General features: G+C 66.2%; 54 protein-coding genes, 3 tRNA genes and 1 pseudogene (1 of these 58 only partly in view). 31 read left to right on the top strand and 27 right to left on the bottom strand.

Features of this window, described 5'->3' with window-relative positions; all coding sequences use genetic code 11:
- Nucleotides 1–21: 21 nt before the first annotated feature.
- Nucleotides 22–1203: a transporter substrate-binding domain-containing protein gene (locus IC40_RS0101555; RefSeq protein WP_234411504.1), complete on the bottom strand. Its 1182-nt coding sequence runs from the start codon at nucleotides 1201–1203 to the stop codon at nucleotides 22–24.
- A 159-nt stretch (nucleotides 1204–1362) separates the two neighbouring features.
- Between IC40_RS0101555 and IC40_RS0101550 the strand changes: the two genes are divergently transcribed.
- On the top strand, nucleotides 1363–2547 hold the full coding sequence (locus IC40_RS0101550) for an alpha/beta hydrolase family protein (RefSeq protein ID WP_030133015.1): 1185 nt from the start codon (nucleotides 1363–1365) through the stop codon (nucleotides 2545–2547).
- A gap of 6 nt (nucleotides 2548–2553) precedes the next feature.
- Here IC40_RS0101550 and IC40_RS0101545 read toward each other — a convergent pair whose 3' ends face one another.
- Complete coding sequence (locus IC40_RS0101545; RefSeq protein WP_030133014.1) at nucleotides 2554–3339, bottom strand: TetR/AcrR family transcriptional regulator; 786 nt, start codon at nucleotides 3337–3339, stop codon at nucleotides 2554–2556.
- A gap of 93 nt (nucleotides 3340–3432) precedes the next feature.
- Between IC40_RS0101545 and IC40_RS0101540 the strand changes: the two genes are divergently transcribed.
- The 4 genes from IC40_RS0101540 (at nucleotide 3433) to IC40_RS27735 (ending at nucleotide 5838) form a co-directional block, all read left to right on the top strand.
- Nucleotides 3433–3855: a hypothetical protein gene (locus IC40_RS0101540; RefSeq protein ID WP_030133013.1), complete on the top strand. Its 423-nt coding sequence runs from the start codon at nucleotides 3433–3435 to the stop codon at nucleotides 3853–3855.
- 141 nt (nucleotides 3856–3996) lie between these two features.
- The gene (locus IC40_RS0101530; RefSeq protein WP_234411505.1) at nucleotides 3997–4950 is read left to right on the top strand and encodes a GGDEF domain-containing protein; all 954 of its coding nucleotides are present in this window, start codon (nucleotides 3997–3999) and stop codon (nucleotides 4948–4950) included.
- Nucleotides 4950–5597, top strand: a complete 648-nt coding sequence (locus IC40_RS26740; RefSeq protein ID WP_051644248.1) for a GNAT family N-acetyltransferase — start codon at nucleotides 4950–4952, stop codon at nucleotides 5595–5597. Before IC40_RS0101530 ends, IC40_RS26740 begins: the two co-directional genes overlap by 1 nt.
- 85 nt (nucleotides 5598–5682) lie before the next feature.
- A complete protein-coding gene (locus IC40_RS27735) occupies nucleotides 5683–5838 on the top strand; it encodes a hypothetical protein (protein WP_157837295.1) in 156 nt (51 codons plus the stop codon).
- Between the two features lie 5 nt (nucleotides 5839–5843).
- Here IC40_RS27735 and IC40_RS0101520 read toward each other — a convergent pair whose 3' ends face one another.
- The 3 genes from IC40_RS0101520 to IC40_RS0101510 form a co-directional block, all read right to left on the bottom strand.
- The gene (locus IC40_RS0101520; RefSeq protein WP_030133010.1) at nucleotides 5844–6527 is read right to left on the bottom strand and encodes a GAP family protein; all 684 of its coding nucleotides are present in this window, start codon (nucleotides 6525–6527) and stop codon (nucleotides 5844–5846) included.
- A gap of 50 nt (nucleotides 6528–6577) precedes the next feature.
- Nucleotides 6578–6868 (bottom strand): type VII secretion target, encoded by a 291-nt coding sequence (locus IC40_RS0101515; protein ID WP_030133009.1) that lies wholly within the window; start codon nucleotides 6866–6868, stop codon nucleotides 6578–6580.
- Between the two features lie 82 nt (nucleotides 6869–6950).
- On the bottom strand, nucleotides 6951–7493 hold the full coding sequence (locus tag IC40_RS0101510; RefSeq protein WP_030133008.1) for a GNAT family N-acetyltransferase: 543 nt from the start codon (nucleotides 7491–7493) through the stop codon (nucleotides 6951–6953).
- A 42-nt stretch (nucleotides 7494–7535) separates the two neighbouring features.
- Here IC40_RS0101510 and IC40_RS0101505 point away from each other — a divergent pair, with 42 nt between their 5' ends.
- On the top strand, nucleotides 7536–8399 hold the full coding sequence (locus IC40_RS0101505; protein ID WP_051644247.1) for a CPBP family intramembrane glutamic endopeptidase: 864 nt from the start codon (nucleotides 7536–7538) through the stop codon (nucleotides 8397–8399).
- A gap of 50 nt (nucleotides 8400–8449) precedes the next feature.
- Here the strand turns inward: IC40_RS0101505 and IC40_RS27730 are convergent, their stop codons facing one another.
- Nucleotides 8450–8788, bottom strand: a complete 339-nt coding sequence (locus IC40_RS27730) for a hypothetical protein (protein ID WP_157837294.1) — start codon at nucleotides 8786–8788, stop codon at nucleotides 8450–8452.
- A gap of 15 nt (nucleotides 8789–8803) precedes the next feature.
- Between IC40_RS27730 and IC40_RS27725 the strand changes: the two genes are divergently transcribed.
- A complete protein-coding gene (locus IC40_RS27725) occupies nucleotides 8804–8971 on the top strand; it encodes a hypothetical protein (protein ID WP_157837293.1) in 168 nt (55 codons plus the stop codon).
- Nucleotides 8972–9049: 78 nt separating this feature from the next.
- Complete coding sequence (locus IC40_RS28420) at nucleotides 9050–10219, top strand: hypothetical protein (RefSeq protein ID WP_051644245.1); 1170 nt, start codon at nucleotides 9050–9052, stop codon at nucleotides 10217–10219.
- A gap of 317 nt (nucleotides 10220–10536) precedes the next feature.
- Here IC40_RS28420 and IC40_RS0101490 read toward each other — a convergent pair.
- A tRNA-Leu gene (locus tag IC40_RS0101490) sits at nucleotides 10537–10619 on the bottom strand.
- 272 nt (nucleotides 10620–10891) lie between these two features.
- Here IC40_RS0101490 and IC40_RS0101485 point away from each other — a divergent pair.
- The 8 genes from IC40_RS0101485 (at nucleotide 10892) to IC40_RS0101450 (ending at nucleotide 21850) form a co-directional block, all read left to right on the top strand.
- Nucleotides 10892–12328, top strand: a complete 1437-nt coding sequence (locus tag IC40_RS0101485; protein WP_030133004.1) for an FhaA domain-containing protein — start codon at nucleotides 10892–10894, stop codon at nucleotides 12326–12328.
- Nucleotides 12329–12470: 142 nt separating this feature from the next.
- On the top strand, nucleotides 12471–12938 hold the full coding sequence (locus IC40_RS0101480; protein ID WP_019512310.1) for an FHA domain-containing protein FhaB/FipA: 468 nt from the start codon (nucleotides 12471–12473) through the stop codon (nucleotides 12936–12938).
- Nucleotides 12935–14548 (top strand): PP2C family protein-serine/threonine phosphatase, encoded by a 1614-nt coding sequence (locus IC40_RS0101475; RefSeq protein WP_030133003.1) that lies wholly within the window; start codon nucleotides 12935–12937, stop codon nucleotides 14546–14548. The genes IC40_RS0101480 and IC40_RS0101475 overlap by 4 nt, the downstream gene beginning before the upstream one ends.
- Nucleotides 14545–15960 (top strand): peptidoglycan glycosyltransferase RodA, encoded by a 1416-nt coding sequence (locus tag IC40_RS0101470; RefSeq protein ID WP_030133002.1) that lies wholly within the window; start codon nucleotides 14545–14547, stop codon nucleotides 15958–15960. Before IC40_RS0101475 ends, IC40_RS0101470 begins: the two co-directional genes overlap by 4 nt.
- A complete protein-coding gene (pbpA, locus tag IC40_RS0101465) occupies nucleotides 15957–17432 on the top strand; it encodes a D,D-transpeptidase PbpA (RefSeq protein ID WP_030133001.1) in 1476 nt (491 codons plus the stop codon). The genes IC40_RS0101470 and pbpA overlap by 4 nt, the downstream gene beginning before the upstream one ends.
- Nucleotides 17429–18622, top strand: coding sequence for a protein kinase domain-containing protein (locus IC40_RS0101460; protein ID WP_030133000.1), 1194 nt, complete (start codon nucleotides 17429–17431; stop codon nucleotides 18620–18622). The genes pbpA and IC40_RS0101460 overlap by 4 nt, the downstream gene beginning before the upstream one ends.
- Nucleotides 18619–20493 carry a Stk1 family PASTA domain-containing Ser/Thr kinase gene (gene pknB, locus IC40_RS0101455; RefSeq protein WP_030132999.1) on the top strand — a complete coding sequence of 625 codons (1875 nt, stop codon included), beginning with the start codon at nucleotides 18619–18621 and terminating at the stop codon, nucleotides 20491–20493. Before IC40_RS0101460 ends, pknB begins: the two co-directional genes overlap by 4 nt.
- Nucleotides 20494–20518: 25 nt before the next feature.
- A complete protein-coding gene (locus IC40_RS0101450) occupies nucleotides 20519–21850 on the top strand; it encodes a carboxylesterase family protein (protein ID WP_030132998.1) in 1332 nt (443 codons plus the stop codon).
- Nucleotides 21851–21871: 21 nt separating this feature from the next.
- On the opposite strand, the gene IC40_RS0101445 is transcribed toward IC40_RS0101450, so the two are convergent.
- Both IC40_RS0101445 and IC40_RS0101440 read right to left on the bottom strand, forming a co-directional pair.
- Nucleotides 21872–22531 (bottom strand): aminodeoxychorismate/anthranilate synthase component II, encoded by a 660-nt coding sequence (locus IC40_RS0101445; protein ID WP_030132997.1) that lies wholly within the window; start codon nucleotides 22529–22531, stop codon nucleotides 21872–21874.
- Between the two features lie 31 nt (nucleotides 22532–22562).
- Nucleotides 22563–23345 carry a DUF881 domain-containing protein gene (locus IC40_RS0101440; protein WP_042509500.1) on the bottom strand — a complete coding sequence of 261 codons (783 nt, stop codon included), beginning with the start codon at nucleotides 23343–23345 and terminating at the stop codon, nucleotides 22563–22565.
- Nucleotides 23346–23363: 18 nt separating this feature from the next.
- Between IC40_RS0101440 and crgA the strand changes: the two genes are divergently transcribed.
- Nucleotides 23364–23645: a cell division protein CrgA gene (gene crgA / locus IC40_RS0101435; RefSeq protein ID WP_019512796.1), complete on the top strand. Its 282-nt coding sequence runs from the start codon at nucleotides 23364–23366 to the stop codon at nucleotides 23643–23645.
- Nucleotides 23646–23801: 156 nt separating this feature from the next.
- Complete coding sequence (locus tag IC40_RS0101430; RefSeq protein ID WP_030132995.1) at nucleotides 23802–24215, top strand: PH domain-containing protein; 414 nt, start codon at nucleotides 23802–23804, stop codon at nucleotides 24213–24215.
- A 115-nt stretch (nucleotides 24216–24330) separates the two neighbouring features.
- On the opposite strand, the gene IC40_RS0101425 is transcribed toward IC40_RS0101430, so the two are convergent.
- Nucleotides 24331–24867 carry a peptidylprolyl isomerase gene (locus IC40_RS0101425; RefSeq protein ID WP_191293471.1) on the bottom strand — a complete coding sequence of 179 codons (537 nt, stop codon included), beginning with the start codon at nucleotides 24865–24867 and terminating at the stop codon, nucleotides 24331–24333.
- An 88-nt stretch (nucleotides 24868–24955) separates the two neighbouring features.
- On the opposite strand from IC40_RS0101425, the gene cwsA reads away from it, so the two are divergent.
- Both cwsA and IC40_RS0101415 read left to right on the top strand, forming a co-directional pair.
- A complete protein-coding gene (gene cwsA, locus IC40_RS0101420; RefSeq protein WP_030132993.1) occupies nucleotides 24956–25276 on the top strand; it encodes a cell wall synthesis protein CwsA in 321 nt (106 codons plus the stop codon).
- A 60-nt stretch (nucleotides 25277–25336) separates the two neighbouring features.
- Entirely contained in the window at nucleotides 25337–27667 is a 2331-nt protein-coding gene (locus IC40_RS0101415; RefSeq protein ID WP_030132992.1) for an arylsulfatase, read from the top strand.
- On the opposite strand, the gene IC40_RS0101410 is transcribed toward IC40_RS0101415, so the two are convergent.
- Nucleotides 27664–28098, bottom strand: a complete 435-nt coding sequence (locus IC40_RS0101410; protein WP_030132991.1) for a hypothetical protein — start codon at nucleotides 28096–28098, stop codon at nucleotides 27664–27666. The genes IC40_RS0101415 and IC40_RS0101410 overlap by 4 nt on opposite strands.
- A 1412-nt stretch (nucleotides 28099–29510) precedes the next feature.
- Here IC40_RS0101410 and IC40_RS0101405 point away from each other — a divergent pair.
- On the top strand, nucleotides 29511–29705 hold the full coding sequence (locus IC40_RS0101405; protein ID WP_030132990.1) for a hypothetical protein: 195 nt from the start codon (nucleotides 29511–29513) through the stop codon (nucleotides 29703–29705).
- A 189-nt stretch (nucleotides 29706–29894) separates the two neighbouring features.
- On the top strand, nucleotides 29895–30155 hold the full coding sequence (locus tag IC40_RS0101400) for a tyrosine-type recombinase/integrase (RefSeq protein WP_030132989.1): 261 nt from the start codon (nucleotides 29895–29897) through the stop codon (nucleotides 30153–30155).
- Nucleotides 30156–30203: 48 nt separating this feature from the next.
- On the opposite strand, the gene IC40_RS0101395 is transcribed toward IC40_RS0101400, so the two are convergent.
- From IC40_RS0101395 to dnaA, 10 genes are all read right to left on the bottom strand, one after another.
- Nucleotides 30204–30276, bottom strand: a tRNA-Ala gene (locus IC40_RS0101395).
- 129 nt (nucleotides 30277–30405) lie between these two features.
- Nucleotides 30406–30479 (bottom strand) — tRNA-Ile (locus IC40_RS0101385).
- A gap of 90 nt (nucleotides 30480–30569) precedes the next feature.
- Nucleotides 30570–31493: a DUF3566 domain-containing protein gene (locus IC40_RS0101380; protein ID WP_030132988.1), complete on the bottom strand. Its 924-nt coding sequence runs from the start codon at nucleotides 31491–31493 to the stop codon at nucleotides 30570–30572.
- A 41-nt stretch (nucleotides 31494–31534) separates the two neighbouring features.
- On the bottom strand, nucleotides 31535–34081 hold the full coding sequence (gene gyrA / locus IC40_RS0101375; RefSeq protein WP_030132987.1) for a DNA gyrase subunit A: 2547 nt from the start codon (nucleotides 34079–34081) through the stop codon (nucleotides 31535–31537).
- Nucleotides 34082–34109: 28 nt separating this feature from the next.
- Complete coding sequence (gyrB, locus tag IC40_RS0101370) at nucleotides 34110–36137, bottom strand: DNA topoisomerase (ATP-hydrolyzing) subunit B (protein ID WP_030132986.1); 2028 nt, start codon at nucleotides 36135–36137, stop codon at nucleotides 34110–34112.
- 283 nt (nucleotides 36138–36420) lie between these two features.
- Complete coding sequence (locus IC40_RS0101365) at nucleotides 36421–36981, bottom strand: DUF721 family protein (RefSeq protein ID WP_030132985.1); 561 nt, start codon at nucleotides 36979–36981, stop codon at nucleotides 36421–36423.
- Nucleotides 36978–38138: a DNA replication/repair protein RecF gene (gene recF / locus IC40_RS0101360; protein WP_030132984.1), complete on the bottom strand. Its 1161-nt coding sequence runs from the start codon at nucleotides 38136–38138 to the stop codon at nucleotides 36978–36980. Before recF ends, IC40_RS0101365 begins: the two co-directional genes overlap by 4 nt.
- 2 nt (nucleotides 38139–38140) lie before the next feature.
- Complete coding sequence (gene gnd / locus IC40_RS0101355; RefSeq protein ID WP_267880944.1) at nucleotides 38141–39064, bottom strand: phosphogluconate dehydrogenase (NAD(+)-dependent, decarboxylating); 924 nt, start codon at nucleotides 39062–39064, stop codon at nucleotides 38141–38143.
- Nucleotides 39057–40250 carry a DNA polymerase III subunit beta gene (dnaN, locus tag IC40_RS0101350; RefSeq protein WP_191293452.1) on the bottom strand — a complete coding sequence of 398 codons (1194 nt, stop codon included), beginning with the start codon at nucleotides 40248–40250 and terminating at the stop codon, nucleotides 39057–39059. The genes gnd and dnaN overlap by 8 nt, the downstream gene beginning before the upstream one ends.
- 592 nt (nucleotides 40251–40842) lie before the next feature.
- Complete coding sequence (dnaA, locus tag IC40_RS0101345) at nucleotides 40843–42330, bottom strand: chromosomal replication initiator protein DnaA (RefSeq protein ID WP_030132981.1); 1488 nt, start codon at nucleotides 42328–42330, stop codon at nucleotides 40843–40845.
- 594 nt (nucleotides 42331–42924) lie between these two features.
- Here dnaA and rpmH point away from each other — a divergent pair.
- From rpmH to IC40_RS0101300, 9 genes and pseudogenes are all read left to right on the top strand, one after another.
- The gene (rpmH, locus tag IC40_RS27045; RefSeq protein WP_073695092.1) at nucleotides 42925–43068 is read left to right on the top strand and encodes a 50S ribosomal protein L34; all 144 of its coding nucleotides are present in this window, start codon (nucleotides 42925–42927) and stop codon (nucleotides 43066–43068) included.
- A gap of 21 nt (nucleotides 43069–43089) precedes the next feature.
- Nucleotides 43090–43467, top strand: a complete 378-nt coding sequence (gene rnpA, locus IC40_RS0101335; protein WP_030132980.1) for a ribonuclease P protein component — start codon at nucleotides 43090–43092, stop codon at nucleotides 43465–43467.
- A 50-nt stretch (nucleotides 43468–43517) separates the two neighbouring features.
- Entirely contained in the window at nucleotides 43518–43748 is a 231-nt protein-coding gene (gene yidD / locus IC40_RS0101330; RefSeq protein WP_234411556.1) for a membrane protein insertion efficiency factor YidD, read from the top strand.
- A pseudogene (gene yidC / locus IC40_RS28515) lies at nucleotides 43741–44685 on the top strand (membrane protein insertase YidC); the annotation flags it as partial. The gene yidD and the pseudogene yidC, both read left to right, overlap by 8 nt.
- Nucleotides 44686–45908: 1223 nt before the next feature.
- Nucleotides 45909–46460, top strand: a complete 552-nt coding sequence (locus tag IC40_RS0101320) for a Jag family protein (protein WP_030132977.1) — start codon at nucleotides 45909–45911, stop codon at nucleotides 46458–46460.
- 67 nt (nucleotides 46461–46527) lie between these two features.
- Nucleotides 46528–47220 (top strand): 16S rRNA (guanine(527)-N(7))-methyltransferase RsmG, encoded by a 693-nt coding sequence (gene rsmG / locus IC40_RS0101315; protein ID WP_030132976.1) that lies wholly within the window; start codon nucleotides 46528–46530, stop codon nucleotides 47218–47220.
- Entirely contained in the window at nucleotides 47217–48140 is a 924-nt protein-coding gene (locus IC40_RS0101310; RefSeq protein ID WP_030132975.1) for a ParA family protein, read from the top strand. The genes rsmG and IC40_RS0101310 overlap by 4 nt, the downstream gene beginning before the upstream one ends.
- A 40-nt stretch (nucleotides 48141–48180) precedes the next feature.
- Complete coding sequence (locus IC40_RS0101305; RefSeq protein WP_030132974.1) at nucleotides 48181–49185, top strand: ParB/RepB/Spo0J family partition protein; 1005 nt, start codon at nucleotides 48181–48183, stop codon at nucleotides 49183–49185.
- A gap of 213 nt (nucleotides 49186–49398) precedes the next feature.
- Nucleotides 49399–50142, top strand: a complete 744-nt coding sequence (locus tag IC40_RS0101300; RefSeq protein ID WP_030132973.1) for a hypothetical protein — start codon at nucleotides 49399–49401, stop codon at nucleotides 50140–50142.
- Nucleotides 50143–50176: 34 nt separating this feature from the next.
- On the opposite strand, the gene IC40_RS0101295 is transcribed toward IC40_RS0101300, so the two are convergent.
- From IC40_RS0101295 to murJ, 6 genes are all read right to left on the bottom strand, one after another.
- A complete protein-coding gene (locus tag IC40_RS0101295) occupies nucleotides 50177–51370 on the bottom strand; it encodes an N-acetylmuramoyl-L-alanine amidase (RefSeq protein WP_030132972.1) in 1194 nt (397 codons plus the stop codon).
- Between the two features lie 126 nt (nucleotides 51371–51496).
- Complete coding sequence (gene trxA, locus IC40_RS0101290) at nucleotides 51497–51832, bottom strand: thioredoxin (protein ID WP_030132971.1); 336 nt, start codon at nucleotides 51830–51832, stop codon at nucleotides 51497–51499.
- 9 nt (nucleotides 51833–51841) lie between these two features.
- Entirely contained in the window at nucleotides 51842–52804 is a 963-nt protein-coding gene (gene trxB / locus IC40_RS0101285; RefSeq protein ID WP_030132970.1) for a thioredoxin-disulfide reductase, read from the bottom strand.
- A gap of 48 nt (nucleotides 52805–52852) precedes the next feature.
- Complete coding sequence (locus IC40_RS0101280; RefSeq protein WP_051644244.1) at nucleotides 52853–53503, bottom strand: hypothetical protein; 651 nt, start codon at nucleotides 53501–53503, stop codon at nucleotides 52853–52855.
- A gap of 7 nt (nucleotides 53504–53510) precedes the next feature.
- Nucleotides 53511–54071 (bottom strand): RNA polymerase sigma factor SigM, encoded by a 561-nt coding sequence (gene sigM / locus IC40_RS0101275; protein ID WP_030132968.1) that lies wholly within the window; start codon nucleotides 54069–54071, stop codon nucleotides 53511–53513.
- A 99-nt stretch (nucleotides 54072–54170) separates the two neighbouring features.
- On the bottom strand, nucleotides 54171–57671 hold the 3' portion of the coding sequence (gene murJ / locus IC40_RS0101270; protein WP_030132967.1) for a murein biosynthesis integral membrane protein MurJ. The gene runs 12 nt beyond the window's last position; 3501 of the gene's 3513 nt are visible here — the last part of the coding sequence; its start codon lies beyond the right edge, outside the window — the gene reads right to left on this strand; it ends in the stop codon at nucleotides 54171–54173.

The following is a 57671-nucleotide window of genomic DNA, read 5'->3' as shown; positions in this document are numbered from 1 at the left end:
TAAGGTTCGGGGGCGATGACCTCAGTTGGGATCGGCCGCGGTGGTTGCGATGTCGTCGCCGAACCACTTCTTCTTGATGAGGTTGTAGGTGCCGTCCTCACGCATCTGGAACAGCATCTGGTTGACCGGCTTGCGCAGCGGACTGTCCAATCCCATCACGAAACCCTGATCCTCGTCGTGGAATACGGGACCTGCCATCACTGCGACACCCTCCCCGCGGTGGGCCACGTAGTAACGCAGTGTCGGCGCGTCGAAGACGACCGCGTCATAACCCTCCTCGCGCAACAGGTGATACGACTCCTCGACGGTGTCGGTGAGGGTGGCCTCGATACCCATGTCGCGCAGGTACTCCGCGGCGGTGGTGCCGCCGACGGTCGCGACGGACTTGTCGTAGAGATCGGCAGGTCCGGCAATCTTGGCGTCCAGTTTGGCGACGGTGAGGCTGGCGCTGAGGTTCGCCGAGTAGAACGAGATGAAGACGATCCCGGCGAATCCCCACAGGATCGCCAACGCCTGCGTGACGGTGCGCGTCGCCGTGGTCGCGTTCTTACCGACCAGCGATCCGATACCCCAACCGAACGCCTGGAAGATTCCCGGCAGATACGCACGCGCGATCACCGGTTCGGGACTGCGCCGCTCGATCAGCCAATAGATGTGCGCCGGTACGACGCTGACGACGATCGCGGCACTGAGCCAGATCAGCATGGTGCGCGACAGCAGCAGGTCCAGATATCCGCCGAGGCCCGGGATCGAGGGCCGGGTGTCGTGTACCGGAACGATGATCTGCAGGCCGGCATCCAGCGTGGGATGGGAGAAGTCGAACGACCGCTCGCGATCGGCGGTCAGCGAGATGCCGCCGATCGCGACATCGGCCTGCCCGGACGCGACCGCCGACAATTGACCACCGACGCTGCCGACATCGACGTACTCGGTGGACCATCCGAGACGTTTGGCGATGTCATTCCACAGCTCGATGCTGAACCCGGTCAGGTCCCCGTTGCCGGTCCGCATCACGAACGGCTCGAGAGTGTGCACCGCAACGGTGGTCGACCGCGGCTCGGGTTCCTGGTCCGGGACCGGCTCGGCGGCTGTCGGTGCGGCGGCAAGCAGCGCAGCGCCGGCCAGCACCAACAGCCATGCGGCCAGACGTGCGATCCTGCCCCGCGCGGGTGGCGATGTCCGTTGGTCTGGTGCGCTCGGCATCGTTGGTCTCGCAGTCCGGGCCGCCGGGCCCCTCGTCATCGTCACGTGCGCCAGCAGAATCTGGCAACGGGCTGAACCGTGCAGCCCAGCGCCGTTCGACCATACCCCGGCCACGACGGGCTCCCGGATCGCCGATCGGTCCCCACTAGGGTGTGCGGCATGGCTCTTCGACATGTCGTGCGGATTCTCGTATTGCTTTTCTCGACAATCGCATTGGCCATACCCGCGGCGGCACAGCCGATCGCACCGAACTGGTCGGGCTTGGATGCCCGCTTCTACGCAGGACCGATACCGGCCGCGGGCAATCTCATCGAGACCGTCGAGCTGGCCCCCGAGTTGTCCCTGACCGGCGCGGGAGCCGCGTACCGGATTCTGTACTCCACCACCGATCAGCACGGCGCTCCCGCCGTGAGCACCGCTGCGGTGTTCGTCCCGCACACCCCGGCCCCGGCGGGCGGCTACCCGGTGATCGCGTGGGCGCACGGCACCGTCGGGCTCGGTGACGACTGCACCCCGTCGGCGCTGCCACGCACCCCGCGCGACAACGAGTACCTGTCGCACTGGCTGGACCAGGGGTACGTCGTGGTGGCAAGCGACTACGCCGGTCTCGGAACGCCCGGATTGATGAGCTACCTCAACAGCGTGACCACCGCCCACGGCGTCATCGACTCGGTCGTCGCCGCGCACAAGATGCCGCTGTCACTCTCGCCGAAGTGGGCGATCGTCGGACAGTCCCAGGGTGGTGGCGCGGCGGTGGCGAGCGCCCGGTGGGCCACCGAGTTCAGCGCCGGGAGCGGGCTGGATTATCGGGGCGTCGTCGCCACCGGGACGCCGGCCAACATCCAGAAGTTCGTGGCGCAGGCCGGACCAGACCTGCAACTGCCCGAGCTCGGCCCGGTCGCCAACGCCTACACCGCCTACATCCTGGCAGCCCTGCGGGAGGCCCGGCCCGACCTGGATGTCAACAGTGTGTTGTCACCGGCCGGTCTTCAGGCGGCCGACCGAGCCGAGACGGTCTGTGTGCACCCGCTGACCGATGAATTGGCCCACCTGAGTCCCGCCGCCATGTTCACCAAGCCACTGTTGAGCATTCCGGGCATCGAAGACGCGCTCAACGAGTTCATGGGAACCCCGGTCACCGGTTATGACCGGCCGATCTTCCTCGGCGTGGGTCTGCTGGATCGCGATGTGCCGCCGGCCTCGACGCTGGCGTTTTACGACCAGCTGGTGGCCAACAACCAGAACGTCGAGCTGAAGGTGTACCCCGAGGAGGACCACAGCGGAACGGTGTTGGCCTCGCTGGCGGACTCGACGCCCTTCCTGCGCAACGCCTTCGGACTCTGAGCCGGCTCAGGGGCCGCGGCGGTCGATGAGTACCGCGAACCCGTCGAGGATGCGGGCGAGTCCGAAATCGTACGCATGCGCGGCGTCATAGGCGCTGTGGTGGGTCTGGCCGGCCGCCGCGCCGACCCGGACGGCCAGCGGGTAACGCTCGGCGTCGAGGACGCTGTCCAGCAGCGGGCCGACCCGCTGCCACCACTGATCGTCGGATTCACCACTGTCCGCGGCCGCGGCGCGCGACTCGCTCGCGATCCGGGATACCGAGTCGACGAAGCCGAGTAGGTGGGTCAGGGCCGCGTCCATCTCCAGATCCGTCAGCCCGACGCCGTCGAAGGCGCTCAGTTCGTGTTCGTACTTGGCCATCATCCCCGGGCCGAGCGGTGGCCGTGTGGTGGGCACACCGACGACCCATCCGTGGCGGGCCAGCATCGCCCGGTTCTCGTCCGCGATGGCCGAAACCTTGTCTCGCCAGGACATTCCGGTGAGCTCGGTGCGCGGCATCTGTTGGTAGACGGCGTCGAGCATCAGGTCCAACAGCTCGGCCTTTCCCGGCACATAGGTGTAGATGGCCATCGGCGCCGCGCCCAACGCGGCGGCCACCGTGCGGATCGTCAACTGGCCCAGGCCCTGCTCGTCGGCGATGCCGATGGCGGCCTGCACGACCTGATCGACGGTCATGCGCTGGCGGGGACCGCGCGTCGGCTTGCCGGCGGGCCTGCGCCACAACAGCTCGAGGGTGCGCACCGGGTCTCCCGCGCTGGAGCGCTCCTTGTCGCTGGGCAATTGCCGATCCACCTTTCGCTGCTCCGTCGATCGTAGACGGCTGCGGAAAATCTCCGTACTGTGTACGACGTACGCTGTACGGAGTTTTACGACCGAGGAGGGCTCATGACCGCACCCACCACCGGCAACACCGCACCGACGGGATACACACCGAGCCCCGCCGACGTCGCCGGTGTCCTGGCCTGGTTCGAGCATTTCGATGCCCTTGCCGTGGCCAAGGATGTCGAGGCGATGGCCGATCAGGCGATGTTCCCACTGAACGAGGTCAGCGACGGCAAGGCCGAGTCCTATGACCGCGCCCGCTACATCGCGCAGATGACCTCCGAGCTCGGTGCTTCGGAGCAGATCGACATGGTGTCGGTACGCACGCCGACCTTCCTGAACGAGAATCTCGTCTTCGTCGTCACCGACGCCACGATCACGGTGGGCGATTCCAGCCAGCAGGTGCGTTACGGCGACCTGCTGGTGAAATGCGGGGGCGACTGGAAGTTCCAGACGATGGTGCAGGGCGGTTGGACCGACTTCTGACCTCGGGGGCGCCGCGCAACCGCTTGCGTGGCGCCCGGCCGCCCTCCGTCGGTGCCCGACATTTCCCAACGCGTGCGTCATCCGGTAGGAACGTGGACAATCGGGGTGCCGGAATGGGGACTTGGCGGGGGCGAGGTGGTGGTGCCGGTATTGAATACGGTGCTGCGTCGCCGCATCCTGCTCATCTATCTGACGGTCTGCCTGTGCTTCTACGCGCTGGCGATACTGAGCTCGCTCGGACGGTCCGACGCATGGGGTGAGTGGATCGCGACATCACTGGTCGGGATCGGACTGGTGGCCGCGCTCCCCCGGCCGGCCACCGGGTGGCGCTATCGGGTGGCGTTGTCCTGCGCCTGCGCCGCGCCGCCGATCGCGCTGATCAGTCACACCGAGTTGGCCGCCCAGGTCTGGGCGCTGATCCCGCTGATCCTCATTGCCGTGTTCGTCAGGAGCTGGCACCGCACGCGGACCGCGCGCGTGGTCACGGCAGCGCTCGCTCTCGGCGCTGATGTGGGGCTGCTGATCGCGCCCGCCCCGGTACCGCCGTTGTGGTTGCTGATGTTCCCGGTCTGCATCATGGGCATCGCCGAGGTGATCGGGCTGCTGCATTCGGCCCTTCTCGATGTCGGACACCGCGATCCGCTGACCACCGTGTGGAACCGGGCAGGCCTCAATCGCGCACTCGACGACCTGCTACCCCGCGCTCGGCGACGCAAGGAAGCCCTGGCGGTCATCGTGTTGGACATCGACGACTTCAAGTCGGTTAACGACCGCGACGGCCATGCAGCCGGTGACACGGTACTGACCGAACTCGCCGCGCGCTGGATCGCCCAGGTGCCCGACGGTGCGCTCGTCACCAGACTCGGTGGCGACGAATTCGTCATCGTGCTCACCGGTTACGACGAATCCCGGGCGCGGCGGCTCGCCGACACTCTCAGCGGCGACGGGCCGATACGGGTAAGCAATGGTGTCGCCGTGGGAGCCGCCTACGACACCGCCGCATTCACCGGTCTGCTGGCCGCCGCGGACCGCGATCTGTACTTGGCCAAGGGCAACAAGCCCCGGCCGCCGGCCGATGAGGCTCCCGCGCTGTGATGACCTCGCAGGCAACGCAACTGCGCATCGACGTTGGCGACGTCTCGCTCGTCGCGCCGACGGACACACAACTGGCGGTGCTGGCCCGCCAGGCCGCCACACCGGGGGCGGTCCTCCCCGAGGATCAGACCCACTATGTCAAGTGGATCGACGGGCGCAGCCCCGAAGTGATCGAGCAGCAGCGCATTGACCGGGTGCGTTCCAATCGCGACCTCACCACGGGCCCGGGATGGACCCTGGACCTCGCCATCGTCGTGGGCGGGTCTCCCGTCGGACTACAAAGTCTGTCGGGCTTCGAGCAATGGCCGCACCGCCGGATCGTCGGCACCACCTCGTGGTTGACCGCCGCATTTCAGCGCCGCGGCCTTGGGACCGCGGCCCGCGCCGGCGTCCTGGAACTTGCCTTCTCGAATCTGCGTGCGGAGAAGGCGAAATCCTGGGCGCTGGAGGAGAACATCGCCAGCACAACCGTGTCCAGACGACTCGGATACCGCCTGATCGGAGCAGAGGTGATCGTCGAGCACGGTCGACAACTCACCGAACAGGTCTATGAACTGTCCGCCGAAGAGTGGCAGCGCTCCACAGTGCGCCGGCATTTGACACCGGTCGTCACCGGGGCCGACACGCTCACCCGAATTCTGGGCTGACATCGTCCGCTGAACGCGCTTTGTTCAAAGGGATTTCAACTGTCGTCCCTCGCCGGCGACACTCACCCGACCTATCGTCGGTAGCGTGCCGTCCACGGATGAGCGTTCCGAGTCACCGTCCGAGGCCGAACTATCCACCGAGCGGCCGCGGGTGCGCACCGGTGACGTGCGACGCGCCGCTCAGCGGTGCCCGTGTGGGCTGGAGCTGTCCCTGACCGGGGTCTGCGTCAACTGCGACTGAGCAAGTCACACCAGGGCTCTGCGGTGGATAAGCGCATCGGCGACGAGCGCCACACCGGCGACGACGAACAGGATGCGCACCCCGATGGGGCCGTACCTGGTCAGCGTCCGTACCAGTGCGCGCTGCATACGGTCGGCCCGCCGACTCCTGCTGGTGGACAGGGCCAATACCAAGATGCACGGCAACAACGCCAGCGCGCAGTAGGCCAACACCAGCAGTGGCCAGGCCGGCGGCAACGGCTGGCGGGTGGCGATCATCGCCAGCCCGGCCAGATACGGCACCGCAGTCGGCGCCTGGCCGAGACCGACTGCCACACCGACGAAACCGAGTAACCACGGCCGCTGCTTGAGCGCCGCGAACGCCCAGCCCGGGGCGGTCGACTGGGCGACCAGCGGGAAGAACGCGAGGACTATCAGGGCCGCGCCGACCAGCAACTCACCCCAATACCGAACGCCGGGTGTGATCTCGAACTCGGTGAGCTCGGTGAGGAGGTCGACGCCCAGCACGAAGAAGATCCCGAAGGTCGAGGTGACCGCGAACACTCCGGCGATGAAGCTCAGGCCACCGGGTAGGGCGGATTGACGATTTAACCGGCTGCCGTAGACCACGGCCGAGACGACGCCGATGTTCAGGACGCTGAGGGAGTCCAGAAACGCCAGCCCGAGCAGCGCCAGCACAAGACCCGTCACGGAGTCGACCCTACTTGCGCGCGGCGGTACTCAACCGGTGCCGGGTTTGGCTACGGCGTGAGCGCCTGGGCCGCGGCCGCGTCCTGGTCGGTGTAGCGGGTGGCGGCCGCGGAGAGGTTGCCGGCATAGGACTGCACGGAATCGGCAAGGGCGGCGGTGTCCGCTGCGATGGCGGTCCCGGCTGCGTGGCAGGCGGCCCCCGTCTGCAACTGTGGAACCGCGGACGCGGCGCCGGTGAGCGGTGCATCGGCACCCAGGGCGGCCAGTTGCGCACCGGTCTGGCGGAAGACCGTGCTGGAAGTCGTCAGCAGCGCGGGGTCGACGACCAGATTCTCCGTCATATCGAATCCCCTTCGGCAGTGTGCATCGCTGTTCATGTTACGGCGGGTGCGCGGAGCGTTCCGACGGCAATTTCGGCGGCATTCACCAAAGATGGCCTGGTCGCCAATCGCAGATCAGCGCAGCGCCCGGACCCGGCAAAGGGCGCTCACCGACGCCGAACACATAGATCAAGTCGGCGCTGTCGAAGGTGTCGACCACCCCGGCCGATCCGATGGCTTGGGTGTGGCCGGTCCAGAGCTGCCAACCGCGCGATGCATAGAACGGCGCGGCCGTGGCGACCGCATTCAGGGCGCCGAGCTGGTGGCGGGCGCGGATGATGTGCTCGACACGGTCCATGAGGATCCGACCCAGCCCGCGACCCTGATGATCACCGCGTACGGCGACGGCCTCGACGTAACCGGTGTCGAACGCCACACCGTCGTGATGCAACGTCCGCGGCACGACGGCGGCGAAGCCCACCATGGACCGGCCGTCGTCGATGAGGACGACATGACGGCCGGGGACCGCGTGCAACCAATCATGTGATCGAAACGACGAACCGAATGCACTGCGCACCAACGCTTCGGCGCTATCGAGTTGAGCACTGCTGGGTTCCCCGGGCTCGGCGATCACGACCTCGACCATGCCGCCAGCGTGGCGCACCTGGCGTTGGCTAGCATCGAAATCGTGTCCGGCACCGCAGACGCCCGTCGCGCCTCCGTGCGATGGGCTCCGTCGGCTGTCATTGCCACGGGTCTGGTGATCTACCTGGCGGCCGCCATCGCAGTGGTCGTCGGCGCCGCGGGCCAGATCCGTTTCACCGCAGACAGTTCGGCGACCATCCCGATGTGGCACCCGTGGCTACCGGCCGCGGTCGGCATCGCACTGACGCTTGTCGCACTACCGGGCCGGGGTGGGCGGGCTTCGGCTACGTCTCGTGATTGTGTCGACGCGGTGGTGCTCACGCTGCTCGGCATCACGTTCGCCGCGCTGCTTGTCCTTTCGGGCCCGACCGAGCCGAACTACACCGGGCTCAAGGTGGCTCTGCTGGTGATCTGTCCGCTCTTGCTGTTCGCGGTCGGGCGCCGCCGGGGACCTGCCTCGGATTTCGTCGACGAGCCACCCGGCCACCGTTGGCGCCCCTTGATCCCCGTGCTCGGTTGGGCGGCAACCCATCTGGTGTTATCGACGCACGGGCCATCCCAACGCATCGACGTCGACTGGGTGACACTGGTCGTCGGACTGGCGCTAGGTTTTCTCATCAACGCGGTGGTCGAAGAGTTCTTCTACCGCAGATGGTTGCAGACCCGGTGGACCCGGGTGCTCGGTGGTACCTGGCCGGCGATCATCGTGTCCTCGTTGCTGTGGGCCTCCTGGCATATCGCCATCCAGAGCGGCGGTGACCTCGGCATGGATCTGGCGAACACGATCGTCAATCAGGGGGTCACCGGGCTGTTCCTCGGCCTACTATGGGCGCGCGGGCAGGCCATGTGGCCGCTACTCGTCACCCACGGCCTGATGAACGCCAACCCGGTGGTGCTGTTCGGTTGATCGGTATCGAATTCTGTTGCACGTCAGACCGACTGGCGATATCCGGTTCCTCAGGACGCTCCCTGGGACGGCTGACCGTCGGTGCCGGGACTGCCGGGAGCGGTGCCACCGGCTCCGCCGCGGCCCCCTTTGCCACCTTGCTGGATGCTGCTGGTCCCGGCCAGTCCGCTGCCGCCGTCACCACCGTTGCCGCCGTTGCGGACTCCTCGGCCACCGTCGCCACCGTGACCGCCGCGGCTGGACCCATTGCTGATCTGACCTTCGCCGCCGCGGCCACCGTTGCCGCCGTCGGCCGTGCCGACACCATTCGATGAGCTCGCGCGACCCTCACCACCCGCACCCCCGTCGCCACCGACGGCAACACCATTGGGACCACCCGCACTTCCCATACCGCCCTCGCCGCCATGGCCTCCGCGGGCACCTGTGCCGGCACCCCCGTCACCACCATTGCCCCCGCGGCCTTCCGCCACGGGAGGCTCGGTAGGCCGTTGGTAGCTCGAGTCGATACCGCGACGGCCCTCACCACCGAAGCCGCCGTCACCGCCGACACCATCGGTGCCCAGGCCACCTGATCCACCGTTGCCACCGATACCGCTGCCGCCGCGAGCCGGTCGATCCCCACTTCCCCTGCCGCCGTAGCCGGTCCCTCCGTGTCCGCCATTGCCGCCGACGGCACCCGTGCCGCCCGCGCCACCGTTACCGCCGACACCATCGGCACCGTTGCGGTCGAAAGTGCCGTCGTGCCCTCGGCCGTTGCCCCCGTCGCCACCCTTGCCGCCGCGCGAGCCTGCGGTGTTGCCGGACGAACCTGCGTCACCGCCTGCGCCACCAGCGCCACCTGCGCCACCGGTGGTGAGGCTGGACCATCCCAGACCACCCGCACCGCCATCACCACCGCTGCCGACGTTCCCGGCAACGCCGCCCGCGCCGGTGCCGCTGGCACCACCGCTGCCCGCCACGCCGGCGGCACCGCCGTTACCTCCGACGCCGCCATCTCCGCCTGCGCCGCCCGGGCGGGCACTGAGTTGCGTGCTGTCCGCGCCACGACCGCCCTTACCGCCGCCTGCACCGTTTCCGCCCATACCACCGTTTCCGTTGGCGCCCGCGGTACCGGTTCCGCCGAGGAATCCGCCCTGGCCCTGAGCGCCACCGGCACCACCCGCGCCACCGGCGCCACCGTCGCCGCCGGCCTGACCGTGTTGTCCAGCAGCGCCCGCCGTGGTGCCCGCGGCACCATCGGCCCCCAGGTAGCCGTGGCCACCGTCGCCACCGCGGCCGGCCGCCCCGCCGGAGCCACCGGCACCGAAGATCAGGCCGCCGGCACCACCGGCACCACCATTACCCCCGGCACCTCCCGCACCTCCCGCCTGTCCCGAAAGGGTGCCATCGGCGCCGCGAGCTCCGTCGGCTCCGGCCCCGCCGCTGCCACCGTTACCGACCAGCAGCCCACCGCGACCACCGGAGCCCCCGGCCGCCCCGGCGACCGTCGCCGCACCACCCGCGCCGCCGTGACCGAACAGGCCCGCATCGCCGCCCTTGCCGCCGTTGGCACCCCGGCCGCCGTTGCCGAACAAGAAGCCACCCAGTCCGCCGTCACACGCCGTCCGACGCAATCGGCGGCCGCATCGGCACCGTTGCCGATCAGCGGCCTCAGCATCAGGCGTTCCAAAGTCGGGTCGTACGCTCTCTCACCGGCGTTCCGCGACTGGTCGGTCCACCACCACGGCGCTGAGGTTTCCGAGGTCTCCGAGGTCTCAGAGGTCAACACCACCGCACGGTGCACGACCTCGGAGCCGTCGGCACCGACCGGTTCCGCGTAGAGGGCTCCCAGTACCGCGGCACCCAGGCCCGCCAGTACCACGCCGGCAGTAACAACGTGGCGGTCAGAACAGCTTGTCATGAGGACCTTTCGGGCCAGGTGAGGAATTTCAGCAGAGGACCGGAAGTCCGAGAATTGACGCTGATGCTAGTCGGTGGCAGAGTCCGGCGGTCGATTCCGGAGCGACGGCAGCGGGTCACGAATGGCGTTATCGCGCAGGACCGTTGGGCTCGCCGCACCGCCAACCGACGAAAAGAGGTCGTGAACCAGTTTCTGGTTCACGACCTCTGTGTCTGGAGTTCGTAGAACTCCTCACTGTGGGCGAAGGGGGACTTGAACCCCCACGTCCCGAAGGACACTGGCACCTGAAGCCAGCGCGTCTGCCATTCCGCCACTCGCCCTGAATGACCGCGCAACAGTATCACCACGGACCCACCAGACCCAAAACCGGCCGCGAGAGTGACGTTGTTGCGCTTTTTTCGGGCTGGAGACCACCAAAACGTCGCTCTCGCGGACTGGACGGCGGCCCGACCGAAATACCCTGACCTGGGGCTATTGGATTCTCAGAGATCCGTTGGTCACGTATTGCGCACAAGGGCCGATAACATGCGTGTGAGCAGTGTGGCCAGAGCGACACGCAACGACGGCATCGGACGACGGACAGGGCGGTGATATGGGGCTGGCAGACCGTATCGAGCGACGCCTCGAGTCGACGGTCGGTGATGCCTTCGCCCGGGTCTTCGGCGGGTCGATCGTCCCGCAGGAGGTCGAAGCCCTGTTGCGGCGGGAAGCCGAGACCCACGCCCGCGATGTCGGTGGCGGCCGTGTCTTGGCTCCCAATGACTACGTCATTACTCTCAGTGAGACTGACTATCAGAAGGTGAGCGCAGACCCGGTCCGCACATCGACCACATTTGCCCGCCACCTGGCAGGTTTCATTCAGGACCAGGGGTGGCAAACTTATGGCGATGTTGTCGTCAGGTTTGCGCCATCGCCGAGCCTGCACACCGGCCAGTTCCGCACCCGTGGAGCGGTCAACCCCGACTCGACCACCGGCGACCCCGTCGCCCCAGCAGAACGCAAAAGCGCGGTAGGCGCAGAACCAGGAGTACCAGCGATGACCGACAACCCGAGCTACCGCGGCCAGGGACAGGGTCGGCCCGGCGACGAGCAGTACGACGACCGGTACCGCCAACAGGACGACCAGCGCGGCACCTACCCGCCCGAGCAGGGCGGCTACCCCGACCAGGGCTACCCGCAGCGCCAGGGCGGCTACTCCCAGGAGCAGGGCGGTTACCCGGACCAGGGCTACCCGCCGCCGTCCTACGAGCAGCGCCCCCCTGCCGGCTACGGCCAGCCGCCCGCCGGGTACGGCGAGCAGGGCTACCGCCCGCAGCAGCCGCCGGCCGGATACGGCCAGCCCGCCGGTGCGCCGCCGAGCGCGCCGCCGCCCGGATACGGCGACTACGACTACGGACGCCCCCGCCAGGACGAGGGCTACGGTTCGCACGGCCGCCCGCCGGCCGCGCCGTCCTACCCGGATCAGGGTGGCTACGGCGGTCAGCAGTACGACCGTGCCGACTACTCCGCTCCCCCGGCACCGCCGGCCGCGCCCGACTACGGACGCTACGGTCAGCCGCCCGCCCAGGGCGGGTACCCCGACCAGGGTGGTTACGGCGAGCCCGCCGGATACGGCCAGCAGGACTATGGCCAGAAGGACTACGGGCAGCAGGACTACGGGCAACAGGACTACGGGCAGCCTGATTACGGCCAGCAGAGCTACGGGCAGCAGCCCGCCGGGTACGCCGGTTCCTACGGCGCCGCGGCGCAGGTGACCCTGCAGCTCGACGACGGCAGCGGCCGCACCTACCAGCTGCGTGAGGGCGCCAACGTGATCGGTCGCGGCCAGGACGCCCAGTTCCGGCTGCCCGACACCGGCGTCTCGCGCCGGCATCTGGAGATCCGCTGGGATGGCCAGGTCGCGCTGCTGTCGGACCTGAACTCCACCAACGGCACCACCGTCAACAATGCACCGGTGCAGGAGTGGCAGCTCGCCGACGGTGACGTCATCCGGCTGGGTCATTCCGAGATCATCGTCCGGGTCCACTGATCCTCCGGGTGCCGACGTCGGAGCCGAGCTGTCGGACGCCACGGCGTAACGGTCCGGCTTCGGGCGGCACGCTTCGTCGACGCATCGTCAGCGCTCCCAGTATCGTGTCCGCGACAGCGCACCGTCATGGAGAGGACGTCAGATGCAGGGGCTAGTTCTGCAGCTGACCCGCGTCGGATTCCTACTGCTGCTGTGGCTGTTCATCTGGTCGGTACTGCGTATCCTGCGTACCGACATCTACGCGCCGACCGGCGCGGTGATGGTGCGTCGCGGCTTGGCGTTGCGCGGGCCGCTGCTGCCCCGCGGCGAACGGCGGCACATCGCCAAACACATGGTCGTCACCGAGGGCGCCCTTGCCGGCACCCGCATCACGCTGGGCAGCCAGCCGGTGCTGATCGGTCGCGCCGACGATTCCACACTGGTACTCACCGACGATTACGCGTCGACACGGCACGCCAGGCTGTCGCCTCGGGGCTCGGAATGGTACGTCGAGGACCTAGGATCGACCAACGGTACATACCTTGACAGGGCGAAGGTGACTACGGCGGTAAGGGTTCCGATGGGAACGCCGGTACGGATCGGCAAGACGGTAATCGAGCTGCGCCCGTGACACTCGTATTGCGTTATGCAGCGCGTAGTGATCGCGGGTTGGTGCGCGCCAACAACGAGGACTCGGTGTACGCCGGTGCCCGCCTGCTGGCCCTCGCCGACGGGATGGGTGGCCACGCCGCCGGTGAGGTCGCCTCCCAGCTGGTGATCGCCGCGCTGGCCCACCTCGACGATGACGAACCCGGTGGCGATCTGCTGAACAAGCTCAATGTCGCCGTCCACGAGGGCAACTCGGCCATCGCCGCGCACGTGGAGGCCGATCCCGAACTCGAGGGCATGGGCACCACGCTGACGGCCATCCTGTTCGCCGGCGGCCGCCTCGGCCTGGTGCACATCGGCGACTCGCGCGGCTACCTCATGCGCGACGGTGAGTTGACCCAGATCACCAAGGACGACACCTTCGTCCAGACCCTCGTCGACGAGGGGCGCATCACCGCCGAAGAGGCGCACAGCCATCCCCAGCGCTCGCTGATCATGCGGGCGCTCACCGGCCACGAGGTCGAACCCACCCTGATCATGCGGGAAGCCCGCGTCGGCGATCGTTACCTGCTCTGCTCGGACGGCCTGTCCGACCCGGTCAGTCAGGAGACCATCGCCGAGGCGCTGCAGATCCCCGATGTCACCGATGCCGCGGACCGCCTCATCGAACTCGCGCTGCGCGGCGGCGGGCCGGACAACGTGACCGTGGTGGTCGCCGACGTCGTCGACTACGACTACGGCCAGACCCAGCCCATCCTGGCCGGCGCCGTCTCCGGCGAGGACAACGACACCGCACCGCCGAACACCGCGGCGGGCCGGGCGTCGGCGTTCAACCCCAAGCGCAATCAGCCGAAAAGGGTTGTCACCCAACCCGAGGAGCAACGCCCGCCCCGCTCCAAGCGCCGGATATGGATCGCCGCAGTGGTGGTCCTGCTGGTAGTGGTGGCGGGGCTGGCCATCGCCCGCGAGATCATTCGCAACAATTATTACGTCAGCGAAGAGGACGGCACCGTCGCGATCATGCGCGGTGTGCAGGGCTCCTTTCTGGGTCTTTCTTTGCAGGAACCGTTCCTGGTCGGGTGTCTGAATTCCCGAAACGAACTGTCCTTGATCAGCTTCGGCCAATCCAAGGACGCTCTGGACTGCCAGTTGCTCGGCGTCGACGACATCCGCGAATCCGAACGCGCCCAGGTGGCCGCGGGACTGCCGTCGGGCACCCTGGATGACGCGATCCGCCAGATCAACGAACTGTCGCGCACCTCGTTGCTGCCCATCTGCACGGTGCCGACCAAGACGGCCACCCCGTCACCGACTCCCACCCCGCGGCCCACCCCGGCGCCCGCGTCCCGGCCGGCTGCCCCGTCGGGCACCGCGGCGACACCCACCTCCGGCGCGCCGCGACCGGCCACCTCGGCCCCGTCGACCACGACCCGGGCCGGTCAGCCCGCCCCCGCCGCCCCCGCCGACCAGGACGACGCAGATGCGCCGGATCCGGCGGTGGCACCTCGCGCCGGCGGATCCACGCCGCCCGCCGCGCCCGCGACCACTCCCCCGCCGGCCCCCTCCCCGACCGTCACGGCTCTGCCGCCCTCACCGCCGGAGCCGGGCACCAATTGCCGGACCGCGTCATGAGCACTGAGCCTCAGTCACCGGTCTCGCTCACCCCTCCCCTGCCGAATCGGCGCAACGCCGAACTGGGCCTGCTGATCTTCGCCGCGGTCATCACCACCGTGGCGCTGCTGATCGTGGAAGCCAACCAGGAGCAGGGCGTCAACTGGGATCTGGCCCAGTACACGCTGGCCTATCTGGCCCTGTTCAGCGGGGCGCATCTGGCCATCCGCCGGTACGCGCCCTACGCCGACCCGCTGCTGCTGCCCGTTGTCGCCCTGCTCAACGGGCTGGGCCTGGTGATGATCCATCGGCTCGACCTCGCCCAGCGCGAACTCGACCAGGACAGCGTCGGGGGCAACGCCGCTCAGCAGATGCTCTGGACGCTGGTCGGGGTGGTGGCCTTCGCCGCGGTGTTGGCCGTGTTGCGCGACCACCGCATGCTGGCTCGCTACGGCTACACCTGCGGCCTGGTCGGCCTTGTGCTGCTGGTGATTCCGGCGCTGCTCCCGGCCCGCTTCTCCGAACAGAACGGCGCCAAGATCTGGATCCGGTTCGAAGGCTTTTCCATCCAGCCGGCCGAGTTCTCCAAGATCCTGTTGCTGACCTTCTTCGCCGCCGTCCTGGTCTCCAAGCGCGAATTGTTCACCAACGCAGGCAAACACGTCCTGGGTCTCGACCTGCCACGACCGCGTGACCTGGCTCCGCTGCTGGTGGCCTGGATCACCTCGGTCGGCGTCATGGTCTTCGAAAAGGACCTGGGCACTTCGCTTTTGCTCTATGCCTCGTTCTTGGTATTGCTCTATATCGCCACCGGCCGACTGGCCTGGGTGATCATCGGGCTCGGGTTGTTCGCCGTCGGTAGCGTGCTGGCCTACCACCTCTTCGGACACGTGCGGGTGCGCGTGCAGAACTGGCTCGACCCGTTCGCCGACCCGGACGGGGCCGGCTACCAGATGGTCCAATCGCTGTTCAGCTTTGCCACCGGTGGCATCTTCGGCACCGGACTGGGCAATGGCCAACCCGGCACCGTCCCGGCCGCCTCCACCGACTTCATCATCGCCGCAGTGGGCGAAGAGCTCGGATTGGTCGGTCTGGCAGGCGTTCTCATGCTCTACACCATCTTGCTCACCCGTGGCTTGCGCACCGCGATCGCCGTGCGGGACAGCTTCGGCAAACTGCTGGCCGCCGGGCTGGCCTCGACGCTGGCGATCCAGCTGTTCATCGTCGTCGGCGGTGTCACCAAGCTGATCCCGCTGACCGGCCTGACCACCCCGTGGATGTCCTACGGCGGTTCGTCGCTGCTGGCCAACTACGTGCTGCTGGCCATCCTGGTCCGCATCTCGCATGCCGCGCGCCGACCGATCGGACCCACCACCGGGCCGAACCCGGCGCCCATCGCCGCGGCGTCCACCGAGGTGATCGGGAAAGCATGAACACCTCGCTGCGCCGGCTCTCGGTCGTCTTCATGGCACTCGTCGTGTTGCTGCTCGCCAACGCCACGCTGACCCAGGTGTTCACCGCCGACGGTTACCGCGCCGATCCGCGCAACCAACGGGTGCTGCTCGACGAGTACTCCCGCCAGCGCGGCCAGATCACCGCGGGCGGGGAATTGCTGGCGTACTCGGTGTCCACCGACGGCCGGTTCCGCTTCCTGCGGACCTACCCCAAGCCGCAGACCTACGCCCCGGTCACCGGTTTCTACTCGCTGGGCTACTCCAGCAGCGGTCTGGAGCGCGCGGAGGACCCCATTCTCAACGGCTCCGACGAACGGCTTTTCGGAAAGCGTCTCGCCGACTTCTTCACCGGGCGGGACCCGCGCGGCGGCAACGTCGACACCACGGTCAAACCCGATGTGCAGGAAGCGGCCTGGGAGGCCATGGAGAACGGCTGCGACGGCCCGTGCAAGGGTGCTGTCGTCGCGTTGGAACCGTCGACGGGCAAGATCCTGGCCATGGTGTCGGCACCGTCCTATGACCCCAATCAGCTGGCCAGCCACGACGGTGCGGTGCAGACCAAGGCGTGGGAGCAGCTGCGTGATGACGCCGACGCCCCGCTGCTCAACCGGGCCATCTCGGAGACCTATCCCCCGGGCTCGACGTTCAAGGTGATCACCACCGCTGCCGCGCTGCAGGCCGGTGCCACGCCGGACACCCAGCTCACCGCGGCCCCGCGGATCGCGCTACCCGATACCACCGCCACCCTGGAGAATTACGGCGGCAGCCCGTGCGGCGGCGGCCCGACCGCACCGCTGCGCGAGGCCTTCGCCCGATCCTGCAACACCGCCTTCGTCGAGCTCGGCATCGACAACGGTGCCGACAAACTCAAGGCCACCGCCCGGGCGTTCGGTCTGGACAGCGCCCCGGCGGCGATCCCGCTGCAGGTCGCCGAGTCGACCGTCGGCCCGATCAGCGATGCCGCGGCGCTGGGGATGTCCAGTATCGGGCAGCGCGATGTGGCGGTCACCCCACTGCAGAATGCGATGGTGGCCGCGACCATCGCCAACGGCGGCGTCACCATGACTCCGTATCTGGTCGATACCCTCAAGGGACCGGACCTGTCCAACATCGCCACCACCGCTCCGAGCGAACAGCGACGAGCGGTGTCACCGCAGGTCGCAGCTACACTTACCGATTTGATGGTGGGCGCCGAGCAGGTGACGCAGCAGAAGGGAGCCATCGCCGGCGTGCAGATCGCATCCAAGACGGGCACTGCCGAGCACGGCACCGATCCCCGCAACACCCCGCCCCACGCCTGGTACATCGCTTTCGCGCCGGCCCAAGCCCCGAAGGTGGCCGTCGCCGTCCTCGTGGAGAATGGCGGAGACCGATTGTCCGCGACCGGCGGCGCCGTAGCCGCCCCGATCGGGCGCGCCACCATAGCCGCCGCACTCCGGGAGGGATCATGACGGCCCGGGTCGGAGTGACGCTGTCGGGGCGCTACCGGCTGCAGCGCCTGATCGCCACCGGCGGTATGGGCCAGGTGTGGGAGGGACTGGACACCCGCCTCGGCCGCCAGGTCGCGATCAAGGTCCTCAAGGCCGAGTTCTCCGAGGACTCGGAGTTCGTGGATCGCTTCCGCGGCGAGGCCCGTACCGTCGCCATGCTCAACCACCCCGGTATCGCCAGCGTGTACGACTACGGCGAGACCGAGATGGACGCCGGCGAGGGCCGTACCGCCTATCTGGTGATGGAGCTGGTCAACGGTGAACCGCTGAACTCCGTCATCAAGCGCACCGGCCGGCTTTCGCTGCGGCACGCGTTGGACATGCTGGAGCAGACCGGCCGCGCCCTGCAGGTCGCGCACACGGCGGGTTTGGTGCACCGCGACGTCAAACCCGGAAACATCCTGATCACCCCCACCGGGCAGGTGAAGCTCACCGACTTCGGCATCGCCAAGGCCGTCGACGCCGCCCCGGTCACCCAGACCGGCATGGTGATGGGCACCGCCCAGTACATCGCCCCCGAACAGGCCCTCGGCCGCGACGCGACCGCCGCATCCGACGTGTACTCCCTCGGTGTCGTCGGCTACGAGTCGTTGTCGGGCAAGCGCCCCTTCAGCGGTGACGGTGCGCTGACGGTTGCGATGAAGCACATCAAGGAGGCCCCGCCGCCGCTTCCCGCGGATCTGCCGCCCAACGTGCGCGAGCTCATCGAGATCACGCTCGCCAAGGAGCCCAACCACCGATACCGCTCGGGTGGTCCGTTCGCCGACGCCGTCGCCGCGGTGCGCGCCGGTCGCCGCCCACCGCGCCCCAACTCGGCGCCGACCATCGGACGCGCCGCACCCGCGGCAATCCCGTCCGGCACCCAGGCCCGCGCCGCTGCGGCCGCCGAGTACCGGCCGCCGGTGACCACATCCCGACCGCGTGCGGGTACCGGCAGTCACCGTCCGCCACCACCGCGGCGCACCTTCTCCCCGGGCCAGCGTGCGCTGCTCTGGGCCGCCGGTGTGCTCGGTGCGCTGGCCATCATCATCGCGGTGCTGATCGTGGTGAATGCCCAGGACAAGCGCGACAATCCGGTGCAGCAGGAGACCTCCACCAGCACCACCATCATCGGGGTTCCGCCGGCATCACCACCTGGTGAGACCCCGTGACCACGCCCCAGCACCTCTCGGACCGCTACGAGCTCGGTGAGATCCTCGGGTTCGGCGGCATGTCCGAGGTCCACATCGCCCGCGATACCCGGTTGCACCGGGACGTGGCAGTGAAGGTGTTGCGCGCCGACCTGGCCCGCGACCCGAGTTTTTATCTGCGCTTCCGCCGCGAAGCCCAGAATGCCGCCGCGCTGAACCATCCGGCGATCGTGGCGGTGTACGACACCGGCGAGGCCGAGACCCCCAACGGTCCCCTGCCCTACATCGTCATGGAGTACGTCGACGGGGTGACGCTGCGCGATATCGTGCACACCGAGGGCCCCATCGAGCCCAAGCGCGCCATCGAGATCATCGCCGACGCGTGCCAGGCGCTGAATTTCAGCCACCAGCACGGCATCATCCACCGCGACGTCAAGCCTGCCAACATCATGATCTCCAAGTCCGGTGCCGTGAAGGTGATGGACTTCGGTATCGCCCGCGCGCTCGCCGACGCCAACAACGTCACCCAGACCGCCGCGGTCATCGGCACCGCCCAGTACCTGTCCCCCGAACAGGCCCGCGGTGAGAAGGTCGACGCCCGCTCCGATGTCTACTCCCTCGGCTGCGTGCTCTACGAAATCCTCACCGGCGAGCCACCTTTCGTCGGAGATTCACCGGTGGCGGTGGCCTATCAGCATGTCCGCGAGGATCCGGCCGCACCGTCGACGCGCCACGCCGGGGTCACCCCGGAACTCGACGCCGTGGTGCTCAAGGCGTTGTCGAAGAACCCCGAGAACCGGTACCAGAGTGCGGCCGAGATGCGCACCGACCTGATCCGCGTGCACAGCGGCGAGGCGCCCGAGGCTCCGAAGATCTTCACCGACGCCGAGCGCACGAACCTGTTGAGCAATGTCGCGGCCCCGCACGCACGGGCGCTGCCCACCGAGCACATCCCGACCGCGGGGGGCTATCCCAACCGGTCCAACAACACCTCGGTGGGACGCTGGCTGATCGTCGTCGCGGTCCTGGCGGTGCTGACCGTGGTGGTCACCATCGCCATCAACGCGTTCGGCAGCAGCCCGCGCGATGTACAGGTCCCCGATGTGACAGGCCAGGCCTCCGCGGATGCCATTGCCGCCCTTCAGAATCGCGGTTTCAAGACGCGCACCCAGCAGCGCCCCGATTCCACGGTCCGCGTGGAGCATGTCATCACCACCGAACCGTCGCCCGGCACGGAAGTCAGTGCGGGTGAGGACATCACCATCGTGGTGTCGACCGGACCCGAGCAGCGCGCCGTGCCGGAGGTGAAGGGCATGACACTGGCGCAAGCGACCACCGAACTGCTGGATGCGGGCTTCGGCAGGGTGCAGCCCTCCGAATCGGAGTCCACCCCCGAACTCAAGGGCAAGGTGCTGGGCACCAATCCCCCCGCGAACTCCACCTCGGCGATCACCAACGTCATCACCATCATTGTGGGATCGGGTCCGGGCAGCGTCGCGGTGCCCGACTGCGTGGGCCAGAGCGTCGAGGTGTGCCAGCAGATCCTGACCGCGTCCGGTTTCACCAATGTCCTCCCGGTTGAGGTGGACAACACCGCACCGGCCGGGCAGGTCGTCGGTACCAACCCCCCCGCCGGGCAGCCCGTGGCCAAGGACTCGGTCGTCCAGATGCGGGTCTCGCGCGGCAACCAGTTCGTGATGCCGAATCTGACCGGTCAGTTCTGGGTGGATGCCGAGCCGAACCTGCGGGCACTGGGCTGGCGCGGCGTGCTGATCAAGGGCGCCAACGTCGACAACAGCGGTCAGCGCACCAACGCCGTTGTCACCCAGAACCCTGCGCCAGGGGCCGGCGTCGGGTACGGGGATTCGATCACCCTGAGCTTCGCGTCCTAGGCCCGGCTTCAGCGGACCCGCATCGATGCCGTCTCTTCTGGTCCAGGCGCCATGCGGACCGTTACGGGCCCAGCTCGACCGGGGACTGGTGCACGCCCGTGGCATTCGGTACGCGACGGCGCGCCGTTTCTGTGCGCCGCAGGAAATCGCCGGTCAAACCGAGCCTTTGGATGCGAGCAGGCGTGGACCGGCCTGTCCACAGATCCCGTCCCGATTGGGGTTCTTGACCGGCCTGGCGGCCGAGAACCTCGACCACAGCGAGGACTGTCTGGTTCTGAGCGTCACCGCACCGGTGGACGCCCACGGCGCCCCGGTCATGGTGTGGTTTCACGGCGGCGCGTATCTGAGCGGCGGCGGCGAGGCCCCGAAGTACGATGCTGACGCTCTGGTCGCCGAAGGTGACGTGGTGGTCGTCACCGTCACCTACCGGCTGGGCGTGTTCGGATATCTGGCTCCCGATCAGGCTGCGGACGGCAACGCCGGGTTGCGGGACCAGATCGCCGCGCTGCGCTGGGTGCAGCGCAACATCGGTGCCTTCGGCGGCAATCCCGGCAACGTCACGGTGTTCGGACAGTCCGCGGGTGGAGACTCGGTGCTGTGCCTGCTGGTTGCCGACGATGTCGAAGGGCTACTGCACCGCGCAATCATCCAGAGCGCGCCGTTGGGGCTGCGGCTGGGCCGCCGCCCGTGGTCGGGGATAGCACAGCCGGTCCGCGACGCATTCGGCGACGCCTTGGGCCAGGCGGATCCGCGAGCGGTCGACAGTGCCACCCTGGTGCGCGCTCAGAGCCAAGGAGCCGCCGCCGCCGGACGGGGCTTGGTTGCGGGTTTGCCGTTCGCGCCGCAACCCGGTGTGGCACCACTGCCGCCGGCAGCGGAATGGCAACGTCGTCTCGCCGACGCGGCAGCCCGAGTGGAACTCATGGTGACCTACACCCGTCACGACGGTGCTGCCTTCCTGGCGTTGCGACCGCAACTGAGCAGGCTCTACAAGATGGGGTCGATCGGGCGCCGCGTCCTGATGGCGATATCGGCCTGGCCCACCACTCGGGTCTTCGGACGGTCAGCCATCCGCCCGCTGGCGACAGCCTGGCGGGCACATCCGGATCGGATCGTGGTTCATCGAATCGACTGGTCACCGTCGGACGCACCGCTGGGCGCCTGCCACTGCATCGAGCTGCCACTTCTTTTCGGTACACCCGCCGATTGGTCGGACGCTCCCATGCTCGGCGTGTCCGCCGGCGTCCGCGACACCCAGGAGCGGGCTATTCGGACCCGGCGCGTATGGGCCGACTTCGCCCATCACGGCCTCAACCGTGAGCGGGCCACAGTCCGCCGCGGTGATGAAAGCTATTGATACACCGCCGCTTACCGGTGATCAGGCGCGAGCGGTCGCGGCTCGCACCGCGTCGGCGACCTCGTTCTCCAGCGTGCGCACCAAACCCTCGTCCGGGGCAGCCCCGCAGTAGCCGAGCCAATTGGCCAGCATCCGGTGGCCACCCTCGGTGAGGATCGATTCGGGGTGGAATTGCACACCGTGAATCGGCAATTCCCGGTGGCGCACCGCCATGATGACCCCGCTGTCGGTCTCGCCGGTGGACTCCAACTCGGCGGGCAACGTCTCGGGCAGGATCGTCAGCGAGTGATAGCGGGTCGCGGTGAACGGATCGGGAAGCCCTTGCAGCACACCGGCATCGCGATGGTGCACAGTGCTGGTCTTGCCGTGCAACAGCTCGGGCGCGCGGTCCACGGTGCCTCCGAAGGCCACCCCGATGGCTTGGTGGCCGAGGCAGACACCCAGCAGCGGGGTCTTGGTCTGCGCGCTGGCATGGACCAGCGGAATCGAGGCGCCGGCGCGTTCGGGGGTACCGGGCCCGGGGGAGAGCAGGATGCCGTCGAACTGCCGGGCCACCTCGCCCGGGTCCGCCAGTCGCTCGTCATCGTTGCGCCAGACCTGTGCCGTCACGCCGAGCTGACCCAGGTATTGGACCAGGTTGAACACGAAGCTGTCGTAATTGTCGACGACCAGAACCTGCATGGGGATCAGGCTACTGCGCCGGGCCGCGACGTCAGTATCCGAGCGGACCTGCCGGTTTGGCATACCGCATGCGCACCGGCGCCGTATAGCCTGCCAACTCCACGTCGTCGCGGACCTCCTCGGAGTAACCGAGCTGGAACCGCAGCACGTACTGCTTGTACAGGGTCACCAGGGGAGCGGCCGACAGCGCCGCCTGCATGGCCACCGGATCCCCCACCGCGGTGACGACATACGGGGGGCTGTAGGTGCGGTCGTTGAGCAGCAGGGTGTTGCCCACGCACAACGGCGCCGAGGTGGCGATGATGCGCTGGTCCTGCATCTGGATGCCCTCGGCGCCGGCGCTCCACAGGGCGTTCAGCACCGCCTGGATGTCCTGCTGGTGGACCACCAGGTCATCCGGTGAGGCGTCGACGGGATAGCGGCCGTCCGCATCGCGCTGGGCATCGTCGAGGGTGACGACCAGCCCCGGCCCGCGCAGGGGGTCAAGGCCGACCTGCTCGGCGAGGACATCGGAGCGGTGGGTGATGGCGGCCAGCGCGGCTTCGGCGCCGGGGGAGCCCCCGTGATGGGTCTCCATGCCGGCCACCAGGGCATCGCGCTGTGCGGTCAGGCGGTCGACACCGGCGCTGGTCTCACGAACCAGGTCGACCAGTCGGGGAGCGTCGCTGCGCCGGATCTCGGCACCGTCGGCCACACCGTGGGTGGTGGACAGCAGCAGACCGGCGAACAGGCACACAATCGGCACCCCGAACCGCCACAGCGACCGTTTGCGGTGCGGTGCTGGGTTAGGCTCGGAGTCCACTGCCTCGACCATCGTCTCCAAAGGTTAACCATGCCCAAGTCCAAAGTCCGTAAGAAGAACGACTTCACCATCAACCCGGTGAGTCGGACCCCGGTCAAGGTCAAAGCCGGACCGTCGAGTGTGTGGTTCGTCGTCCTGTTCGTCGGTTTGATGCTCTTCGGGCTGTTCTGGTTGCTCGTCTTCCAGCTGGGTGCCACCGGATTGAACGCACCGACCTGGCTGGGCTGGATGGCCGATCTGGGCCCGTGGAACTACGCGATCGCGTTTGCCTTCATGATTTCCGGGCTTTTGCTGACGATGCGGTGGCGCTGACGCCAAAAGCGTCCGGAATGAGCCGACTTGTGCATCACCGTGGTTATCCCGCCCGCAACCTGCTCGTAACCCAATCACACCGTTGTGATTCATCCCCATTGGGGATAGCGTCTGTGGATAACTTCAAAACTCCCGGTAAGAGGGGGTTCTGAGCCAATGCAGCAAACTTTTTGGGCGCCGAAGAGCGCGGCCATCATCTGGATCGGAATCGCCGGTCTCGCGATGGCGATCGTCGCTGTGACCGTGGTCACAGACCTGCCCGGACGTGTTCTTGGCATCGTTGCCGCGGCCGGTTTGGTGTTGTTTGCAACGGTTTCTTGGCGTGCACGTCCAAAACTGGCAATCACCGAGACCGGCCTCCAGGTACGCGGCTGGGTGAGCACCCGGGTGATTGCGCGCGATGAGATCACCCAGATCCGGATCACCGAGTTCCGTCGGCTGGCCCGCAAACAGCGGCTGTTGGAGATCGACACCACCGACGACCGGCTCTACATCTTCACGCGGTGGGATCTGGGAACCAGTCCCGCCGAGGTGCTCGAGGTGCTGCGTTCCGCCGGCTACGCCCGCTGACCGACCCTGACCTTTCCGGCGACCGTGCGTGTCGGCAGCCCGACACACCGCCCCGAGCCCAAAGAAAACGCACGCTCACCGAACGTCGGTGAGCGTGCGCTTCGGGTACTCCGGGTCAGGAAATGGTGATGCTCTCGATCACGACGGGCTCGGTGGGCCGGTCACTGCGATCGGTCGCGGTCGTGGCGATCGCGTCGACGACCTTCTGCGACTCCGGATCGACGACCTCACCGAAGATGGTGTGCCGGCGGTTGAGGTGCGGGGTCTTGCCGACGGTGATGAAGAACTGCGAGCCGTTGGTACCCGGTCCGGCGTTGGCCATGGCCAGCAGGTAGGGCTTGTCGAACTGCAGTTCCGGGTGGAACTCGTCGGCGAACTGGTAGCCGGGGCCGCCGCGACCGGTGCCGGTCGGGTCGCCGCCTTGGATCATGAAGCCTTCGATGACGCGGTGGAAGACCGCGCCGTCATAGAACGGTCCCGATGATCCGCCGGTGGCGTTCTCGGTGCTGTACTCCTTGGTGCCCTGCGCCAGGCCGGTGAAGTTGGCGACGGTCTTGGGGGCGTGGTTGCCGAACAGGGCGATCTTGATGTCACCACGGTTGGTGTGCAGCGTCGCGGTCGCTGTCTGAATGGGGCTCGTCACGGATTTCAGTCTGCCACTTGGTCCTATACCGGTGTCCACGGCCCCGCGGTTAGTGGCACGCTGTGGGGGACTTCCGGACAGCCCAGAGAGGTGGCCCATGAGCACCAGCACCGACACCCCATTGACCCCGGCGCAGCGACTCGGCCGCGGGTTGAGGTACACCGTCGTCGGCCCCGTCGACATCACCCGCGGCACCGTCGGCCTCGGCGCATCCTCCGCCGCCTCCGGCGTGTCCTGGCTCAACGCCCGGCTTCGTCCTGCGCCGCCCGCACCGCCGAAGCGTCGGCCGCTGCTGTACGTGGTGATCGGTGCCACTGTTCTCGCCGTCGGTGCGGTGACATTCTCGATCGTGCGCCGTTCGATGCGTCCGGAACCGTCGACGTTGCCGCCGAGCGTGGAGTTCACCCCCAAACCCTGAGCCGCTCCCGAATAGTCGGTGTATCACTTATCGGATAGACCGTGCGCGGAGAGGACCTGTATGAGCACCGACATCGTGGCCCCGAAGATCCCCGATGGCGGGTCTCTGCCGTTCCCCCCGGTTCCGTCAGCCAGCGTCGCCGGCCGCACGCTCGGCGAGTCCAGCTACGCGGCTCGCCCGGTGCCGCGCCGACTGCCGGCCGACACCCCGAACATCGTCATCGTGTTGATCGACGACGCCGGACCCGGGCTTCCCACCGCATTCGGTGGTGAGGTGCACACCGCAACGCTCGACCGAATGTGCGCAGAGGGTGTGTCCTACAACCGATTTCACACCACCGCGATGTGTTCGCCGACCCGCGCCTCACTGCTGACCGGGCGCAATCATCACGAGATCGGCAACGGCCAGATCGCCGAGTTGGCCAATGACTGGGACGGCTACTCGGGCAAGATCCCCCGCTCGGCGGCGACGGTCGCCGAGGTGCTCAAGCAATACGGATACGCCACCTCAGCGTTCGGTAAGTGGCACAACACTCCGGCCGAGGAGACCACCGCGGCCGGACCGTTCGAGAATTGGCCCACGGGTTTGGGTTTCGAGTATTTCTACGGCTTTCTGGCCGGTGAGGCATCCCAGTACGAACCGCACCTGGTGCGCAACACCACCGTCGTCGCACCGACCAAGACCGCCGAAGAGGGTTATCACCTGTCCGAGGATCTGGCTGATGACGCGATCGGCTGGCTACGGCGGCACAGGGCCTTCAATGCCGACAAGCCGTTCTTCATGTACTGGGCCAGCGGGTGCCTGCACGGGCCGCACCACATCATGAAGGAGTGGGCCGACAAGTATGCGGGCAAGTTCGATGATGGGTGGGATGCCTACCGCGAGCGGGTGTTCGAGCGCGCCAAGGCCAAGGGCTGGATCCCACCGGACTGTACGCTCACCGAGCGCGACGAGACACTGTCGGCGTGGGATGACATTCCCGAGGACGAGAAGCCCTTCCAGCGCCGCCTGATGGAGGTCGCGGCCGGGTACGCCGAGCATGTCGATGTACAGGTCGGTCGGATAAGCGATGAGCTGGACGCCCTCGGCTACGGCGAGAACACACTGTTTCTCTACATCTGGGGCGATAACGGTTCGTCGGGGGAGGGCCAGAACGGGACCATCGCCGAACTCCTTGCCCAGAACGGCATTCCGACGACCGTGCGTCAGCATATCGACGCCCTAGACGCCCTCGGTGGCCTCGACGTACTGGGATCACCGTTGGTGGACAACCAGTATCACGCCGGCTGGGCGTGGGCCGGCAGCACACCGTACAAGGGGATGAAGTTGTTGGCCTCGCATCTCGGGGGCACGCGCAACCCGCTCGTCGCGCGGTGGCCGGCGCGGGTCGCGGCCGATCCGGTCCCGCGCGATGTGTTCCTGCACTGCAATGACGTCGTTCCAACGATCTACGAACTGGTCGGTATCGAGCCACCACGCATCGTGGCCGGGGAGCCCCAGATGCCGCTGGCCGGAGCGAGTTTCGCCCGGACGCTGGTCGACCGGAGCGCCGATGGCGGAAAGCGAACTCAGTACTTCGAGATCATGGGCAGCCGCGCGATCTACGACGACGGCTGGTTGGCGTGTGCCAGGGGTCCGCGGCTGCCGTGGGTGCCCGGCGCGCCGCCCGGGATCGCGACGTGGACCCCCGACCAGGACCGCTGGGAGCTCTACAACCTCGACGACGATTGGTCCCAAGCCCACGATCTGGCCGATGCCGAGCCGCAGAAGCTGGCGCAGCTCCGTGAACTGTTCGCCATCGAGGCCGCGCGCAACGCGGTGCTACCGATCGGCGGCGGGTTGTGGGTTCCGGTGTACCACCCGGAGCTGCGGATCACCCCGCCGTATCGGGAGTGGACGTTTGCCGGGGATATGGTCCGGATGCCCGAGTTCTGCGCCCCCGCGCTGGGCAACAAGAACAACGTCGTGACCATCGATGTCGAGGTGCCGGCCGGCGGTAACGGAGTGCTGTACGCGCTGGGTGCCGCGGCGGGCGGGTTGACCTGCTATCTGGACGCCGGCCATCTCTGCTACGAGTACAACCTGTTCATCCTGATGCGGACCAAGGTGCGTTCGGCGCAGCCGATCTCGGCCGGCAGGCACACCATCGTCGTCACGACGAGTTACGCCGAGCAGCGTCCTGGCGGCCCCCTGGACGTCTCGTTGTCGGTCGACGGTGACGTGGTGGCCTCGGGCCGGGTTCCCGTGTCTGCGCCGCTGCTGTTCACCGCCAACGACTGCCTCGACATCGGGACCTGCCTTGGTTCACCGGTATCGCTGGATTACCGCGAGCGCGCCCCGTTCCCGTTCGAGGGCCGCATCCGCCAGGTACACGTGGCCTACTCGACCTAATAGTAGGCGAAGCTGCACGTCGGCCGCGGTTCGGTGACGAACGAGACCAGGTTGCCGTCCATGATGATGGCGCAGATGAGTTCGGTGTCTCCGCCGTCGGCGCGCACCGAGGACTGCACCTTGTCATAGACCGGGTACTGCTTCTCCCAAGGCAGGGTCACGTTCGTCTCGGTCTGCTCTGGCTCGCCGTTGATCTGATAGGTGATGGTCACCGGGGCCGTGCCGCCGCGCACCTGCATGGTCGCGGTGCCGATGGGCGCACCCTCGGGCGTGGGGGAGGGGCGGGCCGTGGTCGTCTCGACGGAGGAGGTGGCCTGCGCCGACGTGCTGGACTCAGGAGCCGGGGCCGCCGTGGGGCGGCCGTCGGTCGAACCACAGCCCGCCACGAGAGCCGCGACGACGAATGCACCAACAACGCCGGTGAGTCTCATGGACATGAGCGTAAGGCCGCGGGGCGGGCGTACGACTCACCAATAGTGGAGCCAGAACAAGAGCACCGCGAAAACATATCGCAGCCCAGGCCACGGTGACGGTCACGCCTAGCTGATGTACACGATCAGCGGGTCGCCCAGCGGATGGTTCCCGTGCGGCGTTGCGACCTCGGCCGCGCGTCCGTGTCCGATCGGGCGCAGCGCATCGTGTAGAGCCTGGCGTTCGGCGGCTGGTGTGCGGTGCTCATTGAGGCCAGCGGACGTTGGAACTCGTTAGGGCGGTCAGTGAATCAGACCAACAACGAGTAACACGGGCGCTCGGGACATGCGACTTGTGCAGAGTCCCCGTTCTGTCTCGTCCTAACGGAAGCAGCGCCAGCTGTAAGGATCTTTGAAGTTCAGAAAGTCAGCGTAGGCGTTCCCAAAGACGCGGCGGCATTCCCGAGCCATATCCACGCCGCGGACATCTGACGCGCTCCAAACACTGGAGCCGCAACGCCATCCATAGACATTGTTCTGGCTTCGGAGGATCGTTCCATAGCCCGGAACTTTGTACTGATACGTGCAAGCGACATTCACATTTATGCCGCCCAACATGGTTCTCGCGTCCGCGGTCGGTGCTGACAAAACCGAGATTCCGATTGCCAATACTATGGCGACAGAAGACGTTACAAGGCGCCGAGTGGCCCTGTGTACCGTGTCTGTCATCCACGCAGCAGCCATCGATATGTCTCCCCCTGTGCACACCGGGCCGCGGTTCGGCTCCAAGTGGTTTGACACGAGATATTAGGGCAGTTCACAGGCTGGTGCGCGTTTATTTGAGCCAACACCATGATGTACTCCGGGTTGGTTTAACCGAGGACGAGATCGCAGTCGCGTCGACACACCTCTGGCGGAAGTCGCTGTCGAATGGCTTGACGAGCGAGTGGGCCCAGACGCAAGTCCTCAACTCCGAGGCTGGGTCACCCGACAGCTGTATTCCGAACTTGGGGCGGTTATCGATGGCAACGATTGAGAAGCACGAAAACACCGCTGGCGCAATGTGTTACCGGGACATTTACCGCACCCGGGCAAAAGGGAGACCGGCAAGCGCGGCCTCCGGACGAAGCGGGATGCCGAAGCGTTCGCCAATCAGCTGGAGGTCGACAATCGCCGCGGGGCGTACGTCGCGCCCGCAACCGGCCGGGCGAAGCTCGGGGAGTAAGCGGGGGAGTGGTTGGGGTCGAAGCACAACCTGAAACAGTCGCCTCACGCCCGGTATCGGGTTGTCGTAGATACGTTCATTGCCAGTCACGCTGACGTCGCCGTGGGGGGCATCTCGCGTCAGCTGGTCCGAGACTGGGTTGCCGATCTCAGCACCAGCCACGCGCCGGCCTCGGTGCACAATCGGTGTGCTGTGGCATGTGCTCGCAATGGCGGTGGCCGACCACCGGTTGGTGCTGAACCCCGTCGACGGTGTCGAGCTGCCGGCGGTGGGAACGGTCGAGCAGCGGTTCCTGACGATGGACCAGCTGCACGCGGTCGCTGACGCGGCGGGACGAATCGGGCGCTGGTGTACATGCTGGAGACGTGCGGGCTGCGCTTCGGTGACGCTGGTGGATAACTAGTTCGTCGGTACCCCAAAGGGCGGCAAAGGCCGTACGGTCAGCATCTGAGAGTTTGTCGGCGATCCGCTGACGCCGGGGACGCCTGACGGCCTGGTGTTCCCTGAGTCGGCCGGCGGAGACATGCGGGGCGCGAACGTTCGGCGCCGGTGATGGTCGGACGCCGTCACCGCTTCGCGCCTGTTCCCCCGGATGGTGAAGAACGCAGCCGGGGAAAAGGTCACGGTCTACGGGTTCAAGATCCACGAGCTGCGTCACACGGCATCGTCGCTGGCGATCCAGGCAGGCGCGAACATCAAGAGCCTTCAGAACATGCTGGGCCACGAGTCAGCGAGCTTGACACTGGATCGCTATGGCCACCTGTACGGGTCCGATGTCGACGCCGTAGGTATCGCGATCAATCAGCTGTTGACTCGTGATTGTGGGCAAAGTGTGGGCACCGACGCCGCCTAACGCAAAAGCAGGCCAGACCATATAGGGCCTGACCTGCTATTTTTATTGTGGAGCCTAGGAGATTCGAACTCCTGACATCTGCCTTGCAAAGGCAGCGCTCTACCAACTGAGCTAAGGCCCCTTAAGGGGTTATGCGGGCCGATCCTCGATGGTGTGCCAGACCTCGACACCGTGGCGGGACCGGTAGACGATCACCGCGACGGCTGTGACAACTGCCACCAACACCAACTTCATGGTGCATACCCTTCCGTGGGCCTAGGAGGACTCGAACCTCCGACCTCTTCGTTATCAGCGAAGCGCTCTAACCGCCTGAGCTATAGGCCCGTATCGACCAGTACGGCCGAGCGACGAGATTACCGTAAGCACTGCCCATCGCCCAAACCGCGAGGATCTGATGCCCCGACGGGCGTGCGATCAGTCCCTGTCTGCCAGGGTCACCTCGACGCCACCGACCAGATCGGTGATCAGGTTGTAGATGAACGCACCGGCGGTCGCCATGGCCGTCAGCAGCACGATGTTGACCAGACCGATAAGCGTCGCACCACCGAAAATCGTTCCGCTGGAGATCAGTTCACCGCCACCACCGCTGTCGCTGGTGAGCAGATCGCCGACATTGCTGTTCAGTTTGGTCCAGACACCCATCCCGCCGAGCACCAGGTACAGGAACGCCACGGCGATCATCCAGACGAAGAACATCACACCGGAGAGCACCAGCGAGACCTTCAGCGTGCTCCACGGGTCGATGCGGCGAATCTGCATGCTCGCGCGCACCGGACCCTGATGCTTGCGCGCGCCGACCTGAACTCGTCCCGCCGGGGCGGCCGGACGGTGGTCACCGGATGTCGGTGCCGGCGGCCGACCCTGACGGGGCGGCTGCCCGGACAGATCGGGCAACTCACTGGCGTACTTCTCCGGCCGCTGCGCCTCGGTGCGTTGGCCTTCCGGGCGGCTCTCCGGCCGTTCCGGCGCCCTGGTCGCCACGACCTCGGTGTCCCGTGTGTCGCGGTTCTCCCGCGGGGGGTTCACCGCGGTGCCGGACAGGAACTGTCCGACCCGGGTGTCCGTGCCGGGGGAACGAGTCGGCGGTCGCTGCGGCTCACCGGTGCGGTTGGGCTCGGCGGGCCGTGCCTGGTCTGCTGGCCGCACCGGCTCGGTCGGTCGGGCGGGCTCGCCGGATCGTTGCGGGTTGGCGGCCCGGGCGGCCGGACCCCGCTGCCACGGCGGGACCTCATTGGAGTCGGCGGCCTGTGACCGTCGGGCACTGGTGGCGCCGTCGGGCTGTGACGCACCCGGGGTCCCGGCCGGCGCCGGGTGCCCGGGCTCGTTCGGTGAGGTCACCTAGTGGCTCCTTGTCTCACGCCCGTGGCGGGCTGGCAGCGTCACGTTGCGTCGGTCTGGTCGCCGTCGGAGGCCGATTCGACCGTCTCATCGGCGTCCACTTCGGACTCCGACTCCTCGCTCGCTTCGGCGTTCCGCGCAATTGCAATCAGTGTGTCGCCCTCACCGAGGTTCATCAAGCGGACCCCCTTGGTCTGCCGACCCGCCTTGCGCACCTGTTGTGCGGCGGTCCGGATGACGCCTCCGCCCGAGGTGATGGCATACAGCTCTGTCTCGTCGTCGACGATCAGCGCTCCCACCAGACTGCCACGCTTGGGGTCGTACTGGATCGTGAGGATGCCCTTGCCGCCACGGCCCTGCGCGGTGTACTCGTCGATCGCCGTGCGCTTGGCATATCCGCCCGCGGTGGCCACCAACAGGTACTTGTCGGTCTCGACCACGTTGAGCGACAGCAGCCGATCGTCCTCCTTGAACCGCATGCCCTGCACGCCCGAGGTCGCCCGACCCATGGGTCGCAACGCCTCGTCGGTCGCGGAGAAGCGGATGGACTGGCCCTTCGCGCTGACCAGCAGCAGGTCATCCTCGGCCGAGCAGAGCACGGCACCGACCAGTTCGTCACCGTCGCGCAGGTTCACCGCGACGATGCCGCCGGAGCGGTTGGAATCGAAGTCGCTCAGCTTGGACTTCTTGACCAACCCGTTTCGGGTGGCCAGCACCAGGTACGGCGCATCCTCGTAGGTCTGCAGCTGGATGACCTGGGCGATGCGCTCCTCGGGCTGGAAGGCCAGCAGGTTGGCCACATGCTGACCACGTGCGGTGCGCGAAGCCTCCGGCAGCTCGTAGGCCTTGGCCCGGTACACCCGACCCTGGGTGGTGAAGAACAGGATCCAGTCGTGGGTCGAGCAGACGAAGAAGTGGTTGACGATGTCGTCCTGCTTGAGCCCGGCACCCTGCACACCCTTACCGCCGCGCTTCTGGCTGCGGTACAGATCGGTCTTGGTGCGCTTGGCATAGCCGGTCTCGGTGATGGTGACCACCACGTCCTCGCGGGCGATCAGATCCTCGTCGCTGACCTCGCCGTCGGCCGGCACGATGCGCGAGCGCCGGTCGTCGCCGTACTTGTCGGCGATCTCCTTGAGCTCGTCGCGGACGATGGCGCGCTGCCGTTCCGGCTTGGCCAGGATGTCCTCGAGGTCGGCGATCTCGGCCTCGATCTTGGCCAGATCGTCGACGATGCGCTGACGCTCCAAAGCCGCCAGGCGACGCAGCTGCATGTCGAGGATGGCCTGGGCCTGGATCTCGTCGACATCGAGCAGCTCGATGAGGCCCTGGCGGGCGATATCGGCGTTGGCCGACGCGCGGATCAGTGCGATGACCTCGTCGAGGGCGTCGAGCGCCTTGACCAGACCGCGCAGGATGTGGGCCCGCTCGTTGGCCTTGCGCAGCCGGTAGCGGGTGCGCCGGATGATCACGTCGAGTTGGTGTTCGACGTAGTAACGGATCATCTGGTCCAGGCGCAGGGTGCGCGGCACCCCGTCGACGATGGACAGCATGTTCGCACCGAAGCTGGTCTGCAGCTGGGTGTGCTTGTAGAGGTTGTTCAGCACGACCTTGGCGACGGCATCGCGCTTGAGCTCCACCACGATTCGCAGGCCGACGCGGTCGCTGGACTGGTCCTCGATATTGGAGATACCGGTCAGCTTGGCGTCACGCACCTGCTCGGCGATCGAGGTGATGAAGTTGTCGTGGTTTACCTGGTACGGCAACTCGGTGATGACGATCGAGGTGCGACCGCGCGAATCCTCTTCGATCTCGACGACGCCGCGCATCCGGATCGATCCGCGTCCGGTGGTGTAGGTGTCGTTGATCCCTTGGGATCCGACGATCAGGCCGGAGGTCGGGAAGTCCGGACCCTTGACCCGTTCACAACACGCGGCCAGCGTCGCCTCTTCGTCGGCCTCGTGATTCTCCAGACACCAGTAGACGGCCTCGGCGAGTTCCCGCAGGTTGTGCGGCGGGATGTTGGTGGCCATACCGACGGCGATACCGCCCGAGCCGTTGGCCAGCAGGTTCGGGAACCGGCTCGGCAGAACGGTCGGCTCTTGCACTCGACCGTCGTAGTTCGGGATGAAATCGACTGTCTCCTCGTCGATTTCACGCAGCATCTCCATGGCCAACGGGGTCAGCCGGGCCTCGGTGTAACGCATGGCGGCCGGCGGATCATTACCGGGCGAGCCGAAGTTGCCCTGCCCGTCGACCAGCGGGTAGCGCAGTGACCACGGCTGGGCCATCCGGACCAGGGTGTCGTAGATCGACGAGTCACCGTGCGGGTGATAGTTACCCATCGTCTCGGCAACCGAGCGTGCCGATTTCGCATGGCCGCGATCGGGGCGGAACCCGGAATCGAACATGGCGTAGAGCACGCGGCGGTGCACCGGTTTGAGGCCGTCGCGGACCTCGGGAAGCGCACGACCCACGATGACGCTCATCGCATAGTCGATATAGCTGCGCTGCATCTCCTGCTGGATATCGACAGGTTCGATGCGGTCGCCGGCTTCGTCGCCGGGCGGCAGGGTGGTGTCAGTCATCTAGGAGTCCTAAACCTGGTATTCCGGGTTAAACATCAAGGAAGCGAACGTCTTTGGCATTACGGGTGATGAAGCTGCGGCGGGCCTCGACGTCCTCACCCATCAGGATGGAGAACAGCTCGTCGGCCGCGGCGGCGTCGTCGAGGGTCACCTGACGCAGCACCCGCACGCTGGGATCCATGGTGGTCTCCCACAGTTCCTTGGCGTCCATCTCACCCAGACCCTTGTAGCGCTGGATGCCGTCTTCGGGGTTGATGCGCTTACCTACCGCGCGGCCTGCCTCGAGCAGACCGTCGCGTTCCCGGTCGGAGTAGGCGAACTCCGGCTCACTGCGCTGCCACTTGAGCTTGTACAGCGGCGGCTGGGCCAGGAAGATGTGGCCATTCTCGACAAGCGGTTTCATGAACCGGAACAGCAGGGTCAACAGCAGCGTCGAGATGTGCTGGCCGTCGACGTCGGCGTCGGCCATCAGCACGATCTTGTGATAGCGCAGCTTGGCGAGGTCGAATTCGTCGTGGATGCCGGTGCCCAGCGCGGTGATGATGGCCTGGACTTCGGTGTTCTTCAAAACCCGGTCGATGCGCGCCTTCTCGACGTTGATGATCTTGCCGCGCAGCGGCAGGATCGCCTGGAACATCGAGTCGCGACCACTCTTGGCCGAGCCGCCGGCCGAATCACCCTCCACCACATACAGTTCGGACTTGCTGGGATCGGTGGAGCGGCAATCGGCGAGCTTGCCTGGCAGACCGCCGATATCGGTGGCACTCTTACGCCGGACCAGCTCACGCGCCTTGCGGGCGGCGATCCGTGCCTGGGCCGACGAGACTGCCTTGTTCACCACGGTTTTGGCCTCGGCCGGGTTCGCGTCGAACCAATGCTGCAGCTCTTCGTTGCAGATCTTCTGGACGAAGGACTTCACCTCGGTGTTGCCGAGCTTGGTCTTGGTCTGACCTTCGAACTGCGGCTGGGAGACCTTCACCGAGATGACCGCGGCCAGACCCTCACGGATATCGTCGCCGGTGAGGTTGGGGTCCTTCTCCTTGAGCAGCTTCTTGTCCTTGGCGTACTTGTTGACCACCGTGGTCAGGGCCGCCCGGAAGCCCTCTTCGTGTGTGCCGCCCTCGTGGGTGTTGATGGTGTTGGCGAAGGTGTGCACCGATTCGGAGTAACCGGCGTTCCACTGCATCGCGATCTCGACCTCGTGCCCCGGACCCTTGCCCTCGAAGTCGATGACGCTGGGTTGGATCGCGGTCTTGGTGCGGTTGATGTGCTTGACGAAGTCGACGAGACCGCCGGGGTAATGGAAGACCCGGTGCTTCACCTTCTGCGGTGCGGCGTGCTCGGCAGCCTTCTCCTCGGCCGACTTGGGCGCTTCGGCGTGGTCGCTGACGACTTCGTCGACGATCTCTTCGGGGGCGACCCGCTCGTCGGTGAGCTCGATGGTCAGGCCCTTGTTGAGGAAGGCCATCTCCTGGAGCCGTCGGGCGATGGTCTCGAAGTCATAGGTGGTGGTCTCGAAGATGTCCGGGTCGGCCCAGAATCGGATGGTGGTTCCGGTCTTCTTGGACGGCTCACCTTTGCGCAGGGTGCCCGGCACCGACCGGTCATAGGTCTGGTGCCATTCGAAGCCGTCCTTGTGGATATCGGCCTCGAGCCGCGTCGACAGCGCGTTCACCACCGAGACGCCGACGCCGTGCAGACCGCCCGACACCTGATAGGCACCTTCTTCGAACTTGCCGCCGGCATGCAGCACGGTCATCACGACGTCGACGGTGGGGATGCCGGTGGCGTGCATCGCGACCGGGATACCGCGGCCGTCATCGGTGACCTGAACGCCGCCGTCCTCGAGGATCCGCACGTCGACCTTGGTGGCGAAGCCCGCCATGGCCTCATCGACGGCGTTGTCGACGACCTCCCAGATCAAGTGGTGCAGACCCCGCTCTCCGGTGGAGCCGATGTACATGCCCGGTCGCTTGCGGACTGCTTCCAGGCCTTCGAGTACCTTGATCGAGTCGGCACCGTATTCGGCCGGGGCATTCTTGTCTTGGGCAGCCACGTTGGACGCGTCTCCTTGGGGTTGCGCGCAGGTGGTTCTGTCACCGCCTGCAAAAGCTCCCCACAGTCTACCGCGAGATACCGTCAGGACTGACCCTGCGGCGGTGTTTCCAGCCAGCTATCTGCGCCGTGCGCGGAATTTCCGGCCCATCGGAAAGTCAGGACGCTCCAGACCCTTGATTTCCGGCGTCTCGACGTTCTCAGTCGACGGTGTCGAGCGTGCGCGAACTCGGCCGGAAGACCGCGTGCCGGGCCGCAGACACGCACACTCGCCGGGTAGGGGACTAGCCGTAGGTGTCGCGGGGGCCGCGACCCGGCACGTTGAGCTTGCCTTTCCGCCAGGACGGGGCGGTCGGGCCCTGAATCTTCAACGATGTGACGATCCCGTCGCCGACCGCCGCGGCGATCTTGGCCAACAACTGGGCCTGCACCATGCGTAACTGCGTCGCCCAGGCCGTCGACTCGGCCGACACCGTCAGCACACCGTCGCGTAGGCCGGTCGGGATCGCATGATCGGCGATCTGATCTCCGACCACCGTCGTCCATTGGCCCAGCACCGCACCCTCGGCCACCTGTCTCGTCCAACCCCTCGAGCGGGCCAGATCGCGCGTCGCGGCACTGAAGGTCTGGGGGTCGCGCGCATCTGGGCCAGGTCCTGACCATCGGCGACGCCCGGTCCCGGCCGGTCTGCGGGCGGCCGGCGCGGTGCGCCCGCGGCCGACATCCTTGCCCTGGCTACGTGCGGCGCCGCGGGCCTCCTCCAGGGCCCGGCGCACCATGTCCATGCCCGGCAAGCCCTCGAGGTGCTCCGGCGGGCCATCTGCGCGATCGTCCTGGTGGTTCACGTGATCACCTCCGACACTCGGCCCCCATCGGCATCGCGCATGGTCACTTCCACCCGACGGACATCCCAGTCCGCCGGGAGATCCTCTGGGACAGCAGCTGTGACCAATACCTGCTCGGCCGAGCCGGCCACTTTGGCCAGTGCCTGCCTGCGCGCGCTGTCGAGTTCGGCGAAGACGTCATCGAGCAACAACACCGGATCGGTGCCGTCGGATCGCAACAACTCATACGACGCCAACCGCAAACCCAATGCCATCGACCATGATTCACCGTGGCTGGCGAAACCCTTGGCCGGCTGATCGCCGAGTCGCAGCTCGAGGTCATCGCGGTGCGGACCGACCAGACAGACACCCCGTTCGAGTTCCGCGCCGCGCTTACGACCGCACTCCTCCAGCAGTGCGGCCTCATAGACCGACGGGTCGACGGTGCCGTTGCCTGCTTCGATCTCGACACCGTCGATGCTGCTGCGGTAGCCGATGGCCGCCGGGCGCGATGCCGGGGCCAACAACTGATAGGCCTTCTCCACCTCGGGTCCGAGCTGGTTGACCAGATCGACGCGCGCCGAGATCAACTGTGCGCCATGCGAAGCCAGGTGACCATCCCAGATCTCCAGGGTGTCCAGGACGCTGGTGTCACCGCGGTGGCGAGCCGGGCCCGCGGTTTTGAGCAGGGCGGTGCGCTGGCGGAGCACCTTGTCATAATCTGCGCGTACACCCGCAATGCGCGGGCGCAGCGAGGTCGCCACCTCGTCGAGAAATCGACGTCGCTCCGATGGGTCGCCGCGCACCAATGCCAGATCTTCCGGTGCGAACAACACGGCGCGCAGCACTCCGAGGATCTCACGCGGGCTGCGCACCGGTGATCGGTTCAACCTCGCCTTGTTGGCGCGGCCGGTGGTCACCTCGAGATCGACGGCCAACTCCCGACCATCGTTGACCACCACGGTCGACACCACGGCGCGGTCTGCGCCGGCCCGGATGAGCGGTGCGTCGGTCGACACACGATGTGAACCCAGGGTGGCCGAGTACCACAGGGCTTCAACAAGATTGGTCTTACCGAAACCATTGGGTGCGACAAACACCGTGTGGCCGGGCTCCAGGTCGAGCTCGACCCGCGGCCACGACCTGAAGTCAGTCAATCCCAGGTGACGTACGTACAAAATTATCCGGATTCCGAGATGCGCTTGACCGCATGTCCACCGAACTGATTACGCAGTGCGGCAACGGCTTTCATGGTCGGAGAATCATCTTGACGCGACAGGAACCGGGCGAACAAGGATGCCGCGATACTGGGCACCGGAACACGAAGGCGGATCGCTTCCTCCACCGTCCAGCGTCCCTCGCCCGAATCATCGGTGTACCCGCTGATATTGGCCAGCGCGGGATCTTCCTTGAGCGCCTTGGCCAGCAGCTGCTGCAGCCACGAGCGGACCACGGTGCCGTTGGTCCAGGCCTGGTAGACCGCCTGCGGATCGCGCACCAGGTCCTCGGCAGCCAGCATCTCGTAACCCTCGGCATAGGCCGTCATCAAGGCGTACTCCACGCCGTTGTGCACCATCTTGGTGAAGTGACCGGCACCGACGGGCCCGGCGTGGACGAATCCGTCGGGGAGCGCACCCGCCGGGCGCAGGGTGTCGAAGATCGGCATGGCACGCGCGATATCGTCGTCGCTGCCGCCGACCATCAATCCGTAGCCTTCGGTCAGGCCCCAGATGCCGCCCGAGACACCCGCATCGATGAAAGATATTCCTTTCTGGCCCAACAGATCTGCGTGCGGCCGATCCTCGGTGTACCGGGAATTTCCCCCGTCGATCACCAGGTCACCGGGAGCGAGCACATCGGCGAGCTCGGCGACCGTCTGCCGAGTGACCTCGCCGGAGGGCACCATGACCCACACCGTGCGCGGTGCGGCCAACGACTCGGCCAGAGCCTCCAGGGTGGGGACATCGGTGACCTCGGGTCGGGGATCGAACCCGATGACCTCGTGGCCCCCGGCACGCAGGCGTTCCCGCATGTTGAAGCCCATCTTGCCGAGACCGATCAAGCCCAGCTGCATCGCACGTACCTCCTCGGGCCGGTCAGCCAGGGAGCCGCACCGGCATCAACAAATAGACGTAGTCGGTCTGAGCCGCCGGGAACGGACCGGTGGCGTCGACGTCGTTTCCAGTGTCCCCCGCCGGCCGCAATACTGCGGGACGGCTCGGTGTCGTGAAACCGAACGTCACCCGCTCCGAATGCAGCGAGCCGAGCCCATCGGTCAGATAGGTCGGGTTGAAGGCGATGGTCAGCGGTTCACCGGCGAACTCCACCTGCAGGTCTTCTTCGGCGCGGCCGACATCATCGGCGCCGGCGGACAGTCGCAGGCCATCGGGGCTGAATTCCATCCTGACCTGGGCACCGCGGTCGGCGACCAGGGCCACACGCTTGATCGCCTCGGTCAGTTCGGCCACCCCGACGGTCGCGATCGCGGTGTGCTCGGCCGGTAGCAGCTGACGGAATTTGGGGAACTCGGCGTCGAGGAGTCGAGTCGTGGTGCGCTTGCCGTTACTGCGAATACCGAGCAAACCCTCTTTGCCCACGGCCGCGCCGGCACCCAACGCAAGGTGCACCTCGGTGCCGTCGGTGCCGGTCTTGGCGGCCTCCGACAGCGTCTTCGCCGGCACCAGCACCGCAGCTTCGACCCCGGCCGAGTCCGTCGACCAGGTCAGCTCGCGGACGGCCAGTCGGAACCGGTCGGTGGCCGCCAAAACGACCTTGTCGCCGGAAATTTCGACGCGGATACCGGTCAGCATGGGCAGTGTGTCGTCACGGCCGGCGGCGACCGCGACCTGACTGATCGCCTGGCCGAACAGGTCGGCGGAGACCACACCGGTCTCGTCGGGCAGCGCCGGCAGCGAGGGGTAATCCTCGACGGCCATGGTGGGCAGGGAGAATCGGGCGCTACCGCAGGTCAGAGCCACCCGAGTGCCCTCGACCGTGACATCGACCGGCTTGGCCGGCAACGACCGGGTGATATCGGAGAGCAATCGACCGGACACCAAAACGCTTCCAGGAGAAGCGATTTCAGCGGCGACCCGCACCTCCGCGGAGGTCTCGTAGTCGTAACCGGAGATGGTCAGGCCGTCATCGGAGCCGGTCAGCAGCACACCGGCCAGTACCGGAACGGTCGGTCGGCTCGGCAGACTGCGGGCGACCCATGCCACGGCGTCGGCGAAATCCTCGCGTACCAGACGGAACTTCAAATCGGTGAGACCAACATTCGTCGTCACCACGTCCATAACGTCCCTTCGATCTACCGCGTCAAACGAGCATCAACCAGCGGATTCCCCGTGTACCCACCGAGCGTAGTCGCGATCTGACCCGCGATCGCAGGAGGGCGTATCGAATCACCACCGTAGAGCGTCGGCGGCGAACTTGAAAGTGATTCGCTCACCGCCGAGGGGGACTGCGCGACCCTCGAGAAGGTGGGTGTTGATGCTTTGTCCCCACCAGCCTGTTTTTAGAAGAAGAATCTCTAGAGATACAAGCAACAGTATTAGGGGCTGTGCATTCTGTGGATGAATGCCAACAGATGCTGGTCATCGGGCTCGAGCACGTGTGGGCAGATTGTGGAGGATCGGCGGGGTCGGCAGTGGAGGAATGTGGAGAACACGTCGGGTGTGTAGTGGACGGTGGGTTGCCACCAGGTTTCTCCCAAGTTGTCCACAGGTGCGTCCACATCGTTCGGTTGTGATTCGGCGGGCAGATGTGACAGAAGTTTTTCAGATGTCGGCGACCCGCCACGGCGTTTCGTGCGCGTGTCGTAGGTACCCCAAAGATCGCCGCTGACACGGCGATGGGTGTGAAGGGGTGTGAAGGACGCAATCAGCGCTTGGAGCGCTGCCGGATCCGGGTGGTGAGTTCCTTGACGTGATCGAAGATTTCGCGTCGTTCGGCCATGCCGTCGCGAATCTTGCGTTCGGCGTACATGACGGTGGTGTGGTCACGGCCGAATGCTTCGCCGATGCGCGGCAGGGAGAGGTCGGTGAGTTCACGGCACAGGTACATGGCGATCTGCCGGGCCTGTGCCAGCGCACGGGTCTTACCGGGGCCCCGCAGCTCCTCGACCGATGTCTCGAAGTACTCGGCGGTGGCCGCCATGATCGTGGCGGTGCTGATCTGCATGGTGCCTGCATCGGCGATCAGATCGCGCAGGACGATCTCGGCCAGCGATTTGTCGATCGTGGTCTTGCTCAGCGAGGCGAATGCCGTCACCCGGATCAGGGCGCCCTCGAGCTCGCGGATATTGCGTTCGATGCGGCTGGCGATGAGTTCCAGGACGTCATCGGGCACGTCGAGGCGGTCCATCTGCGCCTTCTTGCGCAGGATCGCGATCCGGGTCTCCAGCTCGGGGGGCTGGACGTCGGTGATCAGACCCCATTCGAAACGAGTCCGGAGGCGGTCCTCGAGCGTCGCGAGCTGCTTGGGCGATCGATCCGAGGAGATGACGATCTGCTTGTTCGCATTGTGCAGCGTGTTGAAGGTGTGGAAGAACTCTTCCTGGATGCCGTCTTTACCCTCGATGAACTGGATGTCGTCGACCAGCAGGATGTCGACATCGCGATAGCTGCGCTTGAACGACGCCTTGCGGTCATCGCGCAGCGAGTTGATGAAGTCGTTGGTGAATTCCTCGGTGGAGACGTACTTCACCCGCATACCGGGGAAGAGACGTTGGGCATAGTTGCCCGCGGCGTGCAGTAGATGGGTCTTGCCCAACCCTGACTCACCCCAGATGAACAGCGGGTTGTAGGCGCGTGCCGGTGCTTCGGAAATCGCGAGCGTCGCGGCGTGGGCGAACCGGTTGGACGACCCGATCACGAATGTCTCGAACGTGTAGCGCCGATTCAGCGTCACCGAGTTCGCGGCCTCCGGTGCGGGGCTCTGCGATCGGTTGAAGAACGTCGGCCAGCTGGCTTCGGCGCTTTGGATCGCGGCCAGATCGTCGTCGACCTCTTCGGTGTCGGCTGCATCCTGCGCGGCCTCGGTCTCGGCGTCATCGTCCGGCGGGGGAGTGGCGATGCGGACACCGAGTTCGACGCGTTGTCCGAGTTGGCGACTGAGCGCCTCGACGATCGGCTCGCGAAGTCCGCGCTCGATCTCGTTCTGGACGAATGCCGTCGGCACCGACAGCAGGGCGAAACCTTCGGTGATGACCAGCGGCCGTACCAGCTTCAGCCAGGCCCGCTGCTGTGCGGTCAGGCTGGATTCCCGGGGCCCGCCGTTGACGGTTTCACCGAATGGGGTTTCGCCGTTGAGTTCGGCGACGACGTTGTTCCACACCGTGACGAAGGAGGAGTCTGGGTCCGCGGTCAACGACGCCTACCCCCTTTTTCGGCTTCCTCGGGACTTCCCGGGGGCGACAGTAACAAACCATCCACATAGTTATCCACAGCCTGTGGAAAGCGAGCATCGGCTGCTGTCGCGCTATGTTGCGGCGTGGAGGCCTGGTGTCGGAGCTCGGCACAATTCCGGTCAGTCGGTTTGTGGGCTCGCGGCCGGTGGTCATCCTCGCTCTGTGTCAGGCGCCGCCTCAGGTACGAAACGGCTTTGGCAGAAGCTAACAGTTTTCTCTCGGAGTGCCAACCGTTCGGCAACATTGCTCGCGCGATCTGTTCAGCCCGTGGATCGTCAGGGGCAGATGTGGCTTCTGTGTTGGTTGATACGCAGTTCGGGGGCGGTGGTGGCGGGTCCGAGCAGGTTTGACCCAGACAATTCTCGTCAGTACCCTCGAACAGTCGCCCACACGTGGCGATACGGCCGGGTTCAAGCCCTCGAAGCGATTCAGGGCGGCGCCGCGGCTAAGTACGCAAGATCGATGAGCTTACCAACGGTGCTTAGGTCTTCGTCCGCCATGACATCCATGGGGGTCGTCGATGTCGGCACCAGACTGAACGAGGAGAGACAGCCGTGGCCAAGGGCAAGCGGACTTTTCAGCCGAACAACCGCCGCCGGGCCCGTGTGCACGGATTCCGGTTGCGGATGCGGACGCGCGCGGGTCGCGCGATCGTCTCGGCACGCCGCGGCAAGGGTCGTCGCTCTCTCACTGCGTGATTCGACGCAGGGTCTGCGGCGGTGCTTCCGGCCCAGTACCGGATGACACGGTCCACGGATTTCGGTGTCACGGTGCGGCAAGGTGTCCGGGCGGCCCAGCCTGATCTGGTTGTGCACGCCTGGCGCGACGCGGCCGGCGACGAGAAGGTCGTTGGCCCGAAGATAGGTCTGGTGGTGTCCAAATCGGTGGGGACGGCGGTGCAACGGCACCGTGTCGCGCGCCGATTGCGGCATGCCGCCTATCGCATTCTCTGCGACGGTCAGTCAGGTCTTGGCACTGCCGACCGCGTGGTCATCCGCGCATTACCGGGTAGCCGTGACGCGCGCTCGGAGCGCCTGGAGACAGAACTGCGTTCGGCGTTGACACGCACCCACATGTTGCAGCAGGCCCGATCGTGACGGGGCTGGCGGCGAGGTGCGTGATTTTCGTGATTCAGCTGTACCGCACGATGATTTCGCCGTTGCGGCTGCCATCGTGCCGGTTCACCCCCACCTGTAGCGAGTACGCGGTGGATGCCTTGACCGAGTGGGGTCTGATCCGCGGAAGCTGGCTTGCTGTCGTCCGGCTTGCGAAGTGCGGTCCATGGCATCGCGGAGGATGGGACCCGATACCCGAGCGCGGCGAGAAGGCCGGCGATAAGACTTCGGAAGAAGTCGTCAGGAGCGATTCTGTTGTTTAACTGGTTCAGCCTCGACATCATCTATTACCCGGTGTCGGCGATCATGTGGGTCTGGTACAAAGCGTTCGCTTTCCTGCTGGGGCCGTCGAACTTCTTCGCCTGGGCGCTGTCGGTGATGTTCCTCGTCTTCACCCTTCGCGCGATCTTGTACAAGCCGTTCGTCAAGCAGATCCGCACCACGCGGCAGATGCAGGAGTTGCAGCCGCAGATCAAGGCTCTGCAGAAGAAGTACGGCAAGGACCGGCAGCGCATGGCGCTGGAGATGCAGAAGCTCCAGAAAGAGCACGGTTTCAATCCGATCCTTGGCTGTCTGCCGATGCTGGCGCAGGTCCCGGTCTTCATCGGCCTGTTCCATGTGCTTCGGTCGTTCAACCGCACCCAGGGTGGTTTCGGTCAGATCCAGCTGTCCGTGGAACAGAACCGGGCCACCGGCAACTATGTGTTCAGCCCGACCGATGTCGCGCACTTCCTGGACGCCAACCTGTTCGGCGCTCCGCTGGGCGCCACCATGATCCAGAAGACCGGTCTGGACGCGTTCACCGAATTCAGTCGGGTGGCTGTCATCGGGGTGGGCGTGCCGATCATGATCCTGGCGGGTATCGCCACCTACTTCAACAGCCGGGCGTCCATCGCGCGGCAGAGTCCGGAAGCGGCCGCCAATCCGCAGACCGCGCTGATGAACAAGCTCGCGCTGTACGTGTTCCCGCTCGGCGTCGTCGTCGGCGGTCCGTTCCTGCCGTTGGCCGTGATCCTGTACTGGTTCGCCAACAACATTTGGACCTTCGGTCAGCAGCATGTGGTGTTCGGCAAGATCGAGAAGGAAGAGGAAGCCAAGAAGGCCCTCGAAGTAAACCGAACGAAAGAGCTCGGTCCGGATCCTGGAGTGAAGCCTGTTCCGAAGAATCTAGAACCGATCAAGGCATTCACCGAAGCGGTGTTTACCTGGGGTAGTGGTGATAAGGCGAGGTCCCTTGAGCTTGCCCAGCAGGCCTGGAAGATTCGAGCACAGATAAAACCGGACGATGCGAAGGTAACCCGCCGCATTGATGATCAGCTTTACACTGCGGCCGGAGGCATCATTCCAGTGATGGCCAAGTGGCTCGGTGACCGTGTACCCAAGAGGACGGACCAACTCGCCTATTTCCAATCGGGTGCCCGGCTGATTCGTAAGGAATTGACACAGCAGTCTCCCTTAGATGATTTCTGTAGCTATTTCGAAATGCGAGGCAAGGAGTGGAAACTCCTAGCGGAGTTAGGAAAAAATGACGAACTGGTCGAGGAATCAGATGTGGATCTACAAATCCTTGAGTGGATGAGTCGTGCACGGTACGTAGGCTCCGAGGAGCGAAATCAGGCTGATTGCTTGGAACGTACCTTAGAGGGTTGGGTTCTGTATGTGCGGACTGCGGTCGGTGAAGCGAACTATAGACTGAAGAGATACGACCGGGCACGCGAGCATGCCCGCGTCGGATTGAAAGTCATCGACGGCTGGACTCCCGAACAACGAGAGAAGTGCTCGGTTTCATACAATTTTGATGGCTATCGTGCTGCCGCAGATTGGGTAGAAGCTCGACTTTTACTCATGTCATCAGCTAGGTCCGAATCCATGACGAAGCAGTTCTACGCGACACGGATCAATGTACTTGAGGGACGTCGTAGGGCCGCGGACTCCACTAGAGCCGTGGAGCTCTTGTCAAAGTCCCTGAGGGACGTGCGTGAAAGCACCGGCGCCGAATCGGTTGCTACCAAGCAGGTATCACTTGCTTATAGAGCTTCTCTTCAACAAGTCGCAAATCTGTATTCGCGTTATCTGCGAAACTTCGTAATCGACGAAGTGACGTCTACGGCCATCGCCGAAGCAACGGAGGCAGGCGTTGATCTCCTTGAACGTGCCGTCGATAGTTCCATCAGGGAGGGCAGCGAGGAAGTTGTGGCGGGTCTGTCCGCCTACCGGGAGATGCAGGACTCCACAGCGCCGATAGACGAGCTTTTGGCGCGCCGAATGGAGAGCAAAACGCAGCCCGCTCGCCCTGTAGTAAAGCAGGCTCCATCCGCACGTAAGTCGCAGCGGAAGCGCAAGAATTAGAAGCCAAGCCGAGAGAGCCGATGAAACCGGAAACAGACTCCGGTGGCGGCCACGGCGAAGTAAGGAGAAGCGATATGACTGACGCAGAAACTGCCGACCGCACCGACGAGGTGTCCGTCGAGTCCGAGTCCGAGAACGTTCCCGAACCGGGGGAGGACGATCTGGAGGACCGGCTCGTCGCGGAGGGTGAGATCGCCGGTGACTATCTGGAGGAGCTCTTGGACCTCTTGGATTTCGACGGCGATATCGATCTGGATGTCGAGGGCGACCGTGCCGTGGTGAGCATCGACGGCGGTAACGATCTGAACAAGTTGGTGGGACGCAAGGGTGAGGTGCTCGACGCACTCCAGGAGTTGACCCGGCTCGCCGTTCATCAGAAGACCGGTGAGCGCAGCCGGCTGATGCTGGACATCGCTCGGTGGCGCCGGCGTCGTCGCGACGAACTGGCAGCGCTCGGTGACAAGATCGCCCGCCGGGTGGTTGAGTCCGGTCAGCGCGAGGAGTTGTCGCCGATGACGCCGTTCGAGCGCAAGATCGTTCACGACGCGGTGGCGGCGGTCGACGGTGTGCGCAGTGAGAGTGAGGGCGCCGAGCCGTCACGTCGCGTGGTCGTGCTGCCGGCGTAGGCCGAGTTACACGGATGTAGTTCTAGCGACAAGGTTCAGGGCCGTCGGCCTGGGGCACGACCGGAGGATGTTTCACGTGAAACATGGTGAATTGAGTCCGGCGCCTCAGGCGGCGGCTCTTTGCTTTGGCGACCGGGTAGATATCGCCGAGCGGTATGGGCAGATCCTCGCCGGGGCGGGAATCGAGCGCGGATTGATCGGACCCGCCGAGGTGGACCGGCTGTGGGAACGGCACATCCTCAACAGTGCCGCAATGACCGAGCTTCTCGGCGAAGGGGAGCGGGTTGCCGATATCGGCAGCGGGGCGGGTCTGCCCGGAATTCCGTTGGCGATCGCGCGTCCGGATCTCCGTGTGACTTTGGTCGAGCCACTGCTGCGCCGCAGTGAGTTTCTGCGCGAGGCTATCGCGGAGTTGAGTCTCGATGTCGAGGTCGTCCGGGGTCGCGCAGAGGACAAGGTGATTCGTGCCGAGGCGGGGGACATGGATGCGGTCGTGTCCCGTGCGGTGGCGCCGCTGGACAAGTTGTCGCGGTGGAGTATCCCGCTGTTGCGTGTCGGCGGTCGAATGTTGGCACTGAAGGGTGAGCGGGCCGCCGACGAGGTCGAGCAGCATCGGCGGACGTTGAGTTCGCTTGGTGCTTCAGAGGTAAGGGTGGTGAGATGTGGCGTGGACTTTTTGAATCCACCCGCCACCGTGGTCGAAGCACGGCGCGGAGTGGTGGACAGTCGGACGGGGCGACCCGGCAGGAGGAAGCGATGACGGGCCAGCGTGATGTTTCACGTGAAACATGGACGGCTGAACCCGAGGCTTGGCCGACCATCGACACTCCGATAGCAGCCGAGGCAGAGCGCGCCAGTCGGCTGCTGCACAACCGGGAGCGCGGATTGCCGCGCCCCGCCCGCCAGCGGGTTTTCACCATCGCCAATCAGAAGGGCGGCGTCGGCAAGACCACGACGGCAGTCAATGTTGCCGCGGCGCTGGCCCGTCAGGGCTTACAGGTGTTGGTGATCGATCTCGATCCTCAGGGCAACGCGAGCACAGCCCTGGGCATCGAACATCGCCAGGGCACACCGTCGTCCTACGAGGTGTTGATCGGCGAGATCCCCCTCGCCGACGCGCTGCAGCGCAGCCCCCATAACGACAAGCTGTACTGCGTGCCGGCCACCATCGACCTGGCGGGTGCCGAGATCGAATTGGTCAGTATGGTCGCGCGAGAAGGCCGGCTGCGGTCGGCGCTCGCCGCTTTGCGCGATCACAGCTTCGATTACGTCTTCATCGATTGCCCGCCCTCGCTGGGCCTGCTCACCATCAACGCCCTCGTCGCCGCGCCAGAGGTGCTCATCCCGATTCAGTGCGAGTACTACGCACTGGAAGGCGTGGGACAGCTGCTCCGCAATATCGAGATGGTCAAGTCGCATCTCAATCCCGAACTGGATGTCACGACCGTTGTGCTGACCATGTACGACGGTCGTACCCGATTGGCCGACCAGGTGGCCGAGGATGTCCGGGCGCACTTCGGCGACAAGGTGCTGCGGACGGTGATCCCGCGCAGCGTGAAGGTGTCGGAGGCACCCGGGTACGGAATGACGATCCTCGACTATGACCCGGGCTCACGGGGAGCGATGAGCTATCTCGATGCGAGCCGCGAGATCGCCGAGCGCGGGCGATCGGCCAAGTGATCCACGTAGTTCCCGAGCAGAAGATCAGCAGGAGAGGTCGATGAACCAGGCGAAGAAGCGCAGCGGACTGGGACGCGGACTGGCGTCGTTGATCCCGACCGGCCCCGGTGAGGGCGAGGCGCTGGGTGCTCCGCGGATCGGGGACAGCGCTGCCGACGTCCTGATGGGGGGCGCGCCGAAGACCGCCGCACCGTCGCCGACGGCTGCCGAGGCAGCGGCCGTGGCGGAGTTCGGTGCGGTGTACCGAGAGATCGATCCGAAGTCCATCGATCCGAACCCGCGCCAGCCGCGGCAGGTCTTCGACGAAGAGGCGCTTTCGGAGCTGATCCACTCCATCAAGGAGTTCGGCGTCATGCAGCCGATCGTGGTGCGCGCGATGCCGGCAGTGGACGGCGCGACGCGCTATCAGCTGGTGATGGGGGAGCGGCGGTGGAGGGCATCCCAGGAGGCCGGACTGACCGCGATCCCGGCGATCGTTCGGGAGACCGCGGATGACAGCATGCTCCGCGACGCGCTGCTGGAGAACATCCACCGCGCTCAGCTGAATCCCTTGGAAGAGGCAGCCGCCTACCAACAGCTTCTCGATGAGTTCGGTGTCACCCATGACGAGCTGGCATCGCGGATCGGTCGGTCGCGTCCACTGATCTCGAACATGATTCGACTCCTGCGCCTGCCGATCGCCGTCCAGCGCAGGGTGGCTGCAGGTGTGCTTTCCGCCGGGCACGCCAGGGCGCTACTGGCTCTCGAGGGTGGACCCGAGCAGCAAGAAGAACTCGCCGCGCGGATCGTGGCCGAGGGCTTGTCGGTGCGGGCGACCGAGGAAGCCGTCACCTTGGCGAACCGCAACGGTCCGGCCGAACCCCCGGCACCGCGGCGCAAGCCCATCCAGATGCCGGGTCTGCAGGATGTCGCCGAACAGCTGTCGACGGCGTTCGACACGCGGGTGACCGTGAGTCTGGGCAAACGCAAGGGCAAGATCGTGGTCGAGTTCGGCTCCGTCGATGATTTGCAGCGCATCGTCGAGCTGATGAACTCCGCCAAGTAATGATGGGGCCGATTTCGCGCTGTCTTTCCATGACCGGTGACAAGGGCGAATTACGTCACTGTGACACTGGCCGGCCGGGCATCCGAGGGATAGCGTCCTCATCGCGGAGATCGAATGTGTAGCAACGGATTTGGCGCAGCACATCGAATCGGTGGCTTTTCTCCTATCCTGGAGGTCCGTGCGCTCTCCAGAATCGAAGGGTGAGGACTCGAAGTGTCAGCGCGAATCAGCTCGCTTCGGCTCGAGGCGTTCGATCAGTTACCCAAACATGCGCGACGCTGTGTGTTCTGGGAGGTCGACCCCTCGACGGTGCAGGGTGAGGACCATCTGGCCGACCCGGAGTTCGAGAAAGAAGCATGGCTGTCGATGGTCATGCTGGAATGGGGTTCTTGCGCCCAGGTGGCGTTGGTCGGACCGGATGCACCCGGCGAGCAGGACGCCGCGGCGCTGACCGTCGAGGCACCGTGCTCGGGCTATGCCTTTTACGCACCGCCGGGGGCGGTACCGCGCGCTGCTCGATTCCCCACCGGACCGGTGAGCGCGGACGCGGTCTTGTTGACCTCGCTGGGTGTCGACTCGACCGACGACGGGGATGATTTGTCCCGGGCATTGGTGGCGGCGGTCGCGGCCGACTTGATCCGGCGCGGCGTGCGCGCCCTCGAGGCGTTCGGACGGACGACTCTGGCCGACGAGCTGTGCGCGGGCGGCGCGACAGCCGAGCTGGCAACGGTGATCGAGGCGTTGGGTGACTGTTCGGCCGGACAGTGCATCGTGTCGGCGGAGTTTCTCAGTGCAGCGGGTTTCGAGGTCGTTGCACCCCATCCGTACTTCCCGCGCTTGCGCCTCGAACTCGAGCAGGGATTGGGCTGGAAGGCCGATGTGGAGGCAGCGCTAGAACGGCTGCTGGAAAGTGCCCGCCTGCAGGCGCCGGTCGGTGCCGGCGCTGCCGTCTGCTGAGCGGCGTCGCTCGAGGAAGTTGCGGCCGGAGAGGTCAGCTGGGGGCGACGCGGCCGGCCTCGACCGACAGCTCGTGGGCCAGTAGTTCGGCAAAGGTGAACGTCCCGGTCGGGCGATCATCCTTCCCGAGCAGATAGAGGCGCTTCACCGCGGCCAACATACCCTCGGCGATGGCATCACGAGATGCGGCTGACGACAACAGCGTTCGATCGTGTGTGTTGGTCACATAGCCGAGATCGACCTGCACGGTGGGCATCCGGGTCAGCCGGAGCAGGTCCCAGGTACGTCCGTGCACACGACAATCACGGGATCCGGTGCGCGCCACGAGCTCTCGCTGGATGAAATCTGCGAGATTGCGGCCGATGGTGGAGACCGAGCCATGCGAGTTACCGAAGTGGAAGGAGGCGACGCCGCTGGCTGTCGCACTGGTGTGGGTGGTGCAGCGCAGGCTGATCATCAGATCTGCACCCACCGTGTTGGCGGTGGCCGCCCGTTCGGCATCCGATGGGCTGCTGTTGGCCGAACGCGACAAGAAGGTGTCCATTCCGATGGCAGTCATCCTGCCCTCGAGTCGGCTGGCCAGATCCCACAGGATGTCGGCCTCGCTGATCGGACCCTCGGGACCTTGGATGATGGCACCCAGATCACTGCCGCCGCGGCCCGGATCGATGATGACCCGCTTTCCGGACAGCCGCGGACCCGAGCGGCGCACCAGCTCCTCCTCGCGGATGGCGTGTGGCGAACCGCCGGTGACCCGGGAGCCGAGGAAGTACAGCGATCGCAGCGTCTCCGGGCCACATATCCCATCCGGGAACAGGCCATACTCCCGCTGGAAGAACATCAGCGCGTTGTGCGTCTGCAACCCGAAATGGCCGTCGACCAGGCCGGTGTAGAAGCCGAGATCCTGCAGTCTGGCCTGCAGGGTCGCCACATCGTCGCCGTACATCGGTGCGCCGAACTGATGGGACAGCGTACGCGCGCCCAGCTGATAGGAAGCCTCGCGCAGGGCACGGGCGGTGGCTTCACCAACCAGGCCGTCGACCAGCAGACCCCGGTGCTGCTGGAAAGCGCGCACGGCACGGTCGAGCTCGTCATCGAACAGATCGGCGACGATATGCTTGCCGGTGGTCGGCTCGGCATCGGGGTGCTCGAGCATGTTCAAGCCGGCCAGTGCCGCCCTGATCTCGACGACCGCACTTCCGCGGTCGCCGCGACGCAGTATCGACATTCCTGGCCTTCCCGACATTGAGTACCCCCACCCGAACCGACGGCAATGGCACTCCGGATAGACAGCATTGTCTCAGATGACGCTTAAAATCCGGAAAACCTCGGCGTGTGATGCGCCGAACCGGCCTCAGGTGAGATCGTCGGCGATCTCGCGCAGCAGCGCCGCCTTACCCTTGGCGCCGACGATCCGTTTGACCGGCTGACCGTCCTTGAACAAGATCATCGTCGGGATCGACACGACCTGGAAGTCACGGGCGGTCTCGGGGTTTGCGTCGACGTCGAGCTTGGCGACGGTGAGCTCGCCGGACTTCTCCGCGGCGATCTCCTCGAGCACGGGGGCGACCATCTTGCACGGGCCGCACCAGGTTGCCCAGAAGTCGACCAACACCGGGGTGGAGCTGGACAGCACGTCCTGCTTGAACGAATCGTCGGTGACCGCAACGGTCGCGGAGTTCTCAGCCATGAACTTCTCCTAATCTTCGGTGGGAGCGGGGAATTCGGTGAGCCAGCGCTCTGTGTCGATGGCCGCCGAACAGCCGGAGCCCGCGGCGGTGATGGCCTGGCGGTAGGTGTGGTCCACCAGATCGCCTGCGGCGAAGACACCTTCGATCGACGTCGCGGTGCTGCGACCGATCACCTTGACGTAACCGTCCTCATCGAGGTCGACCTGACCCTTGACCAGATCCGAGCGCGGGATGTGCCCGATTGCGACGAACACACCGGACACGGCGAGCTTGGACTCTTCACCGGTTACCGTGTCGCGCAACCGAATTCCGGTGACCTTGGGGTCACCCTCGATCTCTTCGACGGCGGTGTTGGTCAGGATGGTGATCTTCTCGTTGGCCTGGGCGCGCTCGAGCATGATCTTGGATGCCCGGAACTCGTCCCGGCGATGGATCAGCGTCACACTGCGGGCGAACTTGGTCAGGAAGATGGCTTCTTCCATCGCCGAGTCGCCGCCGCCGATCACGGCGATGTCCTGCTCGCGGAAGAAGAACCCATCGCAGGTGGCGCACGTACTCACACCGAGGCCGATGCGCTCCTGCTCGCCCGGGATCCCGAGCTGGCGGGCCGCGGCACCCATGGCCAAGATCACCGATTTGGCGCGGAACGTCTCATCGCCGACGGTCACCGTCTTGACCGGACCGCTGAGGTCCACCGAATCGACATCTTCCATGCGCAGGTCGGCACCGAAGCGCAGCGCCTGCTCGCGCATCTCCTCCATCAGGTTCGGCCCGGTGATGCCCTCCCGGAAGCCGGGGTAGTTCTCGACCTCGGTGGTGGTCATCAGCGCACCGCCGAAGGAAATGCCCTCGAACACCAACGGCTTCAACTGTGCGCGGGCGGTGTACACCGCCGCGGTGTACCCGGCCGGGCCGGATCCGATGATGATCACGTCGTGGATGGGGGACGTGTCCTCAGAAGTGGTGGACATCGTGTATATCCCAGCCTTTCTGCCGCATAAGCGGCGTGAGTTCAAACATCAGCGTAGGCCGCGGTGTTCCCGACCGGCATGTGAGGGCCGCGGCAGCACCGAACTCGTCAGCAACGCCGGGTCCGTGGCGGGACATCCGGCTGCCACCACGACCGCGACCATCTCCTCCGGCGTGGATCCGGGCAGCACCAGCAGCACCCCAGCGGGCACCGGTTGGGCGCCGAGGATGGGCGTATCGGCCGGGCGGCCTAGCCTGGTCAGGCAGGCCGATGTGTCCTTCAGCGGACCCAGCACCGGCGGGCGGATCAGCAGGGCTTCGATGGCCTGGGCCGGCAACGGCAGGTCCGACGGTGTGGACTGCTCGATGACGTGCCGTGCCGTCGTGTAATCCGCCCGAGCTCCGGTGCCCGGCCCAGGCTCGGTGCCGGTGAGTGCCAGGCTGCCCAGGACGACCGCGACGATGACCGCGACGCCGGCCGCGAGCAGACCGACGAACAGCCACGTGCCTCGGCGCACCGGCGGACGGTCGGCATGCCGCAACGGGCCACCATCGGCAGGTACGACGCGGTGGTGCCCACGCAGTGCCGCGACGACAGCAGCGGTCACGTCCGGCGGCGGGGCGGGCGCCGGTGCCTCGGCGAGATCGGCGAGCTCACGGCGGACCTTGGCGATGGTCGCGTCATCGGGCTCCGTGGGCACCGTTCCATCATCGCGCCATCGGTGCGCTCAGGTGGGCCAGGGTGGTCGCGAGTTTGGACCGACCGCGCGCACACCGACTCTTGACGGTGCCCTCCGGCACACCGAGCATGGCGGCTGTCTCGGCCACCGAGAATCCCTGCATATCGACCGCGACGATGGCCGCCCGCTGGTCGATGGGCAGCCGCAGCAACGCGTTCTCCACCACGATCGCCGTGTCCAATGCCGGGATGGGGTCCGGGGCGTGGCCGGCGAGATCCGGATCCAACGGCGCCGTGGGACGCGCCCTGTGCCGTCGCAAGCGGTCCAGGCAGGCGTTCACCACGATTCGGCGCAACCAGCTCTTCACGGTGCAGTCGTGGCGGAACCGAGCGGCCGCGCAATGTGCCGAGAGCATCGCTTCCTGCAACGCGTCGCGGGCATCGTCCGGACAGCGGGTCGTGATCCGCGCCAGTCGGTACAGCTGAGGCTCGTAGCGGTGGAACAGCTGCTCGAAGGCGAATCGGTCCCCGGCCAGGTGCGCGCTGAGCAGCTGTTCGTCGGTGCGGTCGTCTGCCGTGATATCCCCCACAGCCGAACACTAGATTCCGCTGCCGCAACCACCGGGCACCTCTTTGCCGCGACCGCCTGAACTGCGCGGATGTCGAGAACAGGCTGGGGATAACTTCGTTCAGGAGCGGGCGCTGACCGTCACCTCGGAGATATCGGTGCGACTCTTGCCGTCCACCGTGCCCAGCGTCGAGATCCACACCAACACATACGACGTCGGTGCCGCTTCGGGCACGTCGATGGTGTTGGAGCCCTTCTTCAGCGGGGTCGGCGCAGTCAGCTCCTTGGTATCGGCCAACGAGGCCGGGTTGGCCGTCTCGGCCGAGCGGATCTGCACCGAGGTGCCCACGCTGGAGACGTTGACCGTGACCGATCCGATATCGGTGGGCTTGGGCAACTGCAGCATCAGGCCGACACCGTTCTTGAAGCCGGGGAAGGGCACCGGATCGGAGTAGGTGTCGGTCGGCCACGCGGTCGCGGGGTTCCCGTCGATGGCCAGACCGGCCTCGTTGGGCGCGTCGGCGCCGCCCTCGGGGGAGAAGACGGTGGCCCGGACCGGTTTGACCGTGCCGGTGTCGGACTGGGCCGTCGTGCTGGTGGGGTTGTTCAGGCCGAGCTCGTCGCGATTGATCCCGCCGCCCACGTCACCGAAGATCCGGCTGAGCACGGTGGCCAGCAGGACGAAGACGAGCACCACCACGACACCGCCTACGGCGAGTCCGATGATGAGGCCTTTACGACGCCGTGCGGCGGCGTCCGGGTCGGTATTGGCGGCACCGGAACGCGCGGATCGATCGCCCGGTGACTCGTCCAGCGGCGCGATGTATTCGGTGCGATCAGCGACCGCGGTGGCCTGCTGCAGCAGATTCAGCAGCGTCGGTGCACTGCGGATACCACCGTTCTCCTGTACCGCACGGGCGGCCGCCGCAGAGATCTGGAAGGGAATGTCCGGATTGACCGTCTGCGGTTCGACGGGTTGGCCGACCGCATCGAGATCGGCGGGCTCCAGGCCACTGGCGGTACCGGTTTGCGGTAACGGCCACCGGTTGATCAGCAGGGCGTACAAGGCTGCACCGACACCGCGGATATCGCTCTCGGGATTGGCGTCGGGCAGTGTCGCGGGGAAGGCCAGCGCGACATCGCCCTCGATGCTGACCCGGATGCGGCCCGGATCGTCGACCGACAGCGCGACGCCCGAGCGGTGTGCGATCTCGGCCGCCCCGGCCAGTGATTGGATGGCCCGCGCCCCGCCGATCGGGGAGGGGGAGGTCTCGGCGACCTCGGTCAGCGAACCGCCGCGGATCCACTCCGAGATCACCAGGCCGCCGGATCCGGACCGGGTGACGTCCAAGATCCGGGCCAGCCCGGGACTGTCGATCGACGACAGCCGTTGTGTCCTGGTCAGGATGTCCTGCAAATCGGACTCGGGCAGGGTGCCGTCGGGATCGACGAAGGTCAGCGCGACCTGCCGGTCGAGGGCGGTGTCCAGGGCATGCCAGAACCGGAGCTTGTCGGTCCCGCCGTGGGAGACCAGCAATCGGTAGCGCCCGCCGATGATCGTCGCGCCGGGGATCAGGTGCAGTTCCTCACCGAGCGCGGCCTCGGCTGGGCCCTCGCGCGGCGGGTCGAAGGCAAGCGGCTCCCGACTGGGATCGCCGCCGTAGTCGGCCGGTGGCCGCGCGGTGAAACCGCCGGTATCGGGCGCAAACGCATCAGCTTTGCCCTGCAACGGAATCCGAGTGGTGGCGCCGGTTTCGGATTCGGCTCCGGCGTCTGGCGCAGACCCGCTGCCGGGCGTATCGCTCACCGATGGTCCTTTCCGAGTGTGGCTCGTGGCAATCTGTGCCTGCGGTGCATACCGGCGGGCTGCCGGGGGGCGGCCGGGCCGCATCGGATGCGAATTGCTCCGATCAGGATACGGGACCGTTCGGCGGTCGTGACCAGCATCGGCCCCGGTCGTGCGCCCGGAGGCCGACGCCGTGCGGCCCCGGAGTCGGGCCTGCACCGCGGCAACCGCCGATACCGCGTCGGGCACCTTGGCCCACCACAGCACCGCGCCGATGATCGGACCCATGATCAGGCCGATCACCATCAACCGCAGCAGCGATCCCGCGCCACCGCCGTGTTCGGTCAGGGCCTGCAGACCGAGAAGCTTGTCGGCGACGTGGGCCAGCAGGCCGGCGAGCATCGACGCCGCAATAGTCACCAGGATGGTGCGCACCACCTCGATGCTGATCATCCGGCCGCCGCTGCCGGCGGGGATGAGGTTGGCGCGCAGCACCACATATCCCACGGTGGCACCGGCCAGGAACCCGAGGCCGTTGGCCAGCCCCAGGTACCCGGCGACCATGCCCGGGTCGGTGACCAGATGCGGCACCGCCACCGACGTCACGATCTTCACCGCGGTGATCACCAGGATCAGCACGATCGGCGTCCACGGTTGTTGACGCGCGTAGAAGACTCGAAGTTGCAGCAGCACCAGGGAATAGGGGATCAGGGTGAACGAGGACAGCGTGATCGCCATGCCCAGATAGCCGGCGTCGGTGTCACCGAAGTTGCCGTAGGCGAACAACGCGCTGCCGATCGCCGGCCCGCCGACGGTCATCACCGCGACCACCGGGATCAGGGTCAGCATGGTGAGTCGGGTGGCCAGGTTCAGATCGGCGAGCACGGCCGGTCCGTCCTCGGATGCGGCGTTACGCGACAGCCGCGGCATCACCACGGTGAGCACCGTCACGCCGATGATGCCGAACGGCAGCTGTAACACCAGCCAGGTGTAGTTGTAGATGGCCGGGCCGGATGCCGATGCCGCACTGGCGATCTGGTTACCGACGATCAGGCCGACCTGACTGATCAGGACGTAGAGCACCATCGCCAGCGCCATCATCCCGAAAGTCTTGAGCCGGTCGTCGATGCCCCAGAGCGGTTTCATGCTGATCCGCTCGGCCCGTAATGCGACGAACACGACCGCGGCCTGGGCGACCACGCCCAGGGTGGTCCCGATACCCAGCACCAGCAACTTGGCATTGCCCATTTCCACCGGGTTCACCGAGAGCTCGCCCGGGACAAGGAGATAGAGACCGATGGTGGCGATGGCGACCACGTTGTTGACCACCGGCGCCCACGCCGGGGGACCGAAGATGTTGCGGGTGTTCAGAATTGCCATGAATACCGAGGACAGCCCGTAGAAGATGATCTGGGGCAGCAGCAGATAGGCGAACGCGGTGGTCAGCGGACGGTTCACCAGCGGTTCCGAACCGAGCATCAGGTCGGTCAGCAGCGGGGCCGCCAGGGTGGAGGAGATGGTGGCCAGCAGCAGCACCAGCGTCGCCAGCGTGAGCAACCTGCGGATGAATGCCGTTCCACCGTCGGGGTCCTCGCGCTCGGCGCGGGCAAGCACCGGAACGAAGATCGCGGTGAAGGTCGCTTCGAGGACCAGCGCGGCGATCAGGTTGGGCAGCTGGTTTGCCACCGAGAAGGCGCTCAGCAGCGGCCCACCGAGGATGATGGCCAGCAGCACCATCCGCGCGAAGCCGGTGAGCCTGCTGATCAGCGTTGCCAGTGCCATCGCCCACGACCTGGAGACCACGGCCGAGTCCGACAATTCCTTACGGGTGCCCTG

The organism is Mycolicibacterium neoaurum ATCC 25795, assembly GCF_000691525.1.
GTDB lineage: Bacteria > Actinomycetota > Actinomycetes > Mycobacteriales > Mycobacteriaceae > Mycobacterium > Mycobacterium neoaurum.
The sequence above is the reverse complement of the archived record's forward strand: the minus strand, read 5'-3'. Positions and strand labels throughout refer to the sequence as shown.

Bases quoted from the DNA above. Each gene is read 5' to 3' on its own strand.
- IC40_RS0101555 (WP_234411504.1), bottom strand. From the start codon at position 1,203: ATGCCGAGCGCACCAGACCAACGGACATCGCCACCCGCGCGGGGCAGG.
- IC40_RS0101550 (WP_030133015.1), top strand. From the start codon at position 1,363: ATGGCTCTTCGACATGTCGTGCGGATTCTCGTATTGCTTTTCTCGACA.
- IC40_RS0101540 (WP_030133013.1), top strand. From the start codon at position 3,433: ATGACCGCACCCACCACCGGCAACACCGCACCGACGGGATACACACCG.
- IC40_RS26740 (WP_051644248.1), top strand. From the start codon at position 4,950: ATGACCTCGCAGGCAACGCAACTGCGCATCGACGTTGGCGACGTCTCG.
- IC40_RS0101515 (WP_030133009.1), bottom strand. From the start codon at position 6,868: ATGACGGAGAATCTGGTCGTCGACCCCGCGCTGCTGACGACTTCCAGC.
- IC40_RS0101510 (WP_030133008.1), bottom strand. From the start codon at position 7,493: ATGGTCGAGGTCGTGATCGCCGAGCCCGGGGAACCCAGCAGTGCTCAA.
- IC40_RS27730 (WP_157837294.1), bottom strand. From the start codon at position 8,788: ATGGGAAGTGCGGGTGGTCCCAATGGTGTTGCCGTCGGTGGCGACGGG.
- IC40_RS27725 (WP_157837293.1), top strand. From the start codon at position 8,804: ATGGCCTCCGCGGGCACCTGTGCCGGCACCCCCGTCACCACCATTGCC.
- IC40_RS0101485 (WP_030133004.1), top strand. From the start codon at position 10,892: ATGGGGCTGGCAGACCGTATCGAGCGACGCCTCGAGTCGACGGTCGGT.
- IC40_RS0101480 (WP_019512310.1), top strand. From the start codon at position 12,471: ATGCAGGGGCTAGTTCTGCAGCTGACCCGCGTCGGATTCCTACTGCTG.
- IC40_RS0101470 (WP_030133002.1), top strand. From the start codon at position 14,545: ATGAGCACTGAGCCTCAGTCACCGGTCTCGCTCACCCCTCCCCTGCCG.
- pbpA (WP_030133001.1), top strand. From the start codon at position 15,957: ATGAACACCTCGCTGCGCCGGCTCTCGGTCGTCTTCATGGCACTCGTC.
- IC40_RS0101460 (WP_030133000.1), top strand. From the start codon at position 17,429: ATGACGGCCCGGGTCGGAGTGACGCTGTCGGGGCGCTACCGGCTGCAG.
- IC40_RS0101450 (WP_030132998.1), top strand. From the start codon at position 20,519: ATGCCGTCTCTTCTGGTCCAGGCGCCATGCGGACCGTTACGGGCCCAG.
- IC40_RS0101445 (WP_030132997.1), bottom strand. From the start codon at position 22,531: ATGCAGGTTCTGGTCGTCGACAATTACGACAGCTTCGTGTTCAACCTG.
- IC40_RS0101440 (WP_042509500.1), bottom strand. From the start codon at position 23,345: ATGGTCGAGGCAGTGGACTCCGAGCCTAACCCAGCACCGCACCGCAAA.
- crgA (WP_019512796.1), top strand. From the start codon at position 23,364: ATGCCCAAGTCCAAAGTCCGTAAGAAGAACGACTTCACCATCAACCCG.
- IC40_RS0101430 (WP_030132995.1), top strand. From the start codon at position 23,802: ATGCAGCAAACTTTTTGGGCGCCGAAGAGCGCGGCCATCATCTGGATC.
- cwsA (WP_030132993.1), top strand. From the start codon at position 24,956: ATGAGCACCAGCACCGACACCCCATTGACCCCGGCGCAGCGACTCGGC.
- IC40_RS0101415 (WP_030132992.1), top strand. From the start codon at position 25,337: ATGAGCACCGACATCGTGGCCCCGAAGATCCCCGATGGCGGGTCTCTG.
- IC40_RS0101410 (WP_030132991.1), bottom strand. From the start codon at position 28,098: ATGAGACTCACCGGCGTTGTTGGTGCATTCGTCGTCGCGGCTCTCGTG.
- IC40_RS0101405 (WP_030132990.1), top strand. From the start codon at position 29,511: ATGGCGGTGGCCGACCACCGGTTGGTGCTGAACCCCGTCGACGGTGTC.
- IC40_RS0101400 (WP_030132989.1), top strand. From the start codon at position 29,895: ATGGTGAAGAACGCAGCCGGGGAAAAGGTCACGGTCTACGGGTTCAAG.
- gyrA (WP_030132987.1), bottom strand. From the start codon at position 34,081: ATGACTGACACCACCCTGCCGCCCGGCGACGAAGCCGGCGACCGCATC.
- yidD (WP_234411556.1), top strand. From the start codon at position 43,518: ATGATTTCGCCGTTGCGGCTGCCATCGTGCCGGTTCACCCCCACCTGT.
- IC40_RS0101320 (WP_030132977.1), top strand. From the start codon at position 45,909: ATGACTGACGCAGAAACTGCCGACCGCACCGACGAGGTGTCCGTCGAG.
- rsmG (WP_030132976.1), top strand. From the start codon at position 46,528: ATGTTTCACGTGAAACATGGTGAATTGAGTCCGGCGCCTCAGGCGGCG.
- IC40_RS0101310 (WP_030132975.1), top strand. From the start codon at position 47,217: ATGACGGGCCAGCGTGATGTTTCACGTGAAACATGGACGGCTGAACCC.
- IC40_RS0101305 (WP_030132974.1), top strand. From the start codon at position 48,181: ATGAACCAGGCGAAGAAGCGCAGCGGACTGGGACGCGGACTGGCGTCG.
- IC40_RS0101295 (WP_030132972.1), bottom strand. From the start codon at position 51,370: ATGTCGATACTGCGTCGCGGCGACCGCGGAAGTGCGGTCGTCGAGATC.
- trxA (WP_030132971.1), bottom strand. From the start codon at position 51,832: ATGGCTGAGAACTCCGCGACCGTTGCGGTCACCGACGATTCGTTCAAG.
- trxB (WP_030132970.1), bottom strand. From the start codon at position 52,804: ATGTCCACCACTTCTGAGGACACGTCCCCCATCCACGACGTGATCATC.